The organism is Kocuria sp. WRN011 (assembly GCF_002295155.1).
In the GTDB taxonomy this organism is placed as follows: Bacteria; Actinomycetota; Actinomycetes; order Actinomycetales; family Micrococcaceae; genus Kocuria; species Kocuria carniphila.
On the sequence record NZ_NSGI01000001.1, the window covers coordinates 113,619 to 171,289 of the forward strand.

Annotated in this window: 51 protein-coding genes and 2 tRNA genes (1 of these 53 only partly in view); 25 read left to right on the forward strand and 28 right to left on the reverse strand. The window is 64.2% G+C overall.

Going from position 1 to position 57,671, the window contains the following annotated elements; translation table 11 throughout:
• The first annotated feature begins 153 nt into the window (after window positions 1–153).
• Together CKW39_RS00530 and CKW39_RS00535 are read left to right on the forward strand one after the other, a co-directional pair.
• Window positions 154–1,002 carry a CAP domain-containing protein gene (locus tag CKW39_RS00530; RefSeq protein ID WP_254049201.1) on the forward strand — a complete coding sequence of 283 codons (849 nt, stop codon included), beginning with the start codon at window positions 154–156 and terminating at the stop codon, window positions 1,000–1,002.
• A gap of 263 nt (window positions 1,003–1,265) precedes the next feature.
• Window positions 1,266–1,796 carry a TetR/AcrR family transcriptional regulator gene (locus CKW39_RS00535; protein ID WP_216823134.1) on the forward strand — a complete coding sequence of 177 codons (531 nt, stop codon included), beginning with the start codon at window positions 1,266–1,268 and terminating at the stop codon, window positions 1,794–1,796.
• A 24-nt stretch (window positions 1,797–1,820) separates the two neighbouring features.
• Here the strand turns inward: CKW39_RS00535 and CKW39_RS15645 are convergent, their stop codons facing one another.
• From CKW39_RS15645 to CKW39_RS00550, 4 genes are all read right to left on the reverse strand, one after another.
• On the reverse strand, window positions 1,821–2,102 hold the full coding sequence (locus CKW39_RS15645; RefSeq protein WP_254049202.1) for a 2Fe-2S iron-sulfur cluster-binding protein: 282 nt from the start codon (window positions 2,100–2,102) through the stop codon (window positions 1,821–1,823).
• A 113-nt stretch (window positions 2,103–2,215) separates the two neighbouring features.
• Window positions 2,216–4,072 carry a cytochrome P450 gene (locus CKW39_RS15650; protein ID WP_254049203.1) on the reverse strand — a complete coding sequence of 619 codons (1,857 nt, stop codon included), beginning with the start codon at window positions 4,070–4,072 and terminating at the stop codon, window positions 2,216–2,218.
• 10 nt (window positions 4,073–4,082) lie between these two features.
• Window positions 4,083–5,297: a serine hydrolase gene (locus CKW39_RS00545; protein ID WP_095796254.1), complete on the reverse strand. Its 1,215-nt coding sequence runs from the start codon at window positions 5,295–5,297 to the stop codon at window positions 4,083–4,085.
• Between the two features lie 32 nt (window positions 5,298–5,329).
• A complete protein-coding gene (locus CKW39_RS00550; protein ID WP_095796626.1) occupies window positions 5,330–6,142 on the reverse strand; it encodes an SDR family NAD(P)-dependent oxidoreductase in 813 nt (270 codons plus the stop codon).
• A 304-nt stretch (window positions 6,143–6,446) separates the two neighbouring features.
• Between CKW39_RS00550 and CKW39_RS00555 the strand changes: the two genes are divergently transcribed.
• Window positions 6,447–7,682, forward strand: a complete 1,236-nt coding sequence (locus CKW39_RS00555) for a heparan-alpha-glucosaminide N-acetyltransferase domain-containing protein (RefSeq protein WP_254049204.1) — start codon at window positions 6,447–6,449, stop codon at window positions 7,680–7,682.
• A 572-nt stretch (window positions 7,683–8,254) separates the two neighbouring features.
• Here CKW39_RS00555 and CKW39_RS00565 read toward each other — a convergent pair.
• From CKW39_RS00565 to CKW39_RS00620, 12 genes are all read right to left on the reverse strand, one after another.
• On the reverse strand, window positions 8,255–9,280 hold the full coding sequence (locus tag CKW39_RS00565) for a DNA-formamidopyrimidine glycosylase family protein (RefSeq protein WP_095796256.1): 1,026 nt from the start codon (window positions 9,278–9,280) through the stop codon (window positions 8,255–8,257).
• Window positions 9,281–9,286: 6 nt separating this feature from the next.
• Window positions 9,287–14,281 (reverse strand): ATP-dependent helicase, encoded by a 4,995-nt coding sequence (locus CKW39_RS00570; RefSeq protein ID WP_095796257.1) that lies wholly within the window; start codon window positions 14,279–14,281, stop codon window positions 9,287–9,289.
• Window positions 14,271–15,125 carry a DUF4232 domain-containing protein gene (locus CKW39_RS00575; protein WP_095796258.1) on the reverse strand — a complete coding sequence of 285 codons (855 nt, stop codon included), beginning with the start codon at window positions 15,123–15,125 and terminating at the stop codon, window positions 14,271–14,273. Before CKW39_RS00575 ends, CKW39_RS00570 begins: the two co-directional genes overlap by 11 nt.
• A gap of 12 nt (window positions 15,126–15,137) precedes the next feature.
• The gene (locus CKW39_RS00580) at window positions 15,138–18,029 is read right to left on the reverse strand and encodes an FAD-binding and (Fe-S)-binding domain-containing protein (RefSeq protein ID WP_095796259.1); all 2,892 of its coding nucleotides are present in this window, start codon (window positions 18,027–18,029) and stop codon (window positions 15,138–15,140) included.
• Between the two features lie 147 nt (window positions 18,030–18,176).
• Window positions 18,177–18,503, reverse strand: a complete 327-nt coding sequence (locus CKW39_RS00585) for a 2Fe-2S iron-sulfur cluster-binding protein (protein WP_095796260.1) — start codon at window positions 18,501–18,503, stop codon at window positions 18,177–18,179.
• 103 nt (window positions 18,504–18,606) lie between these two features.
• Complete coding sequence (locus tag CKW39_RS00590) at window positions 18,607–19,431, reverse strand: thioesterase family protein (protein WP_095796261.1); 825 nt, start codon at window positions 19,429–19,431, stop codon at window positions 18,607–18,609.
• Window positions 19,432–19,524: 93 nt separating this feature from the next.
• On the reverse strand, window positions 19,525–19,932 hold the full coding sequence (locus CKW39_RS00595) for a RidA family protein (protein ID WP_095796262.1): 408 nt from the start codon (window positions 19,930–19,932) through the stop codon (window positions 19,525–19,527).
• 563 nt (window positions 19,933–20,495) lie between these two features.
• A tRNA-Ser gene (locus CKW39_RS00600) sits at window positions 20,496–20,585 on the reverse strand.
• 56 nt (window positions 20,586–20,641) lie between these two features.
• Window positions 20,642–21,121 carry a tRNA adenosine(34) deaminase TadA gene (gene tadA, locus CKW39_RS00605; protein ID WP_095796263.1) on the reverse strand — a complete coding sequence of 160 codons (480 nt, stop codon included), beginning with the start codon at window positions 21,119–21,121 and terminating at the stop codon, window positions 20,642–20,644.
• A 7-nt stretch (window positions 21,122–21,128) separates the two neighbouring features.
• On the reverse strand, window positions 21,129–21,806 hold the full coding sequence (locus CKW39_RS00610) for a hypothetical protein (RefSeq protein WP_095796264.1): 678 nt from the start codon (window positions 21,804–21,806) through the stop codon (window positions 21,129–21,131).
• Between the two features lie 44 nt (window positions 21,807–21,850).
• Window positions 21,851–23,125 carry an ABC transporter permease gene (locus CKW39_RS00615; protein WP_095796265.1) on the reverse strand — a complete coding sequence of 425 codons (1,275 nt, stop codon included), beginning with the start codon at window positions 23,123–23,125 and terminating at the stop codon, window positions 21,851–21,853.
• Entirely contained in the window at window positions 23,122–24,027 is a 906-nt protein-coding gene (locus CKW39_RS00620; protein ID WP_095796266.1) for an ABC transporter ATP-binding protein, read from the reverse strand. The genes CKW39_RS00615 and CKW39_RS00620 overlap by 4 nt, the downstream gene beginning before the upstream one ends.
• A gap of 175 nt (window positions 24,028–24,202) precedes the next feature.
• On the opposite strand from CKW39_RS00620, the gene upp reads away from it, so the two are divergent.
• From upp to CKW39_RS00635, 3 genes are all read left to right on the forward strand, one after another.
• Complete coding sequence (upp, locus tag CKW39_RS00625) at window positions 24,203–24,838, forward strand: uracil phosphoribosyltransferase (RefSeq protein WP_095796267.1); 636 nt, start codon at window positions 24,203–24,205, stop codon at window positions 24,836–24,838.
• A 336-nt stretch (window positions 24,839–25,174) separates the two neighbouring features.
• Complete coding sequence (locus tag CKW39_RS00630) at window positions 25,175–25,975, forward strand: winged helix-turn-helix domain-containing protein (protein ID WP_095796268.1); 801 nt, start codon at window positions 25,175–25,177, stop codon at window positions 25,973–25,975.
• 107 nt (window positions 25,976–26,082) lie between these two features.
• The gene (locus CKW39_RS00635; RefSeq protein ID WP_095796269.1) at window positions 26,083–26,604 is read left to right on the forward strand and encodes a histidine phosphatase family protein; all 522 of its coding nucleotides are present in this window, start codon (window positions 26,083–26,085) and stop codon (window positions 26,602–26,604) included.
• Window positions 26,605–26,622: 18 nt separating this feature from the next.
• On the opposite strand, the gene CKW39_RS00640 is transcribed toward CKW39_RS00635, so the two are convergent.
• The 3 genes from CKW39_RS00640 to CKW39_RS00650 form a co-directional block, all read right to left on the reverse strand.
• Window positions 26,623–27,114, reverse strand: a complete 492-nt coding sequence (locus CKW39_RS00640) for an SRPBCC domain-containing protein (RefSeq protein WP_095796270.1) — start codon at window positions 27,112–27,114, stop codon at window positions 26,623–26,625.
• 92 nt (window positions 27,115–27,206) lie between these two features.
• The gene (locus CKW39_RS00645; protein WP_254049205.1) at window positions 27,207–28,343 is read right to left on the reverse strand and encodes a DUF1524 domain-containing protein; all 1,137 of its coding nucleotides are present in this window, start codon (window positions 28,341–28,343) and stop codon (window positions 27,207–27,209) included.
• 77 nt (window positions 28,344–28,420) lie between these two features.
• Window positions 28,421–28,493, reverse strand: a tRNA-Arg gene (locus CKW39_RS00650).
• Between the two features lie 267 nt (window positions 28,494–28,760).
• Here CKW39_RS00650 and CKW39_RS00655 point away from each other — a divergent pair.
• Together CKW39_RS00655 and CKW39_RS00660 are read left to right on the forward strand one after the other, a co-directional pair.
• Window positions 28,761–30,626, forward strand: a complete 1,866-nt coding sequence (locus tag CKW39_RS00655; protein WP_095796272.1) for a phosphoenolpyruvate carboxykinase (GTP) — start codon at window positions 28,761–28,763, stop codon at window positions 30,624–30,626.
• 186 nt (window positions 30,627–30,812) lie between these two features.
• A complete protein-coding gene (locus tag CKW39_RS00660; RefSeq protein ID WP_129699522.1) occupies window positions 30,813–32,351 on the forward strand; it encodes a sugar ABC transporter ATP-binding protein in 1,539 nt (512 codons plus the stop codon).
• A 341-nt stretch (window positions 32,352–32,692) separates the two neighbouring features.
• On the opposite strand, the gene CKW39_RS00665 is transcribed toward CKW39_RS00660, so the two are convergent.
• Window positions 32,693–33,061 carry a hypothetical protein gene (locus tag CKW39_RS00665; protein WP_095796274.1) on the reverse strand — a complete coding sequence of 123 codons (369 nt, stop codon included), beginning with the start codon at window positions 33,059–33,061 and terminating at the stop codon, window positions 32,693–32,695.
• A 362-nt stretch (window positions 33,062–33,423) separates the two neighbouring features.
• Between CKW39_RS00665 and CKW39_RS00670 the strand changes: the two genes are divergently transcribed.
• Together CKW39_RS00670 and CKW39_RS00675 are read left to right on the forward strand one after the other, a co-directional pair.
• Complete coding sequence (locus CKW39_RS00670) at window positions 33,424–33,885, forward strand: Rrf2 family transcriptional regulator (protein WP_095796275.1); 462 nt, start codon at window positions 33,424–33,426, stop codon at window positions 33,883–33,885.
• Window positions 33,886–33,952: 67 nt separating this feature from the next.
• Window positions 33,953–35,143, forward strand: coding sequence for a globin domain-containing protein (locus CKW39_RS00675; RefSeq protein ID WP_095796276.1), 1,191 nt, complete (start codon window positions 33,953–33,955; stop codon window positions 35,141–35,143).
• A 98-nt stretch (window positions 35,144–35,241) separates the two neighbouring features.
• On the opposite strand, the gene CKW39_RS00680 is transcribed toward CKW39_RS00675, so the two are convergent.
• Entirely contained in the window at window positions 35,242–36,651 is a 1,410-nt protein-coding gene (locus CKW39_RS00680; protein WP_254049206.1) for a phosphomannomutase/phosphoglucomutase, read from the reverse strand.
• A gap of 101 nt (window positions 36,652–36,752) precedes the next feature.
• Between CKW39_RS00680 and manA the strand changes: the two genes are divergently transcribed.
• The 4 genes from manA to CKW39_RS00700 all read left to right on the forward strand — a co-directional run bounded on the left by manA (window position 36,753) and on the right by CKW39_RS00700 (window position 39,821).
• The gene (gene manA, locus CKW39_RS00685; RefSeq protein ID WP_254049207.1) at window positions 36,753–37,931 is read left to right on the forward strand and encodes a mannose-6-phosphate isomerase, class I; all 1,179 of its coding nucleotides are present in this window, start codon (window positions 36,753–36,755) and stop codon (window positions 37,929–37,931) included.
• A 135-nt stretch (window positions 37,932–38,066) separates the two neighbouring features.
• Entirely contained in the window at window positions 38,067–38,576 is a 510-nt protein-coding gene (locus tag CKW39_RS00690) for a TetR/AcrR family transcriptional regulator (protein ID WP_158222888.1), read from the forward strand.
• 12 nt (window positions 38,577–38,588) lie between these two features.
• Window positions 38,589–39,155, forward strand: coding sequence for a hypothetical protein (locus tag CKW39_RS00695; protein WP_095796280.1), 567 nt, complete (start codon window positions 38,589–38,591; stop codon window positions 39,153–39,155).
• Between the two features lie 3 nt (window positions 39,156–39,158).
• Window positions 39,159–39,821, forward strand: a complete 663-nt coding sequence (locus tag CKW39_RS00700) for an SDR family oxidoreductase (protein ID WP_095796281.1) — start codon at window positions 39,159–39,161, stop codon at window positions 39,819–39,821.
• Here CKW39_RS00700 and CKW39_RS15385 read toward each other — a convergent pair.
• A complete protein-coding gene (locus CKW39_RS15385; RefSeq protein ID WP_158222889.1) occupies window positions 39,818–40,294 on the reverse strand; it encodes a nuclear transport factor 2 family protein in 477 nt (158 codons plus the stop codon). The genes CKW39_RS00700 and CKW39_RS15385 overlap by 4 nt on opposite strands.
• On the reverse strand, window positions 40,291–40,857 hold the full coding sequence (locus CKW39_RS00710) for a nuclear transport factor 2 family protein (protein WP_143469917.1): 567 nt from the start codon (window positions 40,855–40,857) through the stop codon (window positions 40,291–40,293). Before CKW39_RS00710 ends, CKW39_RS15385 begins: the two co-directional genes overlap by 4 nt.
• A gap of 77 nt (window positions 40,858–40,934) precedes the next feature.
• On the opposite strand from CKW39_RS00710, the gene CKW39_RS00715 reads away from it, so the two are divergent.
• The 4 genes from CKW39_RS00715 (at window position 40,935) to CKW39_RS00730 (ending at window position 45,352) form a co-directional block, all read left to right on the forward strand.
• Window positions 40,935–41,273, forward strand: coding sequence for an acylphosphatase (locus tag CKW39_RS00715; protein WP_095796283.1), 339 nt, complete (start codon window positions 40,935–40,937; stop codon window positions 41,271–41,273).
• Between the two features lie 79 nt (window positions 41,274–41,352).
• Window positions 41,353–43,203: a pyruvate kinase gene (locus CKW39_RS00720; RefSeq protein WP_095796284.1), complete on the forward strand. Its 1,851-nt coding sequence runs from the start codon at window positions 41,353–41,355 to the stop codon at window positions 43,201–43,203.
• 166 nt (window positions 43,204–43,369) lie between these two features.
• Window positions 43,370–44,140 carry a di- and tripeptidase gene (locus tag CKW39_RS00725; protein ID WP_254049208.1) on the forward strand — a complete coding sequence of 257 codons (771 nt, stop codon included), beginning with the start codon at window positions 43,370–43,372 and terminating at the stop codon, window positions 44,138–44,140.
• A gap of 222 nt (window positions 44,141–44,362) precedes the next feature.
• On the forward strand, window positions 44,363–45,352 hold the full coding sequence (locus tag CKW39_RS00730) for a glycerophosphodiester phosphodiesterase family protein (protein WP_254049240.1): 990 nt from the start codon (window positions 44,363–44,365) through the stop codon (window positions 45,350–45,352).
• Between the two features lie 100 nt (window positions 45,353–45,452).
• On the opposite strand, the gene CKW39_RS00735 is transcribed toward CKW39_RS00730, so the two are convergent.
• Together CKW39_RS00735 and purB are read right to left on the reverse strand one after the other, a co-directional pair.
• The gene (locus tag CKW39_RS00735; RefSeq protein WP_095796287.1) at window positions 45,453–46,358 is read right to left on the reverse strand and encodes an Ltp family lipoprotein; all 906 of its coding nucleotides are present in this window, start codon (window positions 46,356–46,358) and stop codon (window positions 45,453–45,455) included.
• A 102-nt stretch (window positions 46,359–46,460) separates the two neighbouring features.
• The gene (gene purB, locus CKW39_RS00740) at window positions 46,461–47,894 is read right to left on the reverse strand and encodes an adenylosuccinate lyase (RefSeq protein ID WP_173674260.1); all 1,434 of its coding nucleotides are present in this window, start codon (window positions 47,892–47,894) and stop codon (window positions 46,461–46,463) included.
• Here purB and CKW39_RS15580 point away from each other — a divergent pair.
• From CKW39_RS15580 to CKW39_RS00770, 7 genes are read left to right on the forward strand one after another with little or no spacing between them, the layout of a single operon-like run.
• Complete coding sequence (locus tag CKW39_RS15580) at window positions 47,893–48,054, forward strand: hypothetical protein (RefSeq protein ID WP_216823135.1); 162 nt, start codon at window positions 47,893–47,895, stop codon at window positions 48,052–48,054. The genes purB and CKW39_RS15580 overlap by 2 nt on opposite strands.
• A 42-nt stretch (window positions 48,055–48,096) precedes the next feature.
• The gene (locus CKW39_RS00745) at window positions 48,097–48,537 is read left to right on the forward strand and encodes a hypothetical protein (RefSeq protein WP_095796289.1); all 441 of its coding nucleotides are present in this window, start codon (window positions 48,097–48,099) and stop codon (window positions 48,535–48,537) included.
• Window positions 48,534–50,444 carry a lipase family protein gene (locus CKW39_RS00750; RefSeq protein WP_095796290.1) on the forward strand — a complete coding sequence of 637 codons (1,911 nt, stop codon included), beginning with the start codon at window positions 48,534–48,536 and terminating at the stop codon, window positions 50,442–50,444. The genes CKW39_RS00745 and CKW39_RS00750 overlap by 4 nt, the downstream gene beginning before the upstream one ends.
• 20 nt (window positions 50,445–50,464) lie before the next feature.
• Window positions 50,465–51,625 (forward strand): histidinol-phosphate transaminase, encoded by a 1,161-nt coding sequence (locus tag CKW39_RS00755; protein ID WP_095796291.1) that lies wholly within the window; start codon window positions 50,465–50,467, stop codon window positions 51,623–51,625.
• A 24-nt stretch (window positions 51,626–51,649) separates the two neighbouring features.
• Window positions 51,650–52,831 (forward strand): thiamine pyrophosphate-dependent enzyme, encoded by a 1,182-nt coding sequence (locus tag CKW39_RS00760; protein WP_254049209.1) that lies wholly within the window; start codon window positions 51,650–51,652, stop codon window positions 52,829–52,831.
• Window positions 52,828–53,802: an alpha-ketoacid dehydrogenase subunit beta gene (locus CKW39_RS00765; protein WP_095796292.1), complete on the forward strand. Its 975-nt coding sequence runs from the start codon at window positions 52,828–52,830 to the stop codon at window positions 53,800–53,802. The genes CKW39_RS00760 and CKW39_RS00765 overlap by 4 nt, the downstream gene beginning before the upstream one ends.
• Before the next feature lie 55 nt (window positions 53,803–53,857).
• Window positions 53,858–55,453 carry a dihydrolipoamide acetyltransferase family protein gene (locus tag CKW39_RS00770; protein WP_095796293.1) on the forward strand — a complete coding sequence of 532 codons (1,596 nt, stop codon included), beginning with the start codon at window positions 53,858–53,860 and terminating at the stop codon, window positions 55,451–55,453.
• A 2-nt stretch (window positions 55,454–55,455) separates the two neighbouring features.
• Here CKW39_RS00770 and CKW39_RS00775 read toward each other — a convergent pair whose 3' ends face one another.
• The 3 genes from CKW39_RS00775 to CKW39_RS00785 all read right to left on the reverse strand — a co-directional run.
• Complete coding sequence (locus CKW39_RS00775) at window positions 55,456–56,151, reverse strand: DNA-3-methyladenine glycosylase I (RefSeq protein ID WP_095796294.1); 696 nt, start codon at window positions 56,149–56,151, stop codon at window positions 55,456–55,458.
• A 206-nt stretch (window positions 56,152–56,357) separates the two neighbouring features.
• Window positions 56,358–57,374 carry a hypothetical protein gene (locus CKW39_RS00780; RefSeq protein WP_095796295.1) on the reverse strand — a complete coding sequence of 339 codons (1,017 nt, stop codon included), beginning with the start codon at window positions 57,372–57,374 and terminating at the stop codon, window positions 56,358–56,360.
• Window positions 57,371–57,671, reverse strand: the 3' portion of a protein-coding gene (locus CKW39_RS00785) for a sensor histidine kinase (protein ID WP_095796296.1). 1,007 nt of this gene lie beyond the right edge of the window; 301 of the gene's 1,308 nt are visible here — the last part of the coding sequence; its start codon lies beyond the right edge, outside the window; its stop codon occupies window positions 57,371–57,373. Before CKW39_RS00785 ends, CKW39_RS00780 begins: the two co-directional genes overlap by 4 nt.

A 57,671-nucleotide genomic window follows, 5' to 3' on the forward strand; every position in this document is an offset into this window, starting at 1 on the left:
GCCCCCAAACGTAAATCGAGCAATCGACTGCTCACTTCCGCGACCGCAGCATGCATCATGCTCGGCGGTCTGACCGCCACAGCGCCGGCGAATGCTGCTCCCAACGACATTGTCTCTGTGTCTCAGTCAACCCGCGCAGCTGATGCTCAGAACATGCTCAATCAAATTAATGCTCACCGCGCATCTAAGGGTTTGGCCCCGGTGAAATACTCGGCCAGCCTGTCCGGCATTGCACAGGGGCAGTCCAACCGACTGGTCCAGCAGGAAGTCATCAATCACAGCAACACCTTTCTGACCGATCCTCGGGCCGCCGGGTACAACGCGGTGGGGGAAATCCACGCGCTTTCCTACAGGAACTCGGTCACTGATCTTGTGCAGTGGTGGAAGGGTTCCAACGGACACAACAAGGTGTTGACCGATCCGAAGATGAAGGTCATTGGAATTGGGCTCACTCACGTGGACGGTTCTTTGTCCCGCACCGGTTCCGGGTGGCGCCTGGTCGGCACCGTGGTTTCCTACGGATTCCCGCAAGGCGCGGGTCCAAAAGATGTGTCCACCACCGTTTCGGGAAGTCTTCTCGGAGGGGTCGCTACGCAGTCCAATAAAAAGAGCCCAACATACTCAACAGCGCCTCAAAACATTGGTGGTTACACGGTCAAGGGCGCTATCAAGGCTCGGCATAGTGCCCTGGGCGGAACCGGCGTTGTCGGAACCCCCACGATGAACGAACGCGGTGGACTGATCAACGGCGGCGCCTACCAGAGCTTCCGCAACTCTAGAGGGGTCGGACACAAGATCTTGTGGTCCCCGGCCACTGGCGCGCGGGCGGTTGTTGAAACCGGTGCCATCGGAAACGCATGGAAGAAGTCGGGATACGAGCGCGGCTGGGGGTATCCCACTACGGATGAGTATCGAGTCGGTACCGAAGTCCAGCAGCGCTTCTCCAATGGCTACGTAGCTCACTGGTCCTCGGTGACCGGGAGAACCTGGGTTACGCGCTAGAAGAGCCACAAGTGGTGCACCGTAGATGGTTCGCGAACTGCGGTGCACCACGGGTAGGTTGGCTGAAGCCTTTGGAATTGATCCGTGTGAACGTATTTCTGAGGGATCTCGACTGACGATTCCGGTGCCTTGGTTAGACTCGTCAACGACTGCCCGTCGCCACCAGGTGAAAGCGCCAACCTGCAAGTGACTGACCACACTTCGGAGCTCATATGACTGACCGAACCGCTAAGAGCGTCCAAACGCGACAGCGGTTCGTGGATGTGGCATTGCAGCTCATCAAAGAACGTGGATACGAGCAGACTTCCATGGCGCAGATTGCGTCCGCCGCTGGTAGTAGTCGCGCGAACCTATACTTGTACTTCAAGAGCAAACCACAAATCATTATGGCTCGAATGCAGGAAATCGAGACTTTGATAGCCAGTCTCTACGACCGTCTTGACCAGATGTCATCGCACAGTTGCGAGGCCATGAAAGCATGGCTCGATGAGGCTCGCGACATGTGGATCCGGTACTCGACGGAATTCGAGGCCATCAATCGAGCGATGGCAACGGACCCAGAAGTTCTGGATGAATGGCTAGGGCTGGGGCGTCGAATTTCGAGCCGTCAGACCGCTCTCTATAGGGATTGCCGGAACCAGGAAGAACGGTTAGATCGGGAAGTTCACATGACAACTCTCATGATGAGCCTGGAACGAAATTTCTATTTCCTGTACATCCGTGGTCACAGAGAGCGCGAGGACCGGGTACTTGCCTCTTTAGCGCGCCAATGGGCGCAGCTTTTCGGCGAGTAGCCCGGCCCTTCTTGGCGTTGTAGATCAGCGATCCAACACCAGCTTGGGACAGCCGACGGCAGCGCGGGACACACAGATCATCATGGTCTCGTTCGTCTCCTGCTCTGAGGCCGTAAGGATTGAATCCCGGTGGTCCGCCTGACCGGCGACAATCGGGGTTTCACAGGTGCCACACGTGCCGGTCTTGCACGACGAGATCACCGGCAACCCCTGACGCTCGGCGGCATCCAGGATGGTCTCGTCCGCTCCTACGGTCACGGTGGTTCCTGACGCTGCGAACTCCACATCGAAAGGAGTGTCGGGCACTGTACGTTCGACCACCTTGGGCGCGAATCGCTCCAGGCGGAGAGAGTCCTTGGGCCAGTGGGCGGCACACTCTTCCGCGGCTCGCAGGAGGGGTTCGGGCCCGCACGCGTAGATCAACGTTTCTTCACGAACTTCGCCGAGCAATCCGGGCAGGTCAATGATTCCGAGTTCATCCTGCGGAACCAGAGTGACCCGATCGCCGTACTTCGCGAGATCCGACAGGAACGCCATCGAGGACCGAGTGCGTCCGCCATAGACCAGTTCCCAGTCCGCCCCGGCACGCTCCGCCTCCGGATCATCGCCAGGATGGGTGTGATGCCGATGCCACCGGCGACAAAGATGTATTTCGGAGAGGGCGCCAACCTGAAGTTGTTACGGGGCCACGAGGCCGTGACGCGCGAGCCTGGAAGCAACGTCTCGTGCAAGGCTTCGGAGCCTCCGCGCCCGGAGACTTCTTTGAGCACACCGATGCGGTAAACGTTCGTCTCCCCCGGATCGGAGGACAAGGAGTACTGCCGCACGAAAGGCTCCAGCTCACCGTTGGGAACGTGCACGTCCACGTGCGCGCCAGCGCGCCAGGTGGGAAGTTCACCGCCGTCGGGGTGACCCAGGGTCAACGTGACCACTCCGTCCGATGCTTCTGTTCGGTCCAGAACCTCAAGGTTGAGGGTCCGCACGGTGCGTTCCTTGGAGCGCTCCACGTCCGCAACATCCCAGTGCACGTTCAAAGATCGCCGAACGGGTAAGAGGGCCATGCGGAGAAAATCCAGTTCCGCCGTGTCATCGGGCCGGAGCGAGGGCAAACGCTCGAACAGTACGCGCAGGCCAGTTGCCCCCTGGACGCGGGCCAGGGGGTTGCCCAGGCACGTGTGCCGCCCGGCCGTGAACGCGAGGTGGTCGGTGGGGTCGGGCCGATGGATATCAAACTCGAAGGGCCGCTCCACGTGCTCCGGGTCCGTATTGGCGGATGCCAGGGCAACCCAAATCATGTCCCCCTCCTCGACCGTGACATCGGATAGGGTGACCGCGCGCGTGGCCCGTCTCGACGTGAAGGTGGAAGAAGGGCGACGTCGCACGGTTTCCTCGAAAGCGCGAGGCCACAACTCCGGCTCCGCGATCGCATCCTGGAGGGCGCCGGAATTCCGGGACAGGAAGATCACGGCATTGGTCATTGCCTGGGCCGTGGTGTCCGTACCCGCCGCGGCGAATTCGGAGACATGCAGCGCGATCTGAGGCGTGGGCAGGGCAAAGGAGCCGTCATCCTTGCGGGCGGATGCCATGACGGAGATGATGTCGTCCGCATCGGAATCCCTGCGGGAGTCGATGATCTCTCTCAGTACCAGGTTTGCTCGGACGAACCGGTCCCACACTTCCGAGCGTTTGGGCTCGGGCAGTGGCTCGTGGGCAGAGGACAACACCGAGAAGAGATCGTCTCGCAACTGGCGCATCATGGGTTCGTACTCGTAGTCCAGGCCCAGCAGAGCCATGATGGTCTGCGTGGTCAGCTCCAGTGAATACTCCTCGAGCAGGTTGGCGGATCCGTTTGTTTCGAAGCGGTCGATGATGCGATGGGCACGGGCCTCGATCTCGGGTTGAAGCCGGTCCATGTGTTCCTTGATGAACCCGCGTTGAGCCACGGAACGCGCTTCGGTGTGTCCCGGGGGATCTTGACCGACGATCATTTTTGCTACGAGCTCAGGAGGATAGATGTCCTGGTACTTCTCGGGCGCGTCCGCGGCCGAATTGGCGGCTGATGAGTAGGTCTTCCAATCCGAGAGGACTTCCAGGCAATCGTCGCGCTTGGTCACGATCCAGGCGTTGAGGTACGGATACCAGAACACCGGTGTGGCATCTCGAACTTCGGCCAGATGGCCGGCTGGGTCCCTGTAGTAGTCGTCGCCCATGGCATCGAAACCATGCGCGACCGGGCAGCGCCCGGCGGGGCGAGCGGCGTCGTCAATCGTGGTCATGGCGCAATCCTTAGTTGTCGGACACGGCGGAAGCCGCGATCGTGGACAGTTTCTGGAAACGTGCAACGTTGTCGCCCTCGTCCATCACCCCTGACGAGAGGAAACTGAACGACACATCGCTCACGGGATCCACCCACAGCAACGACGACCCGGCGCCGTAGGAGCCGAAGGTTCGTGGGGAGACGAAGGGACCGAAGAATCGCGCGTGTGTACCCGTCCCGGCCAACGCCATGCCCAATCCCATGTTCCCCGGGGGAAGTTCCCACTTCCTGGCGGCGGCCACCATTCCGTAAAGGTCGTTGATCTGGTCGCCCGTCTGATTGGTGGTGGCGAAGTCCAATACTGATTCCCCGATGATCTGCTCACCGGATGCGGTGCGGCCGCGGTGCCGCAGCATTTCCGTGAACGCGAAGACATCGTCGATGGTCGAGACGGCACCCACCCATGGCATCTCGGCATCCGGTCGGTCGATGACCTCATTGAGGCATTCGATGTCTTCGGGTTTGAGCCAGGAGTCATTGGCCACAATGACCTTCAGGGGGACCGCGCGATCCGCAAGTTCAGCGGGCATTCCGAAGCGTGTGTTCTTCATGCCTACGGGGGTGAAGATCTTGTCCTGCATGAGCTCACGGAAGGACTCCGCACCGTAGGCGCGGCGGGCCATCTCACCCAAGAGCGCATGGTTGATGGCCGCGGAGTAGTTCAGATTGGTGCCCGGTTCATGCACCACGTCCACGCCGCAGAGCGCGGAAATGACGTCCGCCAACACTGCGAATCCTTCCGGGCCCACCCCGGGGTTGGGCGTGGCGGGCATGCCTGCGCGGTGAGTCAACAGATGTGCCACGTTGATCCGGTCCTTGCGGGCGGCGCGAAACGGCTCGGTGCCGAAGAATTCGGGGATCAGGTCGACCACGCGGGTGGACAGCATCAGCCGGCCTTCGCTCAGTGCCCGGTAGATCAGGGCATTGGTGAACCCCTTGGACATGGAAAGGATGCGGTAAACGTCGTCAGACCTGGTGGGGCGCTGCGTCTGGATGTCTGCCAGGCCGTAACTGCCGCGAAGGGCCACTTGACCGTGGCGGGCCACCACGATGTTGGCGCCGTGATAATCGCCCCGGGAGATGTCCTCGCGAATGGTCTCGTCGAGGACCTCCAAGAAATGCCGGCCCAGGCCGGGTACCTCGGAGATTGTGGGTGTGGTCACCTGGGTGGAGGTGTGCTGCATCGAGTGGCTCCGTTCGAAAATTGAGGTGAATCTCAGAGCATGAGGGCGCCGCCGGATGGCGACAGGGTTTGTCCCGTGTAATGGGCTCCGGCGTCAGAGGCGAGAAACAGAACCTTCTGCCCGATCTCCTCGGGTTCGGCCACGCGCTTGAGCGGCTGCAGCGCCAGCAGTGCCTGGACGTGATCCTCACCTGACGCGGTGAACATGGGTGTGTTGATGCCGGCCGGGGCCAGGGCGTTGACGCGGATGTTGAAGGGGGCAAGTTCGGCGGCCACGGCCTTGGTAAGACCGACGACGGCGGCCTTGGATGCCGGGTAGTACGCCGGCATCGGAAGCCCGATCAATCCGGCCACCGAAGCGAAGTTGATGATCGACCCGCCGCTGGCCTTCTTCAAGAGAGGGGCGGCCGCGCGGATCGTGTAGAACGTGCCGTTGAGATTGATGGCGACCACCCGGTCGAAGTCTTCGTCGCTGATTCCCTGCAGGAACTCGGGGTTGTACGGTTCACCGGTCTTGAAGGACTCGATCATGGTGGCGTTGATCTCATCGACCCAGGTTTGCTTCTCCCTGTTGGGTGTGGAGACTCCCGCCGCGTTGACCAGAACGTCCAACTTTCCGTGGTCCTTATTGATTCGTTCGAAGACCTCATTCACCGCGTTCGAGTCGGAGGCATCTACCGCGAATCCTTGGGCTCCTTCGAGTCGGGCGAAGTCTGCGTCCAAAGCTTCCTGGCGAAGGTCCATTCCGTATACGATGGCGCCCGCTCGGGTGAGGACTTTCGCGGCGGCCAGACCCATGCCTGACGCTGCTCCCGTGATGACTGCAACTTTGTCGTCCAGATCCATGTGTTTCTCCATCCGTTGGAAATCACCATGCAGCATGGCTGTGCGCCAGCTCACATCTTCCGGGTAGCTTGGCAGAAAAGTGGACACCTGTCTAGGTTTTGAAGAAGACTGCCGCTCGGGCGGTCCAGCCCGACCTCGGCCGTGAGAAAATTTTTACGAAAGCTTCAGGTTCCTGGGATGTGGACATCACGTTGAGGTGAGAGTATTTAGGCTGCCTTATCTTCGGAGGTTCCGGGGCCGAGGACCGGATCAGGGAGCGCGCAATCGGCGGCACCTAGGATTCGGGGGGAATTCAGGGGGATCAATGAACGCCATAGATGGGGCGGGGAAGAACCATCCGATAGAAATGGACCGGGCACCGAAGAAGCCGTCCAAGCGGCTGGTCGGAATCGACGCTGCCCGGGGCTTGGCCTTGGTTGGCATGATGGCCACCCACCTTCTCCCGGCGTGGAACGAGGACACCGGAGAAGCGACACTGAGTTGGATACTGTTTTCCGGGAACGCAGCGGCTCTCTTCGCCATGCTGGCGGGTGTTGGGCTGGCGTTGAGCACCGGCGGCAGAAACCCGCACCAGGGAAAGCGACTGACTGCCGATCGAGCGGGCATAGCCGTCCGAGCCGTACTGATCACTTTCGTGGGGCTGTGGATCGGCACCTTGATGTCGGAAGAACCGCCCGCCTACAACATCCTGATCTACTACGGGATGTTCTTCTTGCTGGCCATACCGTTCCTGCGCCTCGGCCCCAAGGCGTTGTTCGTGCTGGCGGGGGCCTTTGGCCTACTAGCTCCCTTGCTGATGCAGAACTTGCTTGATGTCCTACCCGAGTGGAGTTCTTACAATCCCACGCTGGGGACGGTCCTATCAGAACCGGGGGGCACATTGTCGCAGCTGCTGTTGACAGGGTCCTATCCTGCGCTGCCGTACATGACCTATCTACTGGCCGGGATGGCTATCGGTCGATTGGACCTACGCAGGATCAAGACTCAGATCACTTTGTTGGCTGCCGGTGTTGGAGTGGCAGTCTTGGCTCACGTGACGTCCTACATCCTGCTGTATGGACTGGGCGGTTATCAACGGTTGTTGGATTCCTCGCGGGTGAGCGAGGAAAAGCTGGTCGAAATCCTGACGTGGGGCCCTGACTCCTTGCCGACCTCCACTCCGTGGTGGCTGGCTATCACCACTCCCCACGCAGACACCCCGCTCTCGCTTGCGGCCAGTCTGGGCGTGAGTATGGCCGCACTCGGGGCATTCCTGTTGATTGCCCGGAAAGCCGGAGACTGGTTGTTGCCGCTCACGGCTATGGGCGTCATGACGTTGACTCTTTACACCGCCCACTTGGTAGCACTCTCCTTCGAGATTCACTACGACCGGCCCTACCTCTGGTACCTCATTCACTTGGTGGTCGCAGCGGTCTTTGCTCTGGTGTGGTACCTGAACCTGGGCAAGGGGCCCCTCGAGCGAGCCATCGGTTACGGGGTCACGGGCGCTCGCAGAATTGTCATGGGCGGGAGTTCAGGACGCACCGATTTCGGAGCCTGACACTGACGTATCGTGGATGAGCCCACGCGCACGCATCCAGTGCTCACCACCGGATTCGATGCCGGACCAACTAGCGAGATGAGGAGTCGCATTGATCGCCGCTCTCGTGGTTTCCGCGCTCTCCGCATATGGCCTCTATGTGGTGGGCGCGGAGGCAGCTCGCTGAGGCCCCATCTCGGGACACGCGAACCAGCGGAGGAGCTTTTCGCTTCTGTCCGCTCCAATGCGGTGGCGCACACTTGGGGAGCTGTAGTCCACGTAGTCGCTACGCCAATTGCTGCGCTGGCTTCGCTGCCCGCCGCACTCTGGATCGTCGGGCTTGGCCTACTGCTGCATGTCTATCCGGTCCTGCTCCAGATGCGTACCCACTGGCGGTTACAGGCACTGCAGAGCTTGTCCCAAAGGTAATCAGGATGGCTTTCGGATCGCGGTCAGTCCAAGGGGGACGACCAGTGGAATCACGATGGCGGTAATTCCGTCCCCAAGTTCTGAACTCAAGAATGCCCAGAGGAGTCGTCGACTCTTACGATTCTGAAACGGCTCGATGAGACGTCGGTGGGCATCTCTGCGCATCAAGCGAGCTCGCTCGCCTGACACCTCGGGCACCACGCAATCTGCCGCAAGTGTTGGACCGCGGCAGGATCGCGGGGCTCGGTGATGGACGGGGCGGCGTCGTCGATCTCGCCGCGCTTGAGGCGCGTGCCGCAGCGGCGGCAGGGCTGGTCGTAGTGGCCGTAGGCCCAGAAGAGCGGGCGCCCGGTCGCGGGGTGGCCCACCGTGGATCGCAAGGGGCGGTCGCGATTCAGGTTGAGTAGTTTGTGCGCCAGCTTCACGATCTCGACGAGCTTCGCATCCGGAATCGATCCCGCGGGTGCCCAGGGGTTGGTGCGCGTCATGAACAGCACCTCCACCCGGTACACGTTGCCGATGCCCGCGAGGTTGCGCTGGTCCATCAGGGCCGTGCCGATCGCGCGATCCGGCTGGGCGCGCAACCTGCGCAGCGCCTCGTCCACGTCCCAATCGGGGCCGAGGATGTCCGGACCCAAATAGCCCACGAGCTCCTGGTCCTCCAGCCGCGTGGGAACCAGCCGCACGTCTTTCACATCGAAACCGATCGCGTCCACGGTCGCCGTGCGCAGGATCGCGCGGATCGTGTGCGAACCCTGCCCGATCGACACGTCCGCACTCAACGGCGTGCGAGCCTCCGCGCGGGAGCGCACGCTCGCGTAGCGGCGATACGGCTGCCGCCCGCGCCTTCCGCGAACGGCCGGGGAAGTTCCGGACGACGCCGACGCCGCCCGCTCGCCGCTATCTCGAGACGTCCCGGCCCGCTCGAATACCCGCCACGTGCCGTCCATCATCAGGTGCGAGTGCAGGGTGAGTGGCTCGGCACCGGACCTCAGCTCGGCAGCGTTGGGGGCAGCGGACAGCCGAATCAGAATGTGCTTACCCCGCGGCACCACGTCCACCACCGTGCGCCCGGACAGGTCCGTGGTTGCCAGTGCAGGAACCCGAAGATCCGAGGATTCCAGCACCTGTCCCTTCAGCGCCTCGCGGAGCATCGTGCATTGCCGGTAAACGGAATCACCCTCTGGCATGGACGATCACCCGCTCAGTGGTGCGCGCATACGAACCCCGCGCGGCGTTTGGTAGAAGCCCCCGGACAACAGTCCTTCCCGCACGGCAGTCACCATCTCGATCGATGACAGCACGGATTCGCCGTTGACCTTCTCAACCACGAGTGAGTCCACCGCACGCCGTTGCACGAGCGCGGCCACGGCCTCGGCGGCCATGCGCAGCTCACGCTCGGACGCCGTGAACGCCAAAGCGGTTTTGCCGCCGCGCTCCAGGTACAGCACCAGGTCGCCGTCCACGAGCACCACGATCGCACCGGCCTTACGCCCCGGTCGATGCTTGGTCGAGGACTCCAGCGCCACGGCATCGGGCCAGTCCAACGCGGCGCCGTAGGGATTCGCCGGGTCGGTGGCCGCCAGGGCGAGAACCTGGGGCTCTGGAGCCCGCACCGAATCGTCCTCGGTAAAACTGCGGAGAATATCAACCGTTGCCGGTTGCGTGAACTGCGCTGCACCCAAGCCTTCAATGAAGTAGCCGCGTCGCGCCCGACCCGCGTCCTCCAGGGCGCGCAGCACCTTGTACACGGTCGCGAAACCGCCCGGCACGTCCTCCACCGCCACCGGGCCGCGCGTGAGAATTCCGTAGCGATCCAGCAACAGCTCGGCCTGTGCCTGGGCGCGCACCGTGGCATTCAGCGGTTCAGGCCGCAGCACGGACCAGCGACCGGCCGTGGTGCGTTCCTCGGAACCACCCTGGGCTCGCACCACGCGACCGCCGGACTCTGCCCCGGAAACGCCGATGTCCGACGTCGTCCCCGGCCGGGACAGCCCCCGCAATCGGGCAGCACCGCGTCGTCCGGCCGCGCGTGACCGCGCCGGTCGTTTGGGCGCCTTGTGCGAGGAATGCCCGCCGGCCATCAGCGCGCGCACCGGCGCGTACGTGTCATTGGTGATCAACCCCGCCCATAGCAAGTTCCACAGCGCGATCCGCAGCTCGGGCATCCCCACGGTGAAACCCGCCTGGGACAGCGGCTCGATCAGTTGCCACGCGAAGTACGCCCCGCCGCTCTGCAGCACAGCCAGTACTTGTTTCTCCAGCTCGGAATCCAGCTCCGACGCCGCCACCTGCAGTTTTTCGACCGGCGGCAGGGACAACTCCGCGGACTCGGCCAAGTGGAACGCGACCCAGCCGTCCTCACCGCCCAACGAACCGGCTCCCGAGAACAACACTTCACCGGTGGCCATGAGCTCATCGAGCATCCCGGGGCGGTAATCCACGACCCGCTGAGCCATTACGAGCGGCTCCCACGCGGAGGCCGGAATCGGCACACCCGCCAGCTGATCGATCACGGTCAGCACGCCGTCCAGCCCGCGCAACTGATGACCCTTGACCGCGTGCTGCCACGCCGGCAGGAACTTGGCGTAAATACTGGGCGCCACCGGTTCCACGTCTTCGCGCAGCGCGGCGAGCGAGCGGCGTCGTAGGGTGCGCAGCACCTCGACATCGCACCATTCCGAGTCCGACGCCGCCGGGTCGCCACTCGGCCGGAACGCACCCTCGCTCACCCGGCGCTGTTTGCCCAAGGCCCGCAGCGCGGATTCGACCACGGCCGGACCCAGATGCAGTGCCGTAGCGGCCTCGACCACGCTGAACGGGCCGTGCGTGCGTGCGTAACGGGAGACCAGGTCGCCCACGGGGTCGGCCACGGGTTCCAGGAAGGTGAGCGGTACGCCCATGGGCAAAGGAATACCCAGGGCATCACGCATGCGGGCGGCATCTTCCACCGCGCAGTAGACCTCAGTGCCTCCCACGCGCATGATGATGGCGCGGTTGGTGCTGACCAACTGATCCAGCAGTGCCCTGGCGTTGGACTCGCTCAGGTGCTGGTCGTCGGTCTCCAACGATTCCTGTGGGCGCAAGCGCAGAGCGGCCTCGGTGGGCGTCATGGGGCCGAGCAGGCGCAGCAGGTCGGCCGCCCCCTCCACCCCTCGCAAGCGACGATCCGGAGCCAGCCGCTGCAGTTGAGCCACCATCTGCTCGATGACCTCTTGATCCAACAGTTCCCGCAGCTCGGCCCGGCCCAACAGCTCGTTGAGCAGCGCCGGATCCAACGACAGCGCGGCGGCCTTGCGCTCGGCCAGCGGGGAATCGCCCTCATAGAGGAACTGCGCGACATATCCGAACAGCAGGGTGCGCGCGAAAGGAGAGGGGGTATCGGTGGTGGTCTCGACCATGCGTAGTTTCCGCCCGGCCAGCTCGCGCTGCAATCGAAGGAGCGCGGGCAAGTCATAGACGTCCTGCAGGCACTCACGCACGGTTTCCAGGATCACGGGGAACTGCGGATACTTGCGGGCCACGTCCAACAACTGCGCTGAGCGCTGGCGTTGCTGCCACAGCGGCGTGCGCTTGCCGGGATCGCTGCGGGGCAGCAGCAGGGCGCGGGCGGCGTTCTCGCGGAACCGGGACGCGAACAGCGCGGAACCGCCCACTTCCTCGGTCACGGTGTGTTCGAGTTCGTTCGGGTCGAAAAGGAACAGCTCCGCACCGGGCGGTTCCTCGTCCGTGGCGGGTACGCGCAGCACGATGCCGTCGTCACCGGCCTGGGACGCGGCGTCGAGACCCCAGCGTTCTTCCAGGCGAGCGCCCACGGCCAGGGCCCAGGGCGCGTGCACCGGCTTACCGAACGGGCTGTGCAGCACCACGCGCCAGTCGCCCAGCTCGTCGCGGAAGCGCTCGACCACCAGCGTGCGGTCGTCGGGGATGTGTTCGGTGGACTGCCGTTGCTCGTTTAGGTACGCGATGAGGTTGTCTTGCGCCCATTCGTCAAGCCCCGCGGCGGTCAGGCGTTCGCGGGCGGTCTCCTGCGACGCCCCTCCGATCTCGCGTGTAAAACTGCCGACGGCGCGCCCCAGTTCCACCGGCCGGCCCAGGCCGTCGCCGTGCCAGAAGGGCAGCTTGCCGGGGACACCCGGGGCAGGGGAGACCACCACTCGGTCGTGGGTGATGTCCTCGATCCGCCAGCTGGAGGCACCCAGGGCAATGATGTCCCCCACGCGGGATTCGTAGACCATCTCCTCGTCGAGTTCGCCCACGCGCTTGGGGTTCTTGCCGTCCTGATCACCCACCAGGAACACGGGGAACAGACCGCGGTCCGGGATGGTGCCGCCGGAGGTCACAGCCAACCGCAGTGCTCCAGGGCGTGCCTGCAAGGTGCCGGTTTCGCGGTCCCACACCACTCGAGGACGCAGATGGGCGAACTCGTCGGACGGGTAGCGCCCGGCGAGAAGATCCAGCACGGCGTCGTAGGCCGACCGCGGCAGATGACGGAACGGCGCGGAACGGCGGAGTGTGTCGAACCAAGCCTCCACATCCACGTCCTCGGCAGCCGCGGCGGAAATCGTGTGCTGGGCCAGGATGTCCAACGGATTGGCGGGGATCGCGAGCGGCTCCAACCGCCCGGCCAGCATCTGCTCGGAAATCACCGCAGCATCGCGCACGTCGCCGCGGTGCTTGGGGTACATGCGCCCGATCGAGATCTCCCCCACTTGGTGCCCTGCGCGCCCCACACGCTGCAAACCCGAGGACGCCGAGGGCGGTGACTCCACCTGGATCACCAGGTCCACGTGCCCCATGTCGATGCCCAGCTCCAGAGAGGAAGTGGCCACCACGCAGCGCAGCCGACCCGTCTTGAGGTCCTCCTCGATCAAGCTGCGCTGGTCCTTGGACACCGAACCGTGGTGCGCGCGGGCCAGCACGGACGTGGCACCCTCGAACCGGTTGTGCTGTCGGGAGATGTCCGCGAACTCGCCGGTGGTGTCGGCATCAGCGGCGGCAATCGATTCGGACTCGTCGGCCCCTTCCGAACCGGAGGGCGCGTTGTTGACCCGGAACTCGTGAATCTCGTTGAGCCGCGCGGTGAGCTTCTCGGCCAGCCCGCGCGAGTTCGCGAACACAATGGTGGAACGGTGCTGCTCCACCAGATCCACGATTCGTTCCTCCACGTGCGGCCAGATCGAAGCGGTCGCCTGGTAGTCGGAGGCCTCCAGATTCGCGTCGATGCTCGCCGAATCCACCGAGGACGGGGGCGCCGATGCCCCACCCAACGCCGTCATGTCCGGAATCGGCACGGACACCGTGAGATCCCAGTCCTTCTCGGACGGCGGCCGCACCACGGTCACCGGCTGAGAACCGCCCAGAAAACCGGCCACGGTGTCCACAGGCTCCACGGTCGCGGACAAGCCGATGCGCTGGGCCGGTTCCTCTAGCAGATCATCGAGCCGCTCCAGACTCACTGCCAGATGCGCGCCGCGTTTGGTGCCGGCCACCGCGTGCACCTCGTCGATGATCACGGTCTTCACGTGCCGCAGCGTCTCCCGCGCCTTGGACGTGAGCATCAGGTACAACGACTCAGGAGTGGTGATCAGGATGTCCGGCGGGTGGGCCAGCAGCGCTCGCCGGGTGGCTTGCGGAGTGTCACCGGAACGCACGCCCACGGAGATATCCGGAGGGGTAATCCCGGCGGCCTTGGCAGCCTGGGTGATCCCGATCAGCGGCGCACGGAGATTGCGCTCCACATCCACGCCCAGGGCCTTGAGCGGGGAAATGTAGAGCACCGTGGTGTGCTCCTCGGCCTTCGCCGGCGACGCCGCCCGCTTGGCTTTCGCGCGCAGGTCCACCTCGGTGCCAGGAAGGGGGTCCTGCCCTGTGCCGGGTGTTTGTCGGGCGGCAGCCTTGGTTTCAGGGGTGCCCCCACCCGCTGAGTCGGATGCGGGGAGGCCGCCCCCGGAAGGCCCGGCAGCAGCGTCGTCGGTGGTGTCGGAGGGACGGGAGATGAGCTGGTCGATGGCCCACAGGAAGGCCGCGAGGGTCTTACCCGAGCCGGTGGGGGCGACCACCAGGGCGTGGCGGCCCGCCGCAATGGCCTCCCACGCGCCGCGCTGGGCGGCGGTGGGACCGCTGAATGCGGCGTCGAACCACGTGGCCGTCGCCGAGGAGAAGAGTTTCAGGGACGGGTCAAGACCCAAAACCACGCACCTGAAGTTGGTCGATCTTGGGGTTGCCGCAGGCCTCGCCGGGGTAGCTCAGGAGCAGGGACTGGTGGCTACCCGGCGGGTAGACGCGGAATCCGTCGGCCTGCTGAGGGTTGCACAGCTGGCCGATGGCCCCCGGCTGGGTGATTTTCAGAGGCGCGGAAGCGGACTGCCCAGGCTGCAGGGTGACTGCCGTGCCGGCCAGGGCACCGTCACGGGCTGCCGGGGCACCCACGGTGCCGCCGTTCTGGTCAACGAAAGACACACCCGGGTACCCGTGGAGCACGCACGGCTCGTTACCGGTGTTGGTGAGGTTCACGGAGGCGAGCACCGATCCCGCAGCGCCCTGATTGGGGGTCACGTTCCCGGACAGCTGGGACACGCTGCACGCGCCCGCCTGTGCGCCGGGCTTGCTCTGGCCGTCCGTGGCGGGCGGGGTGAACGGGGTTGCCGGGGGCATTCCCAATTCGGGGGCCGACGCCGTGCGCTCGGGTTCCGGAGCGGCGGGGCCTTCGGGCGCAGCTGCGGTTTCCTCGGGTGCTGCGACCGGCGTGTCTTCCGAGGTCTCGGACGCTTCCGCCGCCGACTCGGTGGGCTCAGGGCTAACCTGTGCGGACGGCGATTCCGAACGCGTCTCCGACGTCGTTGCCGAAGGTGACGCGGAGGGCGTGGCACTCACCGACGCGGACGGAGACTGCGTGGCTGACTGCTCGTCGTTTGCGGTGTCATCACCGCCACCGCAAGCGGACAAGAACAACACGGCGGCCAGGCCGGTTGCGATCATGACGGGACGGGTACCGGTGCGGGAGCTCTGGGGGGCGAGCGTGATTCTCCTCATGGCAACAGTGTCCTACTTTTCGGGCCGAATCGCTGCACGCATCACCTGTGCCAGGTGAACTCCTTCTGCACCGGTTCCCTGGGCGACCTGCGTGCGGCAGGAAAAGCCGTCCGCTAGCACGATGGTTCCGGGTTCAGCAGCGCGGATGCTCGGGAACAATTCGCGCTCACCCAGGGTCTGGGACACCTCGTAGTGACCGGGCTCGAAACCCCAGTTGCCCGCCAGCCCACAGCAACCGCCACCCACCACGGTGCTGTTGACCCCCAGTTTCTCCAGGACCTTCAGCTCGGGGGAGTAGTCACCCATGGACTGCTCATGGCAGTGCACCTGGCACAGCGCCTGACCCGGGCCCGCCTGGGTTTCCAGGGTTCCGAACGGCCAGTGACCGCCCTCCTCGGCGTGCTTGGCGCTGAACTCACCCAGCGTCACCGTCAGGGCCTGCACATTGTGCGCACGGGGATCGTTGGGCAGCAGCTCGGTGATGTCGTGCTGCAGCATCACGGTGCAGGACGGTTCCAGGCCGATGATCGGGTAGCCCGCCTCGATCAGCGGCTCCATCACGTCCAGGGTCTGCAGCAGTGTCTTGCGGGTCATGTCCAACTGCCCGGTGGAGTGCCACGTCAGACCGCAGCACACGTTGCCCATGGGCATGAGCACGCGGTAGCCCATGGCCTCGAGCACCTCGATCGCGGCCTTGCCGGGAGCGTCTGCGGAGAAGTTGGTGAACGTGTCCGGCCACAGCACCACCGAGGGCTTTTCCCCGGCCGCCGACGACGCTCGGTTGCCACCGCGCGCAAGGTCGCGAGCGGCGTCGTCGCCCTTGGTGCGCGCCTTGTACCACGAGGTGAGCGGGGTGTTGTTGAAGCGAATCATGCGGCGCTGAGGCTCGATGCCACCGAGCTTCTTGGTGAGTTCCTCGACCGGACGGAAGCGTTCCATGAAATTGACCGCGCGCAGCGAGCCGGGGACTTTGGTCACGAGCTTCATGAGCCACGGCATCCAGCCCATGGTCAGGTGCGCCATGGGGCGGCGATCCTTGCCGATGAACGAGGTGAGGCCCTGGCGGAAGTGGTGGTGCAAGAACTCTGCCTTGTAGGTGGCCATGTCCACGTTGACCGGGCACTCGGTCGCGCACGCCTTGCACGAGAGGCAGAGGTCGAGAGCCTCGTAGGTTTCCTTGGACTTCCAGCCGTCGGTGATGTGTTCCCCGCGCAGCATCTCGGCGAGCGAGCGCATGCGGCCTCGGGTCGAGTGGACCTCATCGCCTGTAGCGACGAAGGACGGGCACATGGCGCCCGAATCCGAACGGCACGCGCCCACACCCACGCAGCGATTGATGGCTTGACCGAACGAGCCGTTGTCGGAGGAGAACGCGTGGACCGGAGTGAGCTCAAAGGTGCGAGCGCCGGGGCCCGGTCGGATGCCCTGGTCAATGGGTTCCGGATCCACGACGACACCGGGATTGAAGAAGTTCTCGGGATCGAAAATCCGTTTGAACTCCGCGAAAGCCTGCCGTGCTTCGTCCGAGTAGATGGTGGTCAGTAGCTCCGAGCGGGCGCGGCCGTCACCGTGCTCGCCGGACACCGAGCCGCCGTAGCGGTGCACGAGCTTCGCGGCGCGTTCGATGAATTCGCGGTACAGGGCCACGCCTTCATCGGTGTTGAAGTCGAAGGAGATGCGGATGTGCACGCAACCTTCGCCGAAGTGGCCGAACGGGATGCCACGCAGGTTCATCTCGTCCAGCAGCTCGTAGAGGTCCTTGAGGTAAGCACCCAGGTGCTCCGGGGGAACGGCGGAGTCCTCCCAGCCGGGCCAGGCCTCGCCGCCGTCCGGGAGACGGGTCACGATGCCCGCGCCGGCCTCGCGGATGCGCCACAGGGCACGTGCCTCGGTGGGGTCGCTGACGACCACGGAATCCACCACGGTCTCCTTGACCAGGGCGGGGAGTTTACGGGCTGCTTCAAAGGCTTCTTCTTGGGTGTCCGCTCCGACCTCGCAGTAGAGCCAACCGCCGCCTTCGGGGAGCTCGCCACCCGCGTTCTCCTGGCCCTGGCGGGTGCGCAACGCGGTGAGCAGGTCCGAGCCCATGCCCTCGATGGTCGTCACACCGGGCACACGGAACTTGGGGGCGGCGGTGGCTGCTTCGATCGCGTCTTTGAAACCGAGCACTGCCAGCGCGGTGAACTTGGGTTTGGCGACCAGCTTGACCTTGAGCTGGGTGATGATCCCGCACGTGCCCTCGGTCCCGGAGAAGGCCTTGGCTACGTCAAAGCCGTTCTCGCCCAGCAAGTAGTGGAGCCCGTAGCCGGAGACCTGGCGCGGGAACTGGCCGAGCTCGGTGCGCAGCATGGCCAGGTGGCGGTCGCGCAGTTGCTTGAGCTGAGAATCCAGGGCGGCGTCGGAGGTGCCGCCCGCCTCCAGGGTGACCTCGCGTCCGTCGGCGAGCATGACCGTGACCGCCGCCAGATTGGAGGCGCTGGTGCCCCACGCGACAGAGTGGGAGCCGCACGCATTATTGGCCACCATGCCGCCCACGGTGCAGCGGGAGTGGGTGGAGGGGTCCGGGCCGTAGGTGAGGCCGAACTCGCTCGCAGCATCACGCAGCTGATCGCAGATCACACCGGGTTCGATCGTGGCCGTGCCCTGGTCCGGGTCGATCTCCAGGATGCGGTTGAAGTACCGGGAGGTGTCGATGATCAGCCCGTCACCGATCGCATTGCCCGCCACCGAGGTTCCGCCGCCGCGGGAAATCACCGGCCAACTCTTCTCCTGCGCGGTGGCCAGCAGCTCGCGGATCTCGTCCACGGAGCGCGGTTCCGCCACGGCCTGGGGGAGCCTGCGGTAAATCGAAGCGTCGGACACGTACGCGGCACGAGTGGTCAAATCATCCCGGAGAGCAGTCATGGTCTAACTTTCGCCTACCCGCCCCCGGGATTCCAATTAGGTCACCTTTGTTCCGTGTCCCGGCCCATTCTCCCGGGGACGACGCCGCCCGCGCGCCTTCGTGGGGAAGGTACGCGGGCGGCGTCGGCAGGATCTAAAGCTGGTGGCTCACCACTCCGGGGCGATGGTGATCTCAGCGCCCTCGAGCTCCTCGTTCCACTCGACCTGGCAGGTCAAGCGGGAGTTGTCGTGGCGGGTGTCGTCGAGCATTTCCAGGAGGTCTTCTTCCTCCTCGTTGGTGCCGCCGGTCTTCACGAACGACTCCTGATCCAAGTACGAGTGGCACGTGGAGCACGAGGCGTTGCCGCCGCAGGTCGCCAGGATGGGGAACTTGTGACGGGTCAGGGCCTCCATGAGGGACTCGTAGTCCTTCCACTCGACGCCCTCGGTGCGCACACCTTCACGGTCGGTCACATTGACGTTGATGCTGCTCACTCGGGTGGACCTCCTACAGTTACGACCCGTTGTGGATTCTCAGAACTAGGGGCCATTCTACGTTCGCGGACCACGGTTGAGACCACCGGATGGCCAAGTGTGATCAGTCCCCCATGCGACGCACGGTCAGTGCCTGGGCCACACGGCCGATCGGGCCGTCCTCGTCGAAGAGCTCCGAGTGGGTCAGGCCCACGCCGCCCGGGCCGATCTCCACGTTGGTGTCCAGGCCCACCCAATCGGAAACCGGCTCGCGAATCAGGTGGATGGACAGGTCCACGTTGGGGAACGCCCATTTGCCCGGCTCCACGCGGGGCGCCAGGCCGTTGGCGGTGTCGATAGCGCTGACAAAACGAGCGGTGTTCGAGGACTCCTCACCCGCCACGATCTGGTGCCCGATGCGCAGCCACCCCGCAGCGCTGCCTGCTCTCGGTTCGCGAGCCAGATGTGCCTCCAGCGTGGCGATGAAACCACCGGCCCACGTTTCCGTCATGTCCACCGGCGGGCATTCCTTGACCGGGGGGAGGGGCTGGATCTCCCCGCCGGCCACGTCCTGGGTGTCCGAGGTCTTCAACCGCCACATGCTCAACCGGATGCAGTCGCGGCCGTCCGCGCTCATGGTGGCTTCGAGCAGTTCAATGGTCTTGCCCGGGCGCAGCACGCGCGTGTGTACCTCGATGTCACCGCCGGGGATGAAGCCCAGGATGTCGTAGGACAACCGCACCGGAATCACGTCTTCGCGCGGGTGGTTGCGTTCGATTTCATGGACCATCAAGCCCGACGACGCCGCCATGTGCTGTTCCAGCGGGCTCCACGCACCCTGCGTGTACACCGTGGTCCGGAAACTGTGGTCCCCGGTCCGCACGTAGTGGGCATCGGGGACGTCCTCCCCATTGGCGCCGAGGTGCTGGGGCTTGGGCTCGCTGGTCATGCTTGAGGTCCTCCTGCAAGGTGGTGTTTGTGTCCTGGATTACACCTTAGAGTCCCTCACTGAGTTCACCGTGCACCCCGGTGCTCGAATCCATCAGTCGAGGACGGCAGCTACCGCTTCGATCTCGACCAATTGGTCGTCATAGCCGAGAACGGTGACGCCGAGCAGTGTGCTGGGAACGTCATGATCACCGAATGCGTCTCGCACTACTTCCCAAGCGGTCACCAGGTCTTCTTGGCGGGAGGAGGCGACGAGCACCCGGGTGCTGATCACATCGGTGATTCCGGCACCCGCTTCCCTTAAGGCGATCTTCATGTTGGAAATGCACTTCGCCGCCTGGACGGCGTAGTCACCGACCCCCGCGGTCGAGCCGTCTTCGTTGAGCGGACATGAACCGGCCAGGAAGATCAGACGCGAATCGGCGGGCGCGGTGGCGGCGTAAGCGTACTCGGCTGCGTTGGATAGTTTTGTTGAACGGATCAGGGAAACAGCTTTCGGCACGGAACTCTCGCTCCCTATTGGTGACATGTGGACTCGGCATACGGCGATCGGTTTCCGGTGGAAGCCGGAGGGACTATCTGCTGTCTGATCAACGGTACGGCCCACTGGATCGGAGGGGTTGCACGTTGATCGACGGTGACGCCAGAGATCCGGCGATTCTTGGTTCCAACGTCGACCAGAATGCAGCGGGCCGGGGGTCAGGGTCGGAGCGTCGATCAGGGTGCAGGGTGCAGGGTGCAGGGTGCATGTGCCAAGGCTGTAGCGTCGATCGGCCTGCAGCTGCTGTCACCCCGGCGATGTGAACGTCGATGACACGGCACCGGAGCGGCGGTCAGACATTTGTGGCTGAGGATCGCACTGTTTGACCTGCTCCTAACTGCGTACCTCGACCCAGAATGTTCGGGGGTGGGATTCTCTGCCGGAAATGTTCCAGGGGCTACGCGGTCGTCCGTAGTCACACGGGCATCCGTCATGCTGCGCCTGATTCGAGCCCGGTTGCTGGTACGCCGACATGGAAATCGCCCGCTACCCCTGTTTGACTAGGGATAACGGGCGATTTCGACTGGCGGTGACGGAGGGATTTGAACCCTCGTTGGCTTTAACACCAAACATCATTTCGAGTGATGCACCTTCGGCCGCTCGGACACGTCACCAGCTCGAAGTACTTTACCGTCAGGTTCCACCGGGAACCAAACCGTACCGACTGGGGCTACTTGCGGTGGGCCTCGAAAAACTCCCGCAGCAGCGCGGCGCATTCTGCCTCACGGACTCCACCGGTGACTTGGACCCAGTGATTCAGGCGCGGTTCGCGGACCACGTCGAACACGGAACCGCAGGCGCCGGCCTTGGGGTCCCAGGCTCCGAGCACCAGCCGCGGCACCCGGGACAACACGATGGCCCCGGCGCACATGGCGCACGGTTCCAGGGTCACCACCAGAGTGCAGTCGTCGAGCCGCCACGATCCGGTGCGGGCGGCGGCGTCGCGCAGGGCGAGCACCTCGGCATGCGCGATGGGGTCGCCACAAGCCTCGCGGCGGTTGTAACCCCGCCCGACGACGTCGCCGCGAGAGTTCACGACCACCGCACCGATCGGGACATCACCGCTCGCTGCGGTGTGCTGGGCTTCTAACAAAGCCAGGCCCATCCAGCGTTCGTGCTGAATGGACCTGGCAGTGGGCGGTAACGCCATGTGTGACTTACCGGCGGCTGTTCTGCGCGAAGTACGCGGAGTTGGGAGCCTTGAACGCGGTGACGATCCACATGATGTTCACGACAATTGCGATGATCGAAATGACGATCAGCACGATGCCCAGACCGCCGAACATGAGCGCACCGAAAATCCCGAACAAGTAAGACAGGATCGACAGAGCAGCAAAGACGGTGCCCAGGATGCGGGCCCAGTTCTTGCCCTTGGCCAGGCCACGGTAGACCAGGAAGTACAGCAGCAGTGCGATCACGAGCCCGATGATGCTCCACACCGGATTGCTGCCGGTGCTGGCGAACGCCTCTGCCTGTTCAGAGCTCATACCCGATTCGCGGAGGTACGCCTCCATGTCGAACGTGGAGTTCGCAATAAGGCTCACGATCGTGTAAATCGCGTACAGCGCCGCGGACAACAGCGTCAGTTTGAGCAACTTGTCGAGCAGGCCCGGGCGATCCACCATGCCGGTGTACTGGTTCGGGTTGTACTCCGAGGTGCCGTACTTGCCACCCTGCTGGCCGTAGCCGGGCTGGGGTGCGCCCTGCGGGTCCTGGCCGGGGCCGGGCTGCACGTCGCCCGGCTGAACGCCGTGAGGTTGGGCGGGGTTGGGCATACCCGCGCCAGGCTGGTTGCCGTAGTCGGGGTTGCGGGGTTCGTTGGGTGTGGTGCTCATGGGGGAGTTCCCTTCGTCGAATCAGTGCGAGTGATGCGGGTGAATTATTCGTAACGCAGTGCGTTGATGGGATCCTGCCGTGCCGCGCGCATGGCAGGAATGGTGCCCGCCAGGAACGCGATGACCATCACCGACAAGATAATGATCGCGATTTGGATCGGGTCGAACAGGAACAGGCTCAGGCCCGGCAGGCCTTCCAACAGTCCGTTGGACAACACGGAACTGATGATTGAACCGGTGGCCACGCCCACGGCAGCGCCGATGGCCGAACCCAGGAAACCGATGAAGATGGCTTCGAGGGAGAACAGGCCGAAGACCTTGCCGCCGCTCATGCCCAGTGCCTTCATCAGACCGATCTCACGGGTTCGTTCCTGCACGGACATCAGCAGCGTATTCACGATGCCGAAGCCCGCAGCCAGCAAGGCGATGATCGCGAACGAGTTCAGGATCCACACGATGCCGTTGATGACCGCACGGAACATACCGAGCTGGTCCTCCACGGTCATGCCCATCATGTTCTCGTCCGCGAGCTGGGACTTGATCTGGCCGGCGTCATCGATGTTCTCGATGTTGGCCACGGCCATGAAGTAGCTGTCCGGTACGTCACGCGGAGAACCGGAGGTCTGGTAGTCGTAGAGCTTCTCGTTGAGACTCGAGGACGGCATGGGAGTCAGGGACGCACCCGCCAAGGACGCCTGCGAGATGCCCGAAATGGTGATCTCGAAGGTCTTGTCCTCACCGGCCATGTTGGTCATGACCACGTCCACGGTCTTGCCCACGGCGTCCTCGTTGGAATCGAAGCCCAGGTCTTCGACCCACGAGGCGGGGATGAGCATCTCGTCGTCCTCGCGTGCGGGGATCTCGCCGGCTTCGAGTTGAACGCCCTCTGCATCGGAGGGCGCCCCCAGGCTCAGCTGGAACTTCTTGCCGTCGGCGGATTCGAGATACGTGGGGGACACCATGTACATCGGGTCCACTGACGTAACGCCGTCAATGTTCTCAATGGTTTCGATGTCATCGTTGCTCAGGCCGCTCGTGGAACCGAAGCCCGTTTGAATGCTTGATTCCTCCGGGTCGTATTCACGGGGGCCGTCATCTTGCGGTGCGGTCTGTTCGGCGACCTTTTGGACGTAGATCGACTTCTGGTCACCGAATCCGGCCACCGTCTTGTCGATGTAGTCGTTGACGCCGGTGCCCACACCGGAAGTGAGAGTCAGGGTGAACGCACCGATGAAGATGGCGATGACGGTCAGGATGGTTCGTGCTTTGGAACGGAACGTGTTTCCGATGGCCGTCCGCAGCAGATCGATAAACTTCACTCGGAGACTCCCTGCTGGTCGGTGGTGGACGGTTCGGCCCAGGGTGCGGCGTGGCGACCCGCGCGACGGGGGCGGCGTGCGGCCTCGGCGAGTTCGGCGGCGTCGGCCTCGCTGAGGGTGATCAGCTGGCCGGTTGCGGGTTCCTTCACGGTGACCGGACCGTTGTCCCCCTCTCCGGGCTTGGAGCGGCCGGAGAACATGTGGGTGGCTGCGGCCGGCGATGCGCTCTGGTCGATTTCACCGTCCACCAGGTAGATCTGGCGGGAGCATCGGGACGCGAGGTCGGGATCGTGGGTGACCACCACCAGGGTGATGCCCTTCTCCTTATTCAGACCGAAGAGAATGTCCTCCACCACGTCCGAGGTGGCGGTATCCAAGTTGCCCGTGGGCTCGTCCGCGAAAATCACGGAGGGGTTGTTGATCAGCGCGCGAGCAATGACCACGCGCTGCTTCTGACCACCGGACAAATCCGTTGCCTTATTGGAGGCCTTGTCCGCCATTTCCAGCTGCTCAAGTGCTTCCATGCCGCGACGCTTGCGTTCTGCAGCGTGGACGCCGGCAATCTTGAGGGGGAGTGTCACGTTCTCCAGAACGGTTTGGTTGGGGGTGAGGAAGAACTGCTGGAACACGAAGCCGAACGCGGAGTTTCGCAATTCGTTGAGTTCCTTGGCGTCCAGGTCGCCAGTGGGCTGGCCCTTGAGCGCGACAACGCCGTGGGTGGGGGCATCGAGTAGGGCGAGCAAATGCATGAGGGTTGATTTGCCCGAACCGGACTTACCAACAACGGCTACGGACTCGCCCTCGTTGATCTGCAGGTTCACACCCTTGAGAGCGTCGAACCTGGTTTCCCCTCTGCCATATATCTTGACCAGATTCTCGGTTTCGAGGACCGGAGCCGTCATAAGAGGCTGTTCCTTTCGGGGGCTTCAGCTGATGTACCTAATGTGATTGAGTTCAAGTCTTTCGTATTGACGATAGGCCACGCATCCTACGACGGGTGGAAATTTCACACATGACATCGGGGGGCCCCGGCCCCGCCCCGGGCTGAAGTTCGGCCGCCGGTGCTAGTTTGACCGTATGCGAGTCACCGTTTTGGATCACCCCCTGGTAGCCCACAAGCTCAGCGTTCTGCGCGACAAGTCGACACCGTCTCCGGTGTTCCGGCAGCTGGTCGAAGAACTCGTCACGCTGCTCGCGTACGAGGCCACCCGCGAAGTGCGCGTGGAACCCATCACCATTCAGACCCCGGTGGCGGAAACCCAAGGCGTGGGGCTTTCTCGCCCCCGCCCGTTAGTGGTCCCCATCCTGCGTGCCGGCCTGGGCATGCTCGAGGGTATGACCCGGTTGATCCCCACCGCGGAGGTCGGGTTCCTGGGCATGGCCCGGGATGACACGACTCTGGACATCATCACGTACGCGGAGCGACTGCCCGAGGACCTGACCGGCCGTCAGGTGTACGTGCTGGATCCGATGCTGGCCACCGGTGGCACCCTGCGTGAGGCCATCAAGTTCCTGTACCGCCGTGGCGCGGAGCAGATCACCTGCGTGTGCTTGCTGGCCGCGCCGGAAGGTATCGCCAAGCTTGAAGAAGAACTGGGTGATGCCGAGGTGAACCTCGTGTTGGCCGCCATTGATGAACGGCTGGACGAGAACGCCTATATCGTGCCCGGCTTGGGAGATGCCGGGGACCGGCTGTACGGAGTGGTGGACTGAGGCTCCTGAGAAGCGGGAAATTTCAACTACGTGGTACCGAGCGTTCCGGGTTCTTGACACTGGACATTAAATCTGATTTAGACGCGTGAGGTCCGAATCCCAAACCTCCAAAAGCGCGGTTTTCTGCGCTTTTGGGGGATCGGTTGGCCTTGTGTGGCACCGATAGTAAGCCCCCTTCAAATGTGATTTGAACTACATTTAAGGCCCGTAGTCTCATTATGTGAGAAATAAGCTGGTTTGTTACTTGCCAGTCCGCGTGTTGTCACACACGATGTTGAGTACGCCGCTTCCAGGAAACTCACGGATTCGGTGTCTCACGAGGCAGGGGATACTCACATGTCAGGTGCACCGGGCTACGTCCACATTTCTCAGCGGCATCGCTTGAGCGCCGCGCAGGCCGCCATGCGTTCGCGCGGGCCACATCGCGTGGCAGGTTCCGTCGAGGAATATCGCACCCTGCGCTCCATCACCGGTGATCAGTCGCAGGATTCACGCCTGGAGCGACATTCCGTAGCCGAACAGCAACCCACCGAGGCGCGCGGGTTCGTGATCTACGTGGGCGTGGACGAGCAGGCCGCCGCCGATCGCGGGATCAACCTGGTTCAGCTGGTGCAGGACGTGCGTCATCACATCAACCAGCTCGTTCCCGAGTCCGATTCCTACGCGGCCGTGGCGCTCGCTCCCATCAATGCAGAAGGCACCGATCTTGAGGTCGTGCGCAGCGCGTTGGGCGATCCCACCTGTGCGGATCCCGTGATCGAGCCCATGGTTCCGTTGCCCACTCCGGCGTCCGGTTCCACCATCGACCACCAGCGCGTGGGTGTGCTGATCGATCTGTCCCGCCGCGAGGTGTTCCTGGACGGAGACCTGCTCAACCTGACCCACCGCGAGTTCGAGCTGCTCAACTACCTTGTCGAGAACGGCACCCGCACCGTGGGGCGTCTCGAGCTGCTGGACAACCTCTGGGACGACGCCGAGGAAGTTCCCTCCGAGCGCACTATTGACGTTCACGTCCGGCGCTTGCGTTCCAAGCTCGGCCGTCTGGCCAACACGGTGCGCACCGTGCGCGGTCAGGGCTACCGCTTCTACGACCACCCCGAAGTGGTCGTGTGGGCAGCCCCCGAATACTCCATCTGACCTTTTCGCAGGTTCTCCACCGACGACGCCGCTCGCGCGCCCCACACGGGTGACCGAGCGGCGTCGGCGTGGTTAAGGAGCGAGGTGAGCGTGCCAGACTGGTGGGCATGGCACGCCACGATGTGAAGCACTTGGTGATCATGCGGCACGCGAAGGCGGATTACCCGCCCGGTGCGCTGGATCATGACCGGCCCTTGATGCCCCGCGGCGCTCGCGATGCCGCTGCGGCGGGGGAGTGGCTTGCGCAGCAGTACACCCCGGACATGATCATGGTGTCTTCGGCGCTGCGCACACGGCAGACCGTCACATGGGTGTGCAGCGAACTGGGGGAGAAAGCACCCACGCCGCAACTGGTGGACGAGCTGTACAACGCTCATGAAACCGCGATCATTGCCGCGATCAATCACGCCCCGGAAACCGTGCGGACGCTGTTGGTGGTTGCGCACATGCCCGGGGTGCTGGACACGGTGCTGCGCCTGGCCTCGCGCGATTCCGATGTGGACGCCATGATGGAGGTCTCCGGCGGCTTTCCGACATCGGGAATCGCCGTGCTGGAAGTCCCGGGGGATTGGGCAGAGCTGGATGGCGGCGATGCGCGCTTGGTCCACTTCGAGGTGCCGCGCGGCTGACATCCGAAGCGGATCTTTTCAGCCCAGCTCGGATTCGTACTCGGCCATGAGCGCTTCGTACGGCGGCCATTCCTTGGTGCTGATCTGACCGGTTTCCACCGTCTCAACCATGCGATCCAAGTAGTACTCCCAACCCGCGCCCACGTACTTCACCTCCATGCCCGGCGGTAGCGGCATGGCGAACTTCACGTGAGTGCCGCCCTCAGTTTCAGAGAATTGCACGTCCACCGTCCAGATCTGCGCGGGGTCCTCGTGGAGGTTGTGCACTCGCAGGTGGCGGGGCTTGTCGCACGCGACGATCACGTACGGTTCCGAACCGGCCTCTTCCTCGAAGGCCATGCTGACCTCTACCTCACCCGATGCCGGGTCTCCCGACCACGTGCCGAACCACAGAGCCAACCGGCCGGACACGGTGAAGGCATCCCATACCTCGTCGATGGGCGCGGGAACGTCGCGGGTCAGCACGATGTTCTCCGCGCCGTCAATGCTTTCCAGGGTTCCAGTGATCACGGGGCACTCCTGCGTACTTGGTGGGGCGGGCCGCCCCGTTCAATGATCAGACAACCACTCGGTGGGTGGGCTGTCGAGAGCTGTTCCGTGAATCAGCGCCGGGGCTCGCACGCCACGCCGTCACCGTCACCGTCGAGTCCTGGGCGGTACCCAGGCTGACCGGCGTAGAGCGGGGCGGCGCCGGCGGCTCGGGCGTCGGCGCATTTGGCGAAGTACACGTCATCAGGGGCGGCAGGGGCAGGGGGCGCAGAAGGTGCCGGAATTGGCGGTGCCGGAAACGCCGGGGCCTGCGAGGCAGGAGGCTCCACGGCCTCGGGTTCGCGAGAGGCCGGCTGCGCGTTTTCCGGAGCTGTCGGAGGTTCAGAGGGTTCCGGAACCGAGTGCTCAACGGTCAGTGGTTGATCCGGGCACTGAGTGAGCACCCGATCCATGGCCCGCTTCTCTGCGTCCGTGACCCACAGTTCATAGCGCTGCTTCACGGCGATCTGCCGGGCCACGTACTCGCATCGAAATTCCTTGTTCGGCGGCAGCCAGGTGGCGGCGTCCCCGTCGCCCTTGGCGGAGTTGCTGGGGCCGTCCACGGCCAGGAGATTCAGCGGGTCGTTGGCGAACTGCGTGCGTCGGTCGGCGTCCAGGTTCTGAGCGCCCTTCTGCCACGCGTCGGACAGCGCCACCACGTGATCAATCTGCACGTCCGAACTCGTGTGGGTGCCCGATACGAAGTCCACGTAATCGCCGGTGAAGGGGCTGGTCAGATCGCCCGAGAGCACTTTGCATCCCTGGGTCCCGGGCGCAACGGCCACGTCCGTGAGATCACGACGGAGAATGTCGTTGCGGGTGTCGCACCCATTGCGGTCGGTATCGGCCCACCGCACACCGAACTGCTCGCGCGAGTAATCGGTCTTGGGCGCCCGACCCGTCACGAGCAGTTCCCCCAGGCCCGCCCGTACGGGGCTGCGGTTCGTTTCGTCTGCCTCAACCGCTTGGTCCTCCGGCGCGGCCTCCCGCATGGGGGTCTCCGCACGCGACGGTTCGCTGGGCTCGGGACCCGGAGCGAGCGGCGTCGTTGTCGAATCCGCCGACGACGCCGCGCTGGCCGAGGGTGCCGACGTGCTCTCCGCGGGGTTCGATGCGGGGGCCTCAACCGGGGCGCAACCGGTGAGCGCGCCGAGAAGCGCGAGGGCCCCGAGCGCGGCGGAGCGTAACGGGGAACGAGGGGAAGCAGCCACGAGAACAATACCTAAGAAATGGGGGAAGACAAGCAAAAAGCTCCACATCGGAACCGATGCGGAGCTTTTTCACTGGGTGCGCCCGGAGGGATTCGAACCCCCAACCTTCTGATCCGTAGTCAGATGCTCTATCCGTTGAGCTACGGGCGCATTTGCAACAACCGATGTGCTCGGCTGCAACGGGTAATAACTTACACCGGTCCCGCCCAAGTGCAAAATTCGATGTCCGTTACACCTGTGTGATGTAACGCTCATCTGGTGTTGCCGTTGCCGCGATAGACTCACTGGACACGCAAAACCCTGCCGGAGCTAGTCCCCCGGGATCAGATTCAACGATGCCGTTGAGAGCCTGATCGTCGGGCAGCAGCATCGCCGACCATGGGCGCGGCAAGACGGCCTCAACGAGGAGACATGTCAATGGCTGACAACACCACTGCAAGCACCGAATCCACCGGACTCAACCAGGCTGTGCGTGAAGCGCTCGACAACGCACCGACCACGCACCCGCGACTGCTGGAGTGGGTCCGTGAGATGGCCGAAATGACCCAACCGGACGCCATTCACTGGGCTGATGGTTCCGAAGAAGAGTGGAACAGGCTGACCACGGAACTCGTGGACGCCGGAACCTTCGTTCGGTTGGACGAGGAGAAGTTCCCCAACTCCTTCGCTGCTTTCTCCGACCCGGACGACGTTGCTCGTGTCGAAGAGCGCACCTTCATCTGCACCAAGACGCCCAAGGGTGCCGGTCCCACCAACAACTGGGAAGACCCCGCGGTCATGAAGGAAACCCTGGTGAAGAAGTTCACCGGTTCCATGCGCGGCCGCACCATGTACGTGATTCCGTTCGTCATGGGGAGCCTTGACGCGGAGGACCCCAAGTACGGCGTGGAAATCACCGACTCCGCCTATGTGGTGTGCTCCATGCGCATCATGGCCACCATTGGCACCCCCGTGCTGGACAAGATGACTCGCGACAACGCGTTCTTCGTGGAGGCCCTGCACTCCCTGGGTGCCCCGCTGGCGCCGGGCGAGGAAGATGTCCCCTGGCCCTGCAACCCGTCCAAGTACATTGTGCAGTTCCCCGAGGACCGCGCCATTTGGTCGTTTGGTTCCGGCTACGGCGGCAACGCGCTGCTCGGCAAGAAGTGCTACGCGCTGCGCATCGCTTCCGCGATTGCCCACGACGAGGGCTGGCTGGCGGAGCACATGCTCATCCTGAAGGTCACCGACCCCGAGGGCGATTCCCGCTTCATTGCCGCGGCGTTCCCGTCGGCTTGCGGTAAGACCAACTTCGCGATGCTGGAACCCACCATTGACGGCTGGAAGGCCGAGATGGTTGGTGACGACATCTCCTGGATCCGCTTCAGCAAGGACGGCCAGGCTCGCGTGGTCAACCCCGAGGCTGGTCTGTTCGGAGTTGCCCCGGGCACCGGTTGGTCCACCAACCCCAACGCCATGCGCGGTGTGGCACGGGGCAACACCATCTTCACCAACGTCGCGCTCACCGACGACGGTGGCGTGTGGTGGGAAGGGATGACGGACGAGGTGCCCGAGCACCTCACCGACTGGAAGGGCAATGACTGGACCCCGGAGTCCGGCCGCCCGGCCGCCCACCCCAACTCCCGTTTCTGCACTCCCATCAAGCAGGTCGACATCCTCGCGGACGAGTACGACGATCCGGAAGGTGTGCCCCTGTCGGCCATCATTTTCGGCGGTCGCCGTAAGACCACCGTGCCCCTGGTCTCCGAGTCCTTCGGCTGGGAACACGGCGTCTTCCAGGGCGCAACGCTGTCCTCCGAGACCACTGCCGCCGCAAAGGGCGCCGTGGGCGTGGTGCGCCGCGACCCGATGGCCATGCTTCCGTTCATCGGCTACAACGCCAATGATTACCTGGAGCACTGGCTGGACACCGGTGCCCGCGTGGGTGAGGATGCCATGCCCAAGATCTACTACGTGAACTGGTTCCGTCGCACCGCTGACGGTGGCTTCGCGTGGCCCGGCTTCGGTGAGAACTCGCGCGTGGTCAAGTGGATCGTCGAGCGCCTCAAGGGCACCGCCGGTGGCCAGGAGACCCCCGTGGGCATCGTGCCCACCAAGGAGGACCTGGACCTCAGCGGCTTGGACATCTCGGATGACGAGTTGAACGCCGCGTTGCGCGTCGACAAGGACGAGTGGCTGGGCGAGCTGCCGGGCATCGATGAGTGGTTCCACAAGCTGGGCGATGTTCCGGAGGTCATCCTGGAACAGCGGGCCGGCCTGGAGGAGCGCCTCAAGAGCTCCTGACCTGCCCGGACACACCCAGCCGGTAAGTGTCCCCATATGTAGTGACGCCGTGCACGCCATTCATGACTCGAGTGGCGTGCACGGCGTTTCCATGTGTGTTTTAGTTAGCTACTGTGCGGTCCGTTGGGGGAAATTCCGTCATGGAAGACAAGGAGACCGGCCGGAATAGCAGGGGAGAGGCTGTCCTTGGAAAACATTGTGCAGGTCACCGGTCTGACCAAGAATCACGCTCATTTACGGGCTCTCAAAGGCATTGATCTCACGGTGGGGGCCGGGGAGATCGTGGGCTTGGTGGGGGAAAACGGTGCGGGTAAATCCACGCTGATCTCGCTGCTCGCCGGTGCCGCGAGACCCGATAAAGGCGCCATGACCCTGTGTGGGGACAACTTCGCCCCGCAGAATGAACAGGACGCCCGTTCAGCGGGCGTGGGAGCTGTTCAGCAGCGCTTCACGATGAACGGTTCGCTGACGGTGGCCGAAGCCATTGCTGGACTCGGACACGGCGCGCAGGGAGAACGTGATGAGGTCCTGGAACGGGCACGAGAGGTGCTCCGAGACGCCGGCGTGGATCTTGATCCCGAAGCCCATATTTCCTCTCTGATGCGCGCCGAGAAGGCCCTGGTGGAGGTGCTGCGGGTGCGTATGGAGGATCCGCAGCTGGTGCTCATGGACGAGGTCGCCGCCACGTTCAACGACCACGAGGTGGCCACCGTTCACGCGATCACCCGCCAGTTGGCCCGCCAGGGCCGCGGCGTCATTTACATCACGCACCGCATCGATGAGGTGCGCTCCTTGGCCGACCGCGTCGTCGTCATGCGGGAAGGTGCGATCAAGGAGGAGTTCGTACCGCGAGAGGTCGGTGCGGACCAGATCGTCTTTTCCATGCTGGAACGCGCGCTACCCGAGCGGGATCGCCCGGGAGGGCACGACCACGATGACGAGGCACTGTCCGTTCGTGGCTTGAGCACCGACGGTGGTCTGAGCAACGTGGACCTCACACTGCGGCGCGGAGAGGTTCTTGGCCTCACGGGCCTGCGCCGGGCCGGCATGAACGAGCTCGTGGGCGCCCTGGTGGGTGTGCATCCCGGCCAGTACGAGCATCTGCAGGTCTCGGGACGGGACGTGAGCATCAGCTCCGCCCAGGACGCTGTGGAACTCGGGATCGGCTACCTGTCCGACAGCGATGACGAATTGAACGAGGCACACGAAGAGTCCGTGGCCCGCATGCTCCGTAACGACGACCCGGATCCGGACGCAGGCTTCATCCGGGAAGTCACCGCGTTGCGCGAGGTAGTTGCCCAGGTCAAGGCCCTGCACATCAAGACCCATGACATCCAAGGCCAGGTGGGCAAGCTGTCCGGCGGCGACCAGCAGAAGATCGCGCTGGCGCGTTGGATGAGCACGGACTGCGACATCCTGATCCTCAACCACCCCACGCGCGGGATCGATGTGGGGGCCAAGGGCGACATCTACGACATGCTCACGGATCTGACATCCAAGGGCACATCCGTGCTGCTGATCTCCTCGGAGATGTCCGAGCTGCTGCAGTGGTGTCACCGGATCCTGGTCATGCGCGAGGGCCAGATCGTCAGCGAGCAGACGAATGATCAGGCCACCGAAGACACCCTGATGGCCGCCGTGACCGGTCAGGAATTGCCCAGCCACGCCGTGCGCAAGCGTCACGTGGCCGACCACGCCCCGGCGGAGGCTCCCGCTCAGGACTGACGTTCGGTCGGAATGCGAGTAGCCATTGGGATTGCGAGTAGCCATGGAGCGTCTCGGCCAGCTGTGACCATGCGCCAGTCCAGTTCTAGCTCCAGTTGCCGACGCCGCTGCCTCGCGTCGATCGTGTCGCGTCGCCTTGCACTTTGTGGGCCCTTAGAACCCTCCGATGCGTCGGAGGTGTCGGTGGAACCTCTTTTGCGCGTTGGAAGGGTTCTAGCGGAGCGTGAGGTGTATCGCGCAATTCTTCAGAAACCTGCGGCCCGCGCTCTTGAGCACGGGCCGCAGGTTTCTCTGTGAGTGCTCCGGGTGGCTGAACCCGGGTTCACCAATTCTGGGGCGGATCAGACGGAAACGCGCTTGGACACCGTGTTGAGCTTGTGGCGCGCCAGGGCGAGGTTCGCGGTGTTGCGGTCCAGCACGAGGTACACGAACAGTCCGCTGGTCTCCTCGGTGTTGAGCACATTGATCAGGTGGTACTGGCTCTCGAGGGTGATCATGATGTCTTCGATCTCGCCGCGAAGGTTGATGTCCTTCATGGTGCGCAGCTTGGCGCGCACCACGTTGGAGTTGCCAGCTGCGGCAACGTTGAGGTCGAAGCCGGGGTTGCCGCCGGAGGCGAGCGCCATACCGCTGGAAATATCCACCACGGCCGCGCCCGTGGCGCCCTCGATGCTCAGCAGTTCCTGGATGGAGTTGTCCAACTGGGACATATCGATTGTCTCCCTACTAGATGTTTGTGGTGCGTCGACAGGCGTCTGGGTGGGCCGGTCTTCGGCACGTGTCTTGCGAGAAGGCCACAGTGAAAAGGCCATGACCTGAATCCCCCTACGTGAATTGGTTCTAGCCCGCTGTCGCACCCCTGGGCCCCCAAAGCCCGGGGGGTCACAGCTTTTCCAGTATAGGAGCGGGTCACTGGGCCACCCAGGGAAAAACACAAGTGTGGACCACGGCGCAATGAGGTGTCAGGCAAAGGGGGGGACGGGCACGTGAGGTGGAATTTTCCACAGTAAGTAACAGTTATTCCTAGGTTGGCAGCGTTTAATGAATCCATCACGACAGAAGGGGCCGAATCGTGAAGCTGACTGCTTTTTCTGACATCGCCCTGCGCGTGCTCCTATTGATGGGCGGGCTGCCTGGGGGCACCCTGCTGTCAACTCAGCGGATCGCCGAGGGTGTCGGAGCCCCTTATCACCACGTGACCAAGACCGTGGCCAAACTGCGCTCCATGGGGCTGCTCGCCTCTCAGCGCGGGCGAGCCGGCGGAGTGATCCTGACGGAATCCGGACTTGCCGCGAGTCTGGGGTCCGTGCTGCGAGAGCTCGAGGCCAACACCGCCATTGTCGAGTGTGAAGCGGATGAGACTTCATGCCCGCTCAATCACGGGTGCAAGCTTCGCGGGGCCCTTGCCCGGGCACGGGAGGCCTTCTACCGCGAGTTGGACGGCGTCACCATCGCCGATCTCGTCAACGAGCGCCAGGTCGGCAGGGTGGCGGTCACCATCGGTCTGGTTCCGCCGAGTGACGCCTTCGCTTGAGAGCTACATTACTTGTATCTGGGATGCTAGATTTCATAGCGCAAGGTTTCCAACCTAAGGAGCAGCCGTGCTGTCCGAGAAGTCTCGTCCCGTTATTGAGCAAACCATTGGCGTGATCGCAGAGCGGATCCCCGCGATCACCCCCGAGTTCTACAAGTCCATGTTCAACGCCCGCCCCGATCTGTTGGACGGCATGTTCAGCCGGTCCAACCAGAAGAACGGTACGCAGCCCCAGGCGCTGGCCGGTTCCATTGCGGCCTTCGCGTCCCACCTGCTGAACAACCCGGATTCCTACCCGGACGAGGTACTCTCTCGCGTGGCTCACAAGCACGCGTCCCTGGGCCTGCTGCCCGAGGAGTACCCCACCGTTCACGAGCACCTGTTCGGGGCCATCGCCGCTGATCTCGGCGACGCCGCGACCCCCGAGGTCGTTGCCGCGTGGGACGAGGTCTACTGGCTCATGGCGGACGCCCTGATCAAGCTCGAAAAGGGCCTCTATGGTCAGCAGGCGAACGACGTAATGTTCGCGCCGTTCACGCTGATCTCCAAGGAAGACATCGCAGAAGGCGTTGTGGCCTTCGAGTTCGAACCCGCGGACGACACCCCGCTGACCCACTCGATCCCCGGCCAGTACGTGACCATTCAGGTCAAGGTCAAGGACGGCATCCGTCAGCCTCGCCAGTTCACCCTGGTTCCTTCGCAGGAGGGTCACCGCCGCGTGGTGATCCGTAAGGATCCCCAGGGTGAGGTCACGCCCATCCTGCACGAGGACATCAACGAGGGCGACGTCCTCGAGATCTCCAATCCCTACGGTGATGTGGTCTTGGACGAAGGCCACGGTTCTCTCGTGCTGGCCTCCGCCGGGATCGGCACCACCCCGATCGTGGCGTTCCTGGATCGACTGGCCAAGGAAGGTTCCCAGCGCAAGGTCACCGTGCTGCACGCGGACCACTCCAAGGATCGCTGGCCGGGTCGTCAGATCATGGAGCGCCTCGTGGACAGCTTGCCCAATGCCACGATGATCACCTGGATGGAGACCCCCGGAGATGGCGATTACGAGGGCTTCATGAACGTTTCGGAGGTGGACCTGGACGTCGATCAGGACACCACCGCGTTCATGTGCGGCCCCCTGCCCTTCATGAAGGGGTTGCGCTCGCAGCTCATCGAAAAGGGCGTTCCGGGCCGGAACATCCACTACGAAATCTTCGGTCCCGACCAGTGGATGCTCCACGACGAGGCCCGCAAGGCCGATTCCTGAGCCTCAGCTGGTTGTTCTGATACCTAGCATCACGGACGACGGCGCCGCACGAGAATTCTCGTGCGGCGCCGTCGGCGTCAAGACAGTGGGCGCGAGCGTCAGCCCTGTCTTACCAGGCCAAGCGCGGTGTCACGCACGCGCTCCATGGTGGCGGTGTCCGGAGCCTCCACGTTCAGACGCAGGAACGGCTCGGTGTTGGAGGGGCGCAGATTGAACCACCAGCCCTCGCCCGGGTGCGTGAAGGTGGTGCCGTCCATGTCCTCGACCGTGACGGCCGGATCCTGCTCGGCGTAGTAGGCCCGCACGCGATCCACGGCGGCTGTTTTGTCCTCGATCTCGGAGTTGATCTCCCCGGAAGCGACGTACGGATCGTAGCGTTCCATTAGGTCGCTGAGCGTGCCCTGCTGCTCGCCGAGTGCGGCCAGCACGTGCATGGCCGCGAGCATCCCGGTGTCCGCGTTGTAGAAGTCCTTGAAGTAGTAGTGAGCGGAGTGCTCACCGCCGAACACGGCCTTCTCCGAAGCCATCACGGCCTTGATGAACGAGTGGCCCACGCGCGTGCGCACCGCGCGACCGCCACTGGCCTCCACCAGCTCCGGCACGGCCTTGGACGTAATCAAGTTGTGGATGACCACGGGCTGCTCGTTGCCCTCTGCCTGGGCGCGAGCGATCTCGCGCTCGGCCACGATGGCCGCAATCGCCGACGGCGACACGGGCTCGCCGCGCTCGTCCACCACGAAGCAACGGTCCGCGTCTCCGTCGAAGGCCAAACCGATGTCCGCGCCGTGTTCACGCACGGCGGCCTGCAGGTCCACCAAGTTGGCGGGCTCGAGCGGATTGGCGGGGTGATTGGGGAAAGTGCCGTCCAATTCGAAGTAGAGGGGCACGATCGTCAGGGGGAGCGCCTCGAGCTCGGCATCGCCAAGGACGGCGGGGGTCGTGAGACCGGCCATGCCGTTGCCTGCGTCCACGACGACCTTGAGCGGACGGATCTCGCTGAGGTCCACCAGGTCACGGAGGTAACGGGCGTAGTCGGCCAGCACATCTCGGCTGGTTTCAGTGCCCTGCTGCTCGGCCTGCGGAATCTCACCCGAATCCAGGTACTGCTGCGCGAGGTCGCGGATCTCGTACAACCCGGTGTCCGAGGACACCGGGACGGCTCCAGCCATGGACATCTTGATGCCGTTGTAGGCGGCGGGATTGTGGCTCGCCGTGAAGGTCACGCCCGCGCAGTTGAGCGTGCCGCACGCGAAGTACAACTCGTCGGTGGAGATGTTGCCGATCTTGATCACATCCGCGCCGCGCATCATGGCGCCCTGCGCGAATGCATCGATGAACTCGGGGGATGAGGGTCGCATGTCACCGCCCACGGCCACGGTGGTTCCGGCCAGGTCGAGCACATCGACATAGGCCGCACCGGTGGCCCGCACGCTGTCCGCAGTGATGGTGGAGCCCACAATGCCGCGCACGTCGTAGGCCTTGAATGAGGAAGAAAGATCTATGGTCACAAGGCCGAATTCTACGTGAGACGTTCCAAGGAGCGGACGAGGTCCACACGAATCCTCAAGCGCTCTGTGGTTGGATGAACTGCATGGCAGAGTTCTTTCGGATGGACAATCCGATTCAGAATTACGCATGGGGCTCACGATCGGTTCTGGCCACCATGCAGGGTAGGCCTGTCCCCAGCGAGCAGCCGGAGGCCGAGCTGTGGATGGGTGCTCACCCTAGCGCGCCCTCCCGAATTGACATGGGCGAACACTCCCAGAGCCTTGCTGAAGTCCTACCCGATCTCCCGTTCCTGCTCAAGATTCTGGCCATTGCGGCGCCTCTCTCAATTCAGGTCCACCCCTCGACTCGGCAGGCACAAACGGGATTCTCGCGGGACAACGAGCGGCAGGTTCCGCTGGATTCTCCGAACCGTAATTACAAGGACGACCGCGCCAAGCCGGAAACTGTGGTGGCGCTCACCAGCATGTGGGTTCTCGCGGGGCAACAATCCGGTGCTGAACTGCGTGAACTTGCTCACGAACTGCGCCTGGACTGGCTCGCGTGGGCGGCCAATCAGCCCTCGGCGCTGCGGGCGGCACTGACCTTGTCGGGAGAGGATGCGGCGGATTCCATCCGGGCGTGTGTGCGTGCGGCCGCGCGGCTGCGCCGGACCCGGTTGGCGCACCTGCCCGAGGCCGATGACGACTACGTGACCCTGTGCCCCAAGGCCACGCCGCTGGAACGTGCGGTCTATCTGATCGAGTTGCTCGATCATCACTATCCGGGGGACCCGGGAATGCTCGTGGCCCTGTGCATGAACCTGGTGCATCTGTACCCGGGGCAGGCGATGCACACCCCGCCCCAGCAGTTGCATGCTTACATGTCCGGGACGGCCGTGGAGATCATGGGGTGTTCGGACAATGTGCTGCGCGCGGGTCTGACCGAGAAGCACATGGACGTACCCGAGCTGTTGTCCGTGTTGGCACCGCAACAAGCACCGATCGACATCCTGGATCCTGATTTCAGCCCGGACGGCTCGGTCGACTATCCCTTGTGGGATGCCAACCTGAGCCTGGTGGCATTCCAGGTGCATCGCAAGCATTCGCTTCGCCGCTGGATCAGGGGTACCTCCGTGGTGCTGGTGGCGGAGGGGCGTGTCACCGCGACGATCCCAGAACGGAGTGCCCAGACCCACGAAATCCCGGCGGGACATTCGTTGCTGTACTCCGGTGAACCCGGGTTCGTGGAGTTCGATGGCGAGGGTCTGGTGTTCGTGGTCACGGGCAGCGTGGCGCACTAACGCGGGAGACTCCATCCCTTAAGGGGTGCCCCGCGCTCCAGGGATGACGTTAAATGGGAAGTAGGCGTACTATTTAACTTCTCATCGGATTTGGAGACTCCCATGGATCGACGGATTGAACGAACGCGAAGAGCGGTGGTTGATGCCACCGTCGATCTGGTGTCCCGCCGTGGATCTCACGTGGGCATGACGGAAATTGCGCAGGCCGCGGGCGTGAGCCGCAAGGCCGTCTACGAAAATTTCGGGTCGCGGGACCAGGTCCTGTTGCAAACCACCGTGAATCTGCTGCGCGCTGAGTTGTCTTTGAAGAGCGCCACCCTCAGCGGCGAGGGTGATGTTCTGGAACGGCTTGCGCACACCGTGGCCGATCATATGATCGAGTACAGGGACTATTACACAGCGGTGCTCTCCGGTCCGGGGGGATACCTGGCCGGAAATGCGCTGGTGGTGCAACTTGCCGCCGCATGCCGCCAACTGCGTAATGAACAGCACCAGCCCAGCACATCCAATTTGCAGGACCGGTTCATGATTCACGGTCTGCTGGGTGTGTTGACGGAAGCACTGGTAGAACACGACAGCGCCGACCTGCACGCCGTGGTGTCACGGCTGTACAAAGAAATGGCGGCGCCCCACCGACACTCGTAGAGAGGACCCGCCATGGCACAGGAATACAGACTCACGGGAGCCGACCGCCCCAACGTCCCGATTCCTTCGCTGAAGTGGGTCGACAAGGTGTGGAAGCGTCGCTTGGCGGTGGTGGGGGTCGTGGCACTGATCGCAGCCATCGCCGGGGTGTTGTTCAATGATCAACTCGCCCGCACCGGATTCTTCGACAGCGCCTGGCAATGGCCGGTGCTGCTCGCCGGAGCCGCAGCATCTCTGGGCGGTGTGCTCCTGTCGTTCATGCGCGTGGACCAGGTGCCTCGTGTGGGAATGATGGAAGAACGCGCCACCGGCTCCAAGGGTGTGCGTGCGAGTGCTCGCACCGGCAATTTGCCGCGGGACACCGCGCATCTAAGGGTCCAGGACTACATGGCCGTGGAAATGGTGCAGTACGGCTGGCCAATGATTCCGGCCCTGGTGGGAATGATTTTGATACTCATCGCGCTATGGACAGTGGCGCCCGCCGTGGTCATCGCCCTGCTGCTCGTAGCGGTGTGGGCCGCCATCCGAATCAACGGAACGGCCACGGCACGGAAGTACTACCGGCTACGGAAGGACTAACCCATGTCAGACATCACGATCATCGGCGGCCACGGAAAGGTGGCCCTGCAGCTCAGTCAGATTCTCACCGGCGACGGTCATCGCGTGAATTCCGTGATCCGTTCCGAATCACAGATTCAGGACGTGGAGGACACCGGTGCGAACGCCGTGGTGGCAGACGTGCAGAACCTCGACACGGAGGGTCTCACCGAATTGCTGACCGGCCAGGACGCCGTCGTGTGGTCCGCCGGAGCGGGTGGCGGGGACCCCGAGCGCACCTACGCCGTGGACCGCGATGCCGCCATTCGTTCCATGGACGCCGCCCAGGCCGCGGGCGTGAACCGCTACGTAATGGTTTCCTACATCGGAGCGGGACAGGACCACGGCATTCCCGAGGACGACTCGTTCTACGCGTACGCCCAGTCCAAGGCCGACGCGGATGATCATTTGCGCGCCAGCTCGCTCAAGTGGACCATTCTGGGTCCCGGCACCCTCACGGATGACGAGACCACCGGCATGATCACCCTCGAGCCCGGCCAGGACGACGACGCCGCCAACACAGCGCGAGGAAATGTCGCCTTGGTTGCCGCGGCAGCTCTGACCGCACCCGACACCACGGTCGGACGGAAGATCGATTTCGCCGACGGTGACACGGTAATCACCGAGGCGTTGGCGAACCTCTCCTAAGAGGCATCCGCCAGGAAATAACTCAATCCCAGGTCGCGCTGGGAGGGACCCCCGGGGTCGTTCTCCCAGCGTTGCCCACGGGACACCCGGCGCTGGTTAATCCGCCACCCTTGATCGGTGCGGACCCATTCGTCCAAGTAATCGCCGGAGGCCAGTGACCCGTCGTGACGCACGATGAGGTACTTGCTCCATGATCGCGCGCGTTCCCTGCCCGTCGAATCGGCAGGGAGCCGCGCGATCACCGTATCCGTGGTGAAGTGCGGGTGGTACGGAGCAACCCGTTCGATGCGGTCCGCAATTTCATCGCGTGACTGCGTGTAGTTACCGGGCGCGCCGAATTGGGCGTCGGCGGTGAAGACGAGTGGCAGTCGATCCCAGTCGCGGTTGTCGATGCAGTGCGCGTAGCGCGCCAGAACGTCGTGGATCTGTAACGCGTCATCGAGGGGGACGCGAACCCATCGTGCCGCGCTCACCGGAGCTGCCCGTCGTTGCGGCGGATGCCCGCATCCGCAACCGATTGCTGGGCCCGGAGGATGGCGTCGTCGAAGTGCACGAATGTATAGGGCCCGGGCACGTATCCGCCACCCTGACGCCCCGGTTCGCGCAGCATGTTGCGGGCGTGGACCACACGGCGTGAGATCCGCCAACCGGCCGGAGTCCGGACCAGGGTGTCCACGACATCGGCACCGACAGCGCGCTGGTCGAAGGACACCATGATCAGGCGGCTCCATGTGACCGCGGTGTCGCCGTCAATGGGATTAATCACGGTATTGAGTACGTGCACACTGCCGTACTGCGCCAATTGTGAGAGTTCGTAACCTTGCCGGATCCCCGCGGGGCCGGGCAGTGTTGTGGAGGGTGCCATGTCTTCCAGCGACTCGGGGGCCTCCGTGCCCGGGGACAGGATTTCGACGTCCTCCGTGACCACGTCCGCCAAATGATCCCACTCGCGGTTGTCGATCACGTGATTCAGGAAATGTAGGGTTTCCACAATCTTTAACCGATCCTGAGGGCTGAGCGAGGCGGTATGGGACATGGTTGGAGCGACCTTTCGGGAGTCCTGCAGAACACGCAGCAATGTGTTCTTTCAGAAGTATCTCCTAATCTGGGGTTATGGAGATGCCATCACTGCACCCGCGCCCCTCGGATGACCGCGAACGCGAAGAACTCGACCTGAACGAATCCTTGGCCATGACTGCCGTAATCCACGGCACCGTGCAAGGCGTGGGGTTCCGCTACTGGGCCTGGCGGCACGCCGAGAAGTTGGGTCTGGTGGGGCACGCGACCAACAACTCTGACGGCACCGTGACCATCGAAGTCGAAGGCCCGCGCTGGGCCCTGCAGGAGTTGCTCAAGTCGCTGAACTCGAGTGACACCCCGGGGGTCGTGATGACCGTCGATGCACACTACGGTCCCGTCACCGGGCGTTTCAGCGAGTTCACCCGGAACTGACCTGAACCCTGTTCACCTCGCGTAAATCTGTTGTTACTACGGTGATTGAACACCATCGGACCAGGGGGTTGAAACGATCATGAGCCAAGTGCCAGACCACGTGTTCCAGCAGCGCCGAGAGTTGGCGTCGCAAGCCATGGACACCGTGGAGGAACTGTTCCGGGTGGTCAGGGCCGCGCGGTCGGCTCAGCTGGATCGCATCAATCGGGTTCTGCCCCGCCACCGGTGGTCCGCGGTCAATCTGGTCGATTACGCGGCGGTGCGTAGCCAGGACGTGCGGCAGTTGCAGTCGGATCTTTCGGATCTGGGGCTTTCCTCTCTGGGCCGCATGGAGGCCGGTGTGGAGGACCATCTCAAGGCCGTGCTGTTGAGCCTGGCGGCCGTTGCCGAGCGCCCCGAACCCAATCTGGACATGCTGGACGTGGGTATCGAGCCCGGGGAAGGTCACGGCAGCGGTCAGGACATCCTGGAGCGCAATGCGGTGCAGTTGCTGGGCCGTAGTCCCGAGGACCGCGAAACCCGCATCATGGTCACGTTGCCTTCCGAGGCCGCCGCCGACGCCGCCCTGGTGCGGGACATGGTGGCCGCCGGGATGAACGTGGCGCGCGTGAACTGCGCCCACGACGGCCCCGAGGAATGGGCGCGCATGATCGATCACGTGCGCACGGCGGCGTCGGACTTGGGCAAGGACCTGCGTGTCTCGATGGATCTGGGTGGGCCCAAGGTGCGCACCGGACCGATCGAGCCGGGTCCGCGGGTCGAGAAGATCAAACCCGAGCGCGACGCCACGGGCCATGTGACCGAACGGGCCAGGCTCTGGCTGGGCACCTCACCCCACGACGACCTGATCCCGTCCGTTCCCGTGAGCCCCGCGACCTGGCTCTCGGAACGCACGGTGGGGGAGCGGATCCGATTGCGGGACGCTCGCGACTCGGGCCGTTCGCTACGTGTGATGGCCGTTGAGGACGGCGGCGTGCTGGTGGAGTTCGCCAAGACCGTGTACTTCGCGACGGATCTGGTGCTCAAGGCCGGCAACGGTGACGAGGCCACCTTGGGCGAGCTGCCGGAGACCGAACAGGCGCTGCGGCTGAACATCGGGGACACTCTGCGCCTGGTGCGCAGCCTGGAACCGGTACCCGCGGTGACGCAGTCGCCGTTCACCATTGGCTGCACCCTTCCCGAGGCGTTCCAGGACGTCGCACTGGGAGACCGGGTCTGGCTGGACGATGGCAAGATCGGCGGAGTGGTGCGGACCGTGACCCCGGACAGCATGGACATCGAAGTCCTGCACACCGGGCCCAACGGGTCCAACCTCAAGGCAGAAAAGGGCATCAACTTCCCGAACACCGATCTCCGGATCCGCTCGCTCACGGAGCAGGACCGTCGGGACCTGGAATTCGTGGCCCGGAACGCGGACATCGTGAACATGTCGTTCGTGCGCAGCCGCACGGACGTCACGGACCTCCTGGACGAACTCACTCGCTTGGACGCCACCGAGGTGGACGTGACCCTCAAGATCGAGACGGTGGGCGGCTTCGAACAACTCCCGCAGATGCTGCTGGAAGTCATGCGTTGGAAGGACGCCGGCGTCATGATTGCCCGCGGCGACCTGGCGGTGGAAACCGGTTTCGAACGACTCGCGGAAGTGCAACAGGAGATCCTGTGGCTGTGCGAGGCCGCCCACGTTCCGGTCATCTGGGCCACGCAGGTGCTCGAAAGCCTGGCCAAGAAGGGCATCCCCTCCCGCGCGGAGGTCACGGACGCCGCAGAGGGTCAGCGCGCCGAGTGCGTGATGCTCAACAAGGGCCCGTTCATCATTGAAACCATTGAGGCGCTGTCCTCGATCCTGGGGCGGATGTCCGGGCACGTGATCAAGAAAACGGACCTGCTGCGCAAACTGCACGCGTGGCGTGAATTCGTGAGCGCTTAGGCGGCCGCCCGGTGGGTGAGCCGTGGCGGGGAACGGGCGCGAGCGGCGTCGTCGGATAGCGAACAGCCCGCGCGGTGATCAGCGGGCTGTGGAATAGTTGACCCGAGTGATCGGCGAGACCCGCCCCAACCCATGAGTAAGCCTTGAGGAGTGCACCGTTATGGACATGAACCCGCTGAATAAGGCCTTTGACGAGGACGGCAAGCCCAAACCGGGCGTCAATAAATTCTTGAACCATGTGCTGCGCGCGCAGCGCCCCATGGTCATCAAGGCGCTGCAGCGTGAGCGCGAGCAGCACCCCAACGAGTCTCCGGAGCAGATCGCCAAGCGCCTGACCAAGACGTACCAGCGCACCGTGACCCTGGGCGGCGGGGCCGTGGGCGCAACCGCGATGGTCCCCGGTATCGGCACCATCGCTTCCCTGGGGCTGTCCTCGGTCGCCGTGGTCGGCTACCTCGAGGCCACCGCGTTGTACGCGCAGGCCATGGCGGAGTTGCACGGTGTGTTCCCGGACAACGAGGAGCAGAACCGCACGATGGTCATGGCTCTGATGCTCGGCGAGGACGGCAACCAGCTGATGAGCCAGATCCTGGCGAACTCCAGCCGCTCCAAGGGCCTCACCAACAAGTGGGGGCTCATGCTCGGTAAGGGTGACAGCGACAAGAAGTTCGATGCCGGCCGCACCATTCGCAACATGTTCGTCAAGCGTTTCCTGGCCAAGCAGACCGGCGCAGTGATGGGCCGTGCCCTGCCGTTCGGTATCGGTGCCGTGGTGGGCGGCGGCGCCAACTTGGCCATGTCCCGCCAGGTGATCAAGTCCGCCGAGGAGGCATTCGGCGAATTTCCCACGGAGTTCCCCGCTGCCCTCGATGACCGAGCCGAGTCCTTCAAGGACGGCACCAAGGTCAAGGAGCCGGAGTCGATCGAGAAGAAGTAGTTCAATCCGCTGATCGCGCAACACGCCCCGGGGGCCCATCCATGGATGGGCCCCCGGGGCGTTCATGTTCCCGTCACACGCATTTCGTCAGCGGCTCAGAGCGGCTTTAGGCCCGCGCGTTACGGTGGCCGCGTGTTCACCCCAAGTGGCTCCCCCGGACAATCCTCCACTGACACGCTGTCCGAGCGTTCACGAACCACCCATCGCCTCCCCGAGCGACCCTTGATCTTCGCGCACCGCGGCTCATCAGAGGCGTTTTCCGAACTCACCCGTGCCGCCTACGTGCAGGCGTTGCTCGACGGCGCGGACGGGGTGGAATGCGATGTGCAGCTCACCCGCGACGGGCACCTGGTCCTGCACCACGACGCTCAATTGGGCCGCACCTCCAACGGCAACGGCCCCGTCTCGCAGCACACGCTGGCTCAGCTGCGGGCCTTGGACTTCACGTCATGGAAGGGTGTGCCGATCCCTTCGTCCCACGGCTCTGCGGACGAGCAGTTGCTGACCCTGGACGAGTTGCTGGACCTTTTGGAGGCCGCGGGGCGATCCATTGGCCTGGCGGTCGAAACCAAACACCCCAGCCCGTTCGGGCACGGCTTGGAAGAGGCCGTCCTGGTGCTGCTCATGCGCCGTGGCTGGGATCCGGAAACGGGGTGGCTGGGCAACATCAAGGTGTCGATCATGAGCTTCCACCCCGACGGCGTTCGCTACCTTCTGCAGTCCGTCTCACCGCGGCACGTGTGCCAGTTGGTCGCGGACACCACCGTGAGCACGGTGCGCCACAGCATGCGGGTCGGTCCCGCGGCGGCCATGGTCTATCGCGCCGGGATGCGCCTCGTGGTGCCCCCGGCGGTGCCGATCATCGCTCACGGTGAGGTGGAGCTGGCCGGGCCTGGGATCCAGTTCGTGCGTGACCACCTACACGAGGTGATCAACTGGCGGGCCAACGGTTCCGTGCTCCGGGTGTGGACGGTCGACTCGTTCGTGGACACGCACCTGTGCCTTGCCATCGGGGTGCAGCAGATCACGACCAACGTCCCTGCTGACGTGCTGCGCTGGGTGGGGGAAGCCACGGATGGGACGGCCACCACGGAGTCCGGTGCCGCGTTATGCCACCCAGCCATGAAGCCGACTGCGGCCAGTGGTCGGCATGCGCCCGTGCGGGCGAAAAGCCGAGGGCCACGCGTTGCTGGGAATCCCTTGTACGCGTAGCCCTCCGGCCGATCATGATCCCGCACTGCGTGGAGCTAGCCGAGGATCACACGTTCTTGCTCTGGATGCCCGTCCAAGAACTGCCCAGGGCACCCGTTGATCAGAGCCCCGTCTGTCCCGCTCCGTACGTTGCCTGTTCCTGCGTGAAACCTTCGAAGACCAGTTGATCGATCAGTCCGCTCCGGGAAAAGGACGAGGAATCGAGGTATTCCTGGGCCTTCTTCGCGGCTTGCTCGTTGTAGTCGATGCTCAAACTGTCGACCGCAGCGGCCGAATCTTCGGGCGAGAAATCCTCGAACTCCAGTTGCTCGATCAGGCCGCTGCGAGAAAACGCCGAATAATCGATGTAATCTTCAGCCTTTTTCTTGGCTTGCTCACCGTAGTCGACATCAAGAGAGTCAACCGCAAGAGTTGCGTCCTCGGGTGAGAACCCCTCGAACTCCAGCTGTTCGATCAGACCAGTTCGCGAAAAGGCCGAGTACTGCAGGTAACTCTCTGCCTTGTCCACGGCATTCTGCTGAGACAACGGCGTTGATCCAGAATCTTCATCCTGCTCGGTCTCGGCGGAATCCGCGCCTGTGTCCCCGAGGGGCTGATCGCTGGCGACAGCGCTTTCCTCGGGCGTGGGCTGCGGTGCTTCGGTCGGTTCAGCCGGTTCTTCGCTGGGGGCCTCTTCCGCCACCGCTGGACCAGGAGCCTCGGTAGGACTCTCCGTGGCAGCTTCCGAGGTGGCGGAAGGAGTTTCGACCGGATTCCCGGTCGCAGTGGCACTGGACGTCTCGTTGCTGACTGGCGCGGCATCGTCATTACCGCCACCGATTAGAGCCGCACATCCAGCAAACAAAAGGATGACAAGTACAAGTAGGCCCAAACACCCTAGGGCCCATTTCTTCTTGCCCGTTTTCCGCGGCGGTGCCTGGCCATTCCCGTTGTGATGGAACTGCTGGGTTTGCGAATCGTACTGGCCATTGTGCGGCCCCGGTTGATTCGGGGGGATCTGTGACATGACAGTCTCTTTCTCAGGGGGGTGACTTCATGTTCACTATAGGAATCGGTGTGAGCCGTGACGCAGCGCACGGTCATTGACGTCCGTGTCGCACCCTATATTTCAGTTCGCGTAGCGATCCACGAGCTGCTCGGCCAAACCGGTGTACTGGCCGGGGGTCAGGCCCTTGAGCCGCTGCTCCGCAGCCTCCGACAAACCCAGCTCGCCGATGAACTCGCGCATGCGCTCGCCGTCCACGCGGTGGCCGCGAGTCAGGTCCTTGAGGCGCTCGTAGGGGTTGTCCATTCCCTCGCGTCCTGCGATGGCCTCGGCGCGCATGGCGGTCTGGACGGCCTCGCCGAGTACCTCCCAGTTCTGGTCGAGGTCCTCGGCCAGCAGGTTCTCGGCCACGTCCAAGCGCTCCAGACCCTTGATCACGTTGGAGATGGCGAGCATCGAGTGACCGAAGGCCACCCCGATGTTGCGCTGTGACGAGGAGTCCGTGAGGTCACGCTGCCAGCGAGAGGTCACCAGGGTGGCACCCAGGGTGTCCAGCAACGAGCAGGAGATCTCCGCGTTGGCCTCGGCGTTCTCGAAACGGATGGGGTTGACCTTGTGCGGCATGGTGGAGGAGCCGGTGGCACCCTCGACAGGGATCTGCTGGAAGTATCCGATGGAAATGTATGACCACACGTCCGTGCACAAGTTGTGCAGGATCCGGTTGAAGCGCGCGATGTCCGAGTAGAGCTCGGCCTGCCAGTCGTGGGATTCGATCTGAGTGGTCAGCGGGTTCCAGTCCAACCCCAGACCCTCCACGAAGGACTGGGAAATGGCCGGCCAGTCGGTGTCCGGGGCGGCAGCCACGTGGGCGGCGAATGTGCCGGTGGCGCCGTTGATCTTGCCCAGATATTCGGTCTTGGCAATGCGGTTCAGTTGCCGGTTCAGGCGGTGTGCGAAGACCGCGAGTTCCTTACCGAGCGTGGTGGGGGTCGCCGGCTGGCCGTGCGTGCGGGACAGCATGGGCGTCGCCTTGGCGTCCTGCGCCATGTCGCTGATCGCGGACACGAGCTTGCGGGCGGCGGGCAGCCAAGCATCTTCCACGGCGTCCTTGACGCTCAATGCGTAGGAGAGATTGTTGATGTCCTCGGAGGTGCACGCGAAGTGCACCAGCGCCTTGAGGTGCTCCAAACCCAACTCCGGCAGGCGACGCCCGATGTAGTACTCCACGGCCTTCACGTCGTGAACGGTCACGGCCTCGATCTCGGCCAGCTCCGCCACGGACTGCACATCGAAGTCGGTGACGATGGCCCGCAGGCCGTCCTTCTGCTCCTGACTCAGGGGCTCCAGACCAGGCAGCGCCCGTTGCTCACACAGGTGAATGAACCATTCGACCTCCACGTGCACGCGCTCGCGGTTGAGCGAGGCTTCCGAGAGGTAGTCGACCAGGATGCCGGCCTGGGGTCGGTAACGACCGTCCAAGGGTCCCAACGCGATGGGAGGGGTCTGCTGGCTCAGGGCCACGCGTCCGGAGGGGAGAGTGTGCGGAGTCTTCGACATGATCTTCATTCTTCCACGCCTCCGCGAGCGCGCCGGCTCGGTGTCCATCGACGACGACGCCGCGGCGCCCGTTCTCCACGGGCGGGCGGGTACGTGGGGCATCGGCTGCGCATCCACAATCCGGCCTGCTCGACCGGTCATGTCACGGGGCGGGTTCTAGCGTGAAGTTCTCTGCGGAATCCGCGCCTGGAAGGAAGTTGGCATGTCGTCATCGATTGCACCGAGCGGTCCGGGATCCTCCGGGTCCGGACCCACCGAGCCATCGGGGCCGTCGCCGGCGGGAATGGCAGGTCTCCTGTACGAGCGCATTGTCATGCTGGCCGGCTCCTACGATCGCACGGCGGATGAGCTGCTGGCGCTGACGGCACAACTCCGTGCGGCAGAGGCTGCGGAATGGAAAGGGCAGGCGGGACTGGCCTACCGGACACGGCTGGAGGAGCTGACCGCGGAGGTTCAGAGCGCCGCCCACGGGTACCGCACTGTTGCAGCCGAATTGCGCGCGGGTGCCGCGGGGCTTTCGGCTCAGATCGGAGCAGTTGAACAGTTCCTGGACCTGGGCACCCTTGGTGCCTCGGTGTTGGGGGTGCTGGCCCAGGCGGAACAATCGATTCCACAACACGGTCCCGCGGGACTGCAGCGATGAGTATCGACACGGAACGTGTGATCACGGGTCGCGCTGAAGATGTGCACGCGACGTTGTTCGGCACGGACTCCGGTGGCCGGCTACTCCTGGACCACCCCAACGTTCCGATCGACACTCGAGCGGCCATCACGTCCGCCACCGAATCCATGCGGGTGAGTGGCGGCACCGCCCCGGGCGGCCTGGAGGTCAGCACCGAAGCCATCTCGGTAGCGGCCGGAGTCCTCTCCAGAGTGAACGAACGCGCCGGTGACGTGCTCCTGGGAACCACTGCTACAGATGTGGAGGTCGCGGCGTGGAGCATGACGGGACATCCGCTGCTCGTGGCCGCGGCGGCGTCGTCGGCGTTGACGAAGGCCGCGCTCGCGGCAGCTCAGGCGCGTATGACGCTGACGCAGCTGCACCTGGCGAGCGCGCAACAGCACTACGAAATGGTGGAAGCCAGCGTGGGGTCGTTGTTCGGGCCGGGCATCCTGACCATGCCGGGATGGAACCTCACGGGGTCTTCCATGAGCGGTCTCCGCACGACACTGGACGAATTCACCGACGCGGTGCAACGCGCGGACATTAGTACTCCCGCCGAATTCGCCACCAGGGTGCGGGTCACCTCCTTTGGGGTCGTGGTGGCCGGCGGCGGACCGGAAGGCACCAACGCGGTGATCCGTGGTGTGGGCCTGGATGACGTGCTCGACTCGAGCCTCCGTACCCCGTTGCCATCGGTGGTGCTGCGTCATTCGCGGGCCCACCGGGACCTCGGGGGCCAACCGGGCGATGAGTTCACACTGGGGCAGTACGCGCGAGTGTGGGCGGACGGGCTGCTGACGGGAGTCGGCGAGACCGAGGCGCACGTGGGTCCCGAGGAGGCGGCCGTGCAGGCTGAGTTGGGTGCGTCCTGGCCTGTGGTGCGCGCCGCCGTCAACGGACTCAGCGGCAGGTCAGGATTCGAATGGCTCACCGCCTATTCCACCGGTCGAAGTCTCTCTCCGGCCGAACGGCTGCTGTACCCGCTCGTACGCGGTCATGCAGTGCGTCTGAAGGCCAAGGAAACGATGACCGGTATTACGCCGCGCAACGCCTCCGACCACGGGATGGCCGGGTTGGCCAAGCGACCACTGCCCGCGGGCGTCGAATTCGACGGTGCAGTGCCCGTGACGGTGGCGGGGACGGCCGGGGCACTCAAGGACGCCAAGAACATCGTTGAGGATCGGGAGAACAGCACGGTCATGGTTCAAAAGTCCACCGATAGTTCGGGACGGGCCGCGTTCTCCGTGGTGCTCACAGGCACGGAGGTGTGGCACGACGGCCAGGGGGTTCATGACATCGCCGGCATCGTCGAGGGCATGAAGGTGCAACCGCACGATTCGCTGGACGAACTACCTCCCGCACAGCGCGCGGTTCTCGAAGCGCTGAAGGATGCGGGGATCCGGCCGGGGGATTCCGTGGTGCTCACCGGTCACAGCCTGGGCGGTATCGATGCCGCGGGGCTGGCCTCGAACAGGGCCTTCCAGGAGCGGTACTCGGTGGACGCTCTGACGACTTTCGGAGCACCCGTGGGTGGCTTCGAGTTCTCCCAGGACACCTCGGTCATGGCCGTTGAACACTCGGACGACATGGTGCCGCCGTTGGACGGGGTCGGGAATCCGGACGGCGAGAACCGCTCGACGGTCCGCGTGGACACGCAGTACAACGGCCAGTATTCGACCGTGGGAAGTCTCAGCGGAGTGGGTGCCCACGACATGTACACGTACACACTGGGAGCCCAGGGGATCAGCAACTCGGGGCACGCTGCGGTGACGAAACACGAACAGGCATTGCGTGCCGCAATTCCTGCGGGAACTGACGCGAACACCGAAACCTACATATACGAAGCCACGGAAGAACACATTGTCCACAACCCGGAGGATCGGTAGCGAGAGTTAGCATTGGGCCTATGAGTAACGCCACGCTGTCAGCCGATTCTTCAGGCACCGAGCAGAACGCGGAGCGGATCATCCCCCGAACCGCGCTGGCTCAGCTTCCCGCGTACGCCGCCGGAAAGCCCGCTACCGAGATTCCCGGACTGGTGGCCTACAAGTTGGCGTCCAACGAGAACCCTTACGGGCCGGTACCGGCGGTGCGCCAGGCCCTGTACGATTTCGACCTGTTCAACCGCTACCCGGATCCCGCGGCCACCGTGCTGTGTGAAGCGCTCGCGGGCTACCTGTCGGTCCCCGCTGCAGACATCGTGGCCGGCGCGGGTAGCTTGGGCGCGCTGAACCAACTGCTGGCGGCGTTCGCGGGAACCGGCCAGGACGGCCAGCCGGACGAGGTCATCTACGCGTGGCGTTCCTTCGAGGCCTACCCGATCTCGGTGGGACTGGCCGGAGCGTTGAGCGTCCAGATCCCCAACCGCCCGGACGGTTCCCACGACCTTGAGGCCATGGCTGACGCGGTCACCGATCGCACCCGGGTGATCCTGCTGTGCACACCCAACAACCCCACCGGACCCAGCCTGCGTGCGGCGGACGTGCACGAGTTCTTGAAGCGAGTCCCCTCACGCGTGCTGGTGGTCATCGACGAGGCCTACTGGGAGTTCCAGCGTGCCGAGGGCCTGGTCAACGGCATCGACTTCTACCGGGAGTACCCCAACGTGGTGGCGCTGCGTACCCTGTCCAAGGCGCACGGACTGGCCGGGTTGCGCGTGGGGTACACGGTGTCCCAACCACACGTGACCCAGTACTTGCGGCAAGCCACCCCGGCCTTCAGCGTCACCCAGGTGGCCCAGTTGGCCGCGGTGGCGTCCATTGAAAACATTGACCAGGTCGACGAACGCGTCCAGCAGGTGGTCGACGAGCGCGAGCGTGTCCTGGCAGGTCTGGCGGAACTCGGGTGGCAGCACCCGGAAACCCAGGCCAACTTCGTGTGGCTGCCGCTGGGCGAACACAGTCAGGCCTTCAGCGAACTGTGCGATGCGCACGCGTTGTCGGTCCGGCGCTTCGGATCCGAGGGTGTGCGTGTGAGTTTCGGAGAAGCGGAGGCCAACACTCGATTGCTCGAGCTGTGCGCGCAGTTCCCGTACCCCAGCACCATGCCCATGAGCAGCACCAACTAGGCCACTCGGAAGGACAACCCAACCATGGCAGCAAAGATGCACCCCGGGACGGTCGAGAGCGCCGTGCCCAGGCTCCAGTTGCTCGACGAGCAAGGCACGGTCCACGAGGACCCCACCCTTTCCCCGTTCGCCAAAGATGTCGACACGGTGGAACTCAAGGGCCTGTACCGCTCCATGGCACTGGCACGGCGTGTGGACGAGGAAGCCACCTCATTGCAGCGTCAGGGCCAACTGGTGCTGTGGGTGCCGCTGCGCGGTCAGGAAGCGGCGCAGGTCGGATCCGCTTGGGCCACCGAACCCACCGACCGCATCTACCCGTCCTACCGCGAGCACGCCGTGGTCTTCCACCGCGGTGTGAAGCCCGGTGAGTTGCTGCAGCTGTTCCGCGGTCACACCGCCGGCGGCTGGGACCCCAACGAACATCACGTGAATCTCTACACCATGGTGCTGGCTTCTCAGGTGCCGCACGCGGTGGGTTACGCCATGGGCACAGCCCTGGACCGCAAGGCCGCCGAGGACGCGGGCGAGCAAGTGAGTGAGACACCGGAGGCCGTGGTTGCCTACTACGGAGACGGTGCGAGCACCGAGGGTGAGATCCACGAATCCATGGTTTTTGCAGCGTCCTACGACGCCCCCGTGCTGTTCTTCGTGCAGAACAACCAGTGGGCCATCTCGGTGCCGTTCTCCACGCAGTCCCGCGTGCCGCTGGCCACCCGCGCCGCCGGTTACGGTTTCGAGGGTCTGCGTGTGGACGGCAACGACATCCTGGCCGTGCTGGCCGCCACGCGCTACGCACTCGACAAGATCCGCCGCGGGGAAGGTCCCGTGATGATCGAGGCCGAGACCTATCGCATGGGCGCTCATACCACCGCGGACGACCCCACCAAGTACCGTCAGCGCGACGAGGAAGAACAGTGGGGCACACTGGACCCGCTCGAGCGGCTGGAGATGTTCCTGCGCGAAACCCACCACGTGGGTGATGAGTTCTTCGATTCGGTGACCAACGAGGGTCGTGAAATGGCGGACGAGTTGCGCGCGGACGTGCTGGCCATGGTGCCGCCCACCTTTGACGAATTCTTCGACAAGGCCTACGCGGACCCGCACTCGCTGATTGACGCGGAACGCGCCGAGTACCTGGATTACCAGGCAGGCTTCGCTCCGCAGGACGACCAGGATGACTCCGGCTCGGAAGGAGCTCACGCGTGAAGCAGCTGACCATTGCCAAAGCGATCAACGCGGGGTTGTCCCGGGCCATGGAGGAAAACCCCAAGGTCATGCTCATGGGCGAGGACATCGGTTCCCTGGGCGGCGTTTACCGCGTCACCGAGGGCCTCAAGGACCGCTACGGCGCTCACCGGGTACTGGACACACCCCTGGGTGAGGCGGGCATCGTTGGAACCGCCATCGGGTTGGCCGAGCGCGGTTACCGGCCCGTGTGCGAGATCCAGTTCGACGGGTTCACGTTCCCCGCCTTCAACCAGATCACCACCCAGCTGGCCAAGATCCATGCCCGCTCCGACGGCAACCTGACCGTGCCCGTGACCATCCGCATCCCCTACGGCGGTGTGATCGGTTCGGTGGAGCACCACTCGGAGTCACCCGAAGCACTGTTCGCCCACACAGCGGGTCTGCGTATCCTGGCGCCTTCCAACGCGCAGGATGCCTACTGGATGTCACAGCAGGCCATCGAGTGCAATGACCCGGTCATCATCTTTGAACCCAAGCGCCGCTACTGGCTCAAGGGCGACGTGGCCGAGAATCAGCCCACGGGCGATCCGTTCAGCGCCGCGGTGGTGCGTGAGGGTCAAGAGGCCACCATCGTCGCGTGGGGCCCGCTGGTCCCCGTGGCGCTCGCGGCCGCTGAGGCCGCACGGGAGGACGGCCGTAGCGTGGAGGTCATCGACCTGCGCAGCCTGTCTCCCATCGACTTCGATACCGTCACGGCATCCGTGCGGAAGACCGGTCGCCTGATCATCGCCCACGAGGCCCCCACGTTCGGTGGACTGGGCGGGGAGATCGCCGCGCGCGTGACCGAGCGAGCGTTCTACTCATTGGAAGCCCCCGTGCTGCGCGTAGGTGCCTTCCACATGCCCTACCCGCCGGCTGCCGTTGAAGAGCATTACGTTCCGGACCTGGATCGCGTGTTGGAAGCACTCGACCGATCCTTCGCCTACTAGATCGCCCTAAGTCACGAACCGTTCCTCGCGGGCGGTATCGCAGGAGGTAGAACTCATGTCCCAGGTTTTCACGTTGCCCGATGTGGGCGAGGGCCTGACCGAAGCCGAGATCCTGTCCTGGAAGGTGGCCGAGGGGCAGACCGTCACGGTCAACCAGGTGATCTGCGAAATCGAGACCGCCAAGTCCGTGGTGGAGCTCCCGTCCCCCTTCGCGGGAACCGTGCTCAGCATCATGGTGACCGAAGGCACCACGGTCGAGGTCGGAACGCCCATCATCACCGTGGGCGATTCCGAGTCCGCGCCGTCAGGCACACCGGATCCCGGGTACACGGGCTCTGCGCCCAAGGATGGCGTGGAGGGGGAACCCACGGCCGAACACCTCGGGCCCCGGGAAGAGTCCACGTCCGGGTCCGGGCGCAGCATGGACTCGAGCGAGTCCGGCCAGGCTCTTGTGGGCGCCGGTCCCAAGGCGGATCCCGTACGACGCCGCCAGCGCACCCGCACGGCCATGCGGATCGACGCCGAACAGCCCCAGGGGCTCGACGAGCAGGGCAAGCCCGCTCCGCAACAGGATCAGGAATCGGCCAAGGGCGGCGCGGCTCGCGTGGCAGCCGGCTGGGCCGATCGGTTCTCCAAGTCGGGCCTCGGCACCGCCGCCCAGGACCTGGCGGACAAGGCCGGAAAGTTCCGTGATCGCGGGGAGACGTGGTTGCGTTCTCTCGACGACACCGCACCCCAGCAGCAGGGCGCCGCCCAGGCCTCCATCCCGCGCCGCCCGAGCATGGCCAAACCGCCGGTGCGCAAGGCCGCCAAGGAAATGGGCATCGATCTGGCGGACGTGACCGCCACCGGCGAAGGCGGGCAGGTCACCAAGCGTGACCTGTTGGCCTACGCGGCCCACCTGCGCGAGGTGGAGGACGGCCCGGATACGTTCTGGACCTCGACCCACGCACCGGCTCGTTCCCGCGACGAACGCATCCCGGTCAAGGGCGTGCGCAAGGTCACGGCCCAGAACATGGTCCGTTCGGCTTTCAGCGCCCCGCATGTGTCGATCTTCGTGGACGTGGACGCCTCACGGACCATGGAGTTCATCAAGCGGCTCAAGACGTCCCCGCACTTCGAGGGGGTCAAGGTCACCCCGCTGTTGATCCTGGCCAAGGCCGTGATCTGGGCTGCCGCGCGCAACCCCCAGGTCAATGCCACGTGGACCGATTCCGAGATCATCATCAAGCGCTATATGAACCTGGGCATTGCGGCAGCCACTCCGCGCGGTCTGCTGGTACCCAACATCAAGGACGCGCAGGACCTCAACCTGCGGGAACTGGCCATCGCGTTGAACGAGCTGGCGCAGACGGCGCGCCAGGGTAAGACCCAACCCGGTGACATGCAGGGCGGCACGCTGTCCATCACGAACATCGGTGCGCTGGGCATCGACACGGGCACGCCCATCATCAACCCCGGCGAGGTGGCCATCGTGGCCTTCGGCACCATCAAGCAGAAGCCGTGGGTCGTGGACGGGGAAGTCATTCCGCGCTGGATCACCACCCTGGGTGGTTCCTTCGACCACCGCGTGGTGGACGGTGATCTCTCCGCCCGGTTCATGGCGGACGTCGCCAGAATCCTCGAGGAACCGGCGCTGCTGCTCGACTAGGTTCACGGCACCGGGCCTGTCTGCTCGGCACGGAAACAGCCCTGGACATGGCCGGGTGCCAGTGCGGTGCGTTGCAACCACCGATGGGCCGTCACCGGGCCAATGAGTTTGAACCCTCGTTCCCGGAACAACCCGGAGAGCCTGCGGGAATCCGGCGTGCTGTCGGGTAGATCGAGGGAGCGCAGCGGGGGACCGGTGGGCGGGGGCACCTGCGCCTCGGTCAACAGTTCCACCCAGTCTGCGATCACCCAGTCCTCGCACCCCTGGGCGTTGTGGATCACGGCCTCGATCTTGGCACGGTTGCGGATGAGTTCCGGATTGAGCAGGAGGTCCTCCACATCGTCGACGTCGAGCCGGGCAACCTTGGCCGGTTCGAGATCCGCCATGTACAGGTACCACGAGGGGTGCCTGCCGGACTGTGACCAACGGGCGAGGCCCGAATCGAAGAGCTCGATACTCAAGGCCTGGAAGTACTCCGTGGCGGTGCGCGGTGCCACCGCCCATTCGTGGTCGTGATCGATCAGGGCGCCGGGGGTCGCCACGGCCCATGGGCATCGTGACTTCCCGTCCGCGCACCCGATGGCTGCGAACGCCGCGTGCGGGTGATCCTCCGGGTCGGAAGGGTCGGAAGGGTCGGAAGGGTCGAACGGGTCGAGCGGGTTGGATGGGCTGAGCTGGGAATCGGTACGTGTCTCCATACGCCACACGCTAGGCATTGGCGGGCTGGGACCGAGCCCTGAATGTTCAGCATCTGGAGAAACTCCCGCCCCCGTCGTCGGGCGCGGGATCCGTGCAGTACGCTCGCCGCGGCGTCGTCGCGGGGGCGCGAAGCCGGTAAGACTTATGCCGACGTCGCACGGATGGGTGAGCGACGCGCGTAGCCTGCGCGGCGTCGTCGGCGGTGCTAGAAGCGCGAGACCTCGCCGGTGACGTCAGCGATCTCGATCGCAATCGGATCTTCATCTTCGTCATCATTGTCGTGCACGATGAACACCGCGGTGGGATCGCCCTTGGGGAACGCTCGGATCGTGACCACACCGCACTGGGCGTGGTTGAGGACCTCGGCCACCTGCTCGGTGGTGGCCGCCATGACCTTGGGAGGCAGGGGGTGGCCGCGCTCGTCCAGGATGTCCACCCGCACACCCCGATCGCGGGCGGTGCGGGTGATTTCCAGGATGTAGGGCGTGGCAATGGAACGACCGCGAATGGTGTCCCGCAATTGCGCCTCGGTGAGTCGGAACTGGTTGATGTCGTACTCGGTCACTTCGGAAGGATCGTGAGCTATCCGCTCGAGCAGGCCACCCGCGAGCCGGCGAACGTCCTGCACCCGCTGGTACGAGGCATTCTTGGAGTCCTGCTCGGCCTCGTCATTACTGCGGGCGGTGAGCAGCATGCGGCGGATCTCCCGCTTCCGTTGGTTGAACCGTAAGAACTCCTGGTAACCCACCCAGGTCGCGACGAACAGACCCAGGGCCATGACCGTGTAGCTCTCCGTGGGGACCACACTGTCACGGACCACGATCCACCGTCGGAGGGACATAATCGTGATGACCACCCACAGCAACACCGCCCACCAGAACCGCTGCCGCAGACACAATGCAAAGATCATGACCGTGAAACCCATGGCGAACCAGGGCATTTGCCCGGCAATGGGTACCGCAACGGTTGCTTTGTACCCCTGCTCTGCGGCAAGCATGAACAACAGTACGGCGGCCATTGTGGACAGCAGAGGCATCTGTTGGGTGGCCCACCGTGGGACCGCTACGATCAACGCTGCCCCCGCGTAGAACACCAGGGAGAGAACCATCGCGTCCGGGTCCCTGGCCGAATCCACCTTCGTGACGCCGATGACGAAGGAGACGCCAAAACCCAAGAGGGCCAGCACGGTCAGAAATTTCGGACTGATCCCGGCACTGTTCATGACAGCGCGTCCTTGGGCCACGTGAGGATCACGGCGGTTCCACGGCCGGGGGAGGACCGCAGTTCGACGTCCCCGCCGACCGTTTCGATGTTCTCCACGATGGACACCCGAACCCCTAGGCGTTGGGTGTCCACGTCGTGGAGAGCGAAGCCGCGGCCCTCGTCACGAATCGTGAAACGCAGGTAGAAACCTTCGGGGTTGATGGGGGTCGGCGGGCACTGGCCACCGTCCATGGACACGTAGGTCACCTCGGTGCCGGAGTGCCGGGCACTGTTGGAGACCGCCTCGGTGATGGCC

What these genes read in the sequence shown, in the direction of transcription:
- CKW39_RS00720 (WP_095796284.1), top strand. Translation starts at nt 41,353, where the DNA reads ATGAGCCAAGTGCCAGACCACGTGTTCCAGCAGCGCCGAGAGTTGGCG.
- CKW39_RS00760 (WP_254049209.1), top strand. Translation starts at nt 51,650, where the DNA reads ATGGCAGCAAAGATGCACCCCGGGACGGTCGAGAGCGCCGTGCCCAGG.
- CKW39_RS00565 (WP_095796256.1), bottom strand. Translation starts at nt 9,280, where the DNA reads ATGCCAGAGGGTGATTCCGTTTACCGGCAATGCACGATGCTCCGCGAG.
- purB (WP_173674260.1), bottom strand. Translation starts at nt 47,894, where the DNA reads ATGTCGAAGACTCCGCACACTCTCCCCTCCGGACGCGTGGCCCTGAGC.
- CKW39_RS00550 (WP_095796626.1), bottom strand. Translation starts at nt 6,142, where the DNA reads ATGGATCTGGACGACAAAGTTGCAGTCATCACGGGAGCAGCGTCAGGC.
- CKW39_RS15650 (WP_254049203.1), bottom strand. Translation starts at nt 4,072, where the DNA reads ATGACCACGATTGACGACGCCGCTCGCCCCGCCGGGCGCTGCCCGGTC.
- manA (WP_254049207.1), top strand. Translation starts at nt 36,753, where the DNA reads ATGGACAATCCGATTCAGAATTACGCATGGGGCTCACGATCGGTTCTG.
- CKW39_RS00745 (WP_095796289.1), top strand. Translation starts at nt 48,097, where the DNA reads ATGTCGTCATCGATTGCACCGAGCGGTCCGGGATCCTCCGGGTCCGGA.
- CKW39_RS00575 (WP_095796258.1), bottom strand. Translation starts at nt 15,125, where the DNA reads ATGAGGAGAATCACGCTCGCCCCCCAGAGCTCCCGCACCGGTACCCGT.
- CKW39_RS00770 (WP_095796293.1), top strand. Translation starts at nt 53,858, where the DNA reads ATGTCCCAGGTTTTCACGTTGCCCGATGTGGGCGAGGGCCTGACCGAA.
- CKW39_RS00715 (WP_095796283.1), top strand. Translation starts at nt 40,935, where the DNA reads ATGGAGATGCCATCACTGCACCCGCGCCCCTCGGATGACCGCGAACGC.
- CKW39_RS00710 (WP_143469917.1), bottom strand. Translation starts at nt 40,857, where the DNA reads ATGTCCCATACCGCCTCGCTCAGCCCTCAGGATCGGTTAAAGATTGTG.
- tadA (WP_095796263.1), bottom strand. Translation starts at nt 21,121, where the DNA reads ATGGCGTTACCGCCCACTGCCAGGTCCATTCAGCACGAACGCTGGATG.
- CKW39_RS00590 (WP_095796261.1), bottom strand. Translation starts at nt 19,431, where the DNA reads ATGACCAGCGAGCCCAAGCCCCAGCACCTCGGCGCCAATGGGGAGGAC.
- CKW39_RS00665 (WP_095796274.1), bottom strand. Translation starts at nt 33,061, where the DNA reads ATGTCCCAGTTGGACAACTCCATCCAGGAACTGCTGAGCATCGAGGGC.
- CKW39_RS00775 (WP_095796294.1), bottom strand. Translation starts at nt 56,151, where the DNA reads ATGGAGACACGTACCGATTCCCAGCTCAGCCCATCCAACCCGCTCGAC.
- CKW39_RS00545 (WP_095796254.1), bottom strand. Translation starts at nt 5,297, where the DNA reads ATGCAGCACACCTCCACCCAGGTGACCACACCCACAATCTCCGAGGTA.
- CKW39_RS00655 (WP_095796272.1), top strand. Translation starts at nt 28,761, where the DNA reads ATGGCTGACAACACCACTGCAAGCACCGAATCCACCGGACTCAACCAG.
- CKW39_RS00735 (WP_095796287.1), bottom strand. Translation starts at nt 46,358, where the DNA reads ATGTCACAGATCCCCCCGAATCAACCGGGGCCGCACAATGGCCAGTAC.
- upp (WP_095796267.1), top strand. Translation starts at nt 24,203, where the DNA reads ATGCGAGTCACCGTTTTGGATCACCCCCTGGTAGCCCACAAGCTCAGC.
- CKW39_RS00725 (WP_254049208.1), top strand. Translation starts at nt 43,370, where the DNA reads ATGAACCCGCTGAATAAGGCCTTTGACGAGGACGGCAAGCCCAAACCG.
- CKW39_RS00750 (WP_095796290.1), top strand. Translation starts at nt 48,534, where the DNA reads ATGAGTATCGACACGGAACGTGTGATCACGGGTCGCGCTGAAGATGTG.
- CKW39_RS00630 (WP_095796268.1), top strand. Translation starts at nt 25,175, where the DNA reads ATGTCAGGTGCACCGGGCTACGTCCACATTTCTCAGCGGCATCGCTTG.
- CKW39_RS00610 (WP_095796264.1), bottom strand. Translation starts at nt 21,806, where the DNA reads ATGAGCACCACACCCAACGAACCCCGCAACCCCGACTACGGCAACCAG.
- CKW39_RS00555 (WP_254049204.1), top strand. Translation starts at nt 6,447, where the DNA reads ATGAACGCCATAGATGGGGCGGGGAAGAACCATCCGATAGAAATGGAC.
- CKW39_RS00780 (WP_095796295.1), bottom strand. Translation starts at nt 57,374, where the DNA reads ATGAACAGTGCCGGGATCAGTCCGAAATTTCTGACCGTGCTGGCCCTC.
- CKW39_RS00530 (WP_254049201.1), top strand. Translation starts at nt 154, where the DNA reads ATGCTCAATCAAATTAATGCTCACCGCGCATCTAAGGGTTTGGCCCCG.
- CKW39_RS00695 (WP_095796280.1), top strand. Translation starts at nt 38,589, where the DNA reads ATGGCACAGGAATACAGACTCACGGGAGCCGACCGCCCCAACGTCCCG.
- CKW39_RS15580 (WP_216823135.1), top strand. Translation starts at nt 47,893, where the DNA reads ATGATCTTCATTCTTCCACGCCTCCGCGAGCGCGCCGGCTCGGTGTCC.
- CKW39_RS00580 (WP_095796259.1), bottom strand. Translation starts at nt 18,029, where the DNA reads ATGACTGCTCTCCGGGATGATTTGACCACTCGTGCCGCGTACGTGTCC.
- CKW39_RS00635 (WP_095796269.1), top strand. Translation starts at nt 26,083, where the DNA reads ATGGCACGCCACGATGTGAAGCACTTGGTGATCATGCGGCACGCGAAG.
- CKW39_RS00755 (WP_095796291.1), top strand. Translation starts at nt 50,465, where the DNA reads ATGAGTAACGCCACGCTGTCAGCCGATTCTTCAGGCACCGAGCAGAAC.
- CKW39_RS00700 (WP_095796281.1), top strand. Translation starts at nt 39,159, where the DNA reads ATGTCAGACATCACGATCATCGGCGGCCACGGAAAGGTGGCCCTGCAG.
- CKW39_RS00620 (WP_095796266.1), bottom strand. Translation starts at nt 24,027, where the DNA reads ATGACGGCTCCGGTCCTCGAAACCGAGAATCTGGTCAAGATATATGGC.